46 protein-coding genes, 1 tRNA gene, 1 other RNA gene and 2 pseudogenes (2 of these 50 cut by a window edge) are annotated in these 57671 nt (G+C 69.0%); 30 read left to right on the top strand and 20 right to left on the bottom strand.

Annotated features, from left to right (window positions below):
• From QE412_RS16970 to QE412_RS16980, 4 genes and pseudogenes are all read right to left on the bottom strand, one after another.
• Window positions 1-1214: the 5' portion of a transglutaminase TgpA family protein gene (locus QE412_RS16970; protein ID WP_307486648.1), read on the bottom strand. Its footprint begins 802 nt before the window's first position; the window shows 1214 of its 2016 coding nt (coding positions 1-1214); its start codon is at window positions 1212-1214; its stop codon lies beyond the left edge, outside the window.
• Between the two features lie 61 nt (window positions 1215-1275).
• A pseudogene (locus QE412_RS17805) lies at window positions 1276-1551 on the bottom strand (hypothetical protein); the annotation flags it as partial.
• On the bottom strand, window positions 1493-2713 hold the full coding sequence (locus tag QE412_RS16975; RefSeq protein ID WP_307486650.1) for a DUF58 domain-containing protein: 1221 nt from the start codon (window positions 2711-2713) through the stop codon (window positions 1493-1495). The pseudogene QE412_RS17805 and the gene QE412_RS16975, both read right to left, overlap by 59 nt.
• A gap of 7 nt (window positions 2714-2720) precedes the next feature.
• Window positions 2721-3767: an AAA family ATPase gene (locus tag QE412_RS16980; protein ID WP_307486652.1), complete on the bottom strand. Its 1047-nt coding sequence runs from the start codon at window positions 3765-3767 to the stop codon at window positions 2721-2723.
• A 167-nt stretch (window positions 3768-3934) separates the two neighbouring features.
• Here QE412_RS16980 and QE412_RS16985 point away from each other — a divergent pair, with 167 nt between their 5' ends.
• On the top strand, window positions 3935-4867 hold the full coding sequence (locus QE412_RS16985; RefSeq protein WP_307486654.1) for an ROK family protein: 933 nt from the start codon (window positions 3935-3937) through the stop codon (window positions 4865-4867).
• Window positions 4868-5164: 297 nt separating this feature from the next.
• Here the strand turns inward: QE412_RS16985 and QE412_RS16990 are convergent, their stop codons facing one another.
• The 3 genes from QE412_RS16990 to QE412_RS17000 all read right to left on the bottom strand — a co-directional run bounded on the left by QE412_RS16990 (window position 5165) and on the right by QE412_RS17000 (window position 9213).
• On the bottom strand, window positions 5165-5659 hold the full coding sequence (locus QE412_RS16990; RefSeq protein ID WP_307486656.1) for a hypothetical protein: 495 nt from the start codon (window positions 5657-5659) through the stop codon (window positions 5165-5167).
• A 4-nt stretch (window positions 5660-5663) separates the two neighbouring features.
• Window positions 5664-7664, bottom strand: coding sequence for a primary-amine oxidase (locus tag QE412_RS16995; protein ID WP_307486658.1), 2001 nt, complete (start codon window positions 7662-7664; stop codon window positions 5664-5666).
• 76 nt (window positions 7665-7740) lie between these two features.
• A complete protein-coding gene (locus QE412_RS17000) occupies window positions 7741-9213 on the bottom strand; it encodes an APC family permease (RefSeq protein ID WP_307486660.1) in 1473 nt (490 codons plus the stop codon).
• A gap of 202 nt (window positions 9214-9415) precedes the next feature.
• Between QE412_RS17000 and QE412_RS17005 the strand changes: the two genes are divergently transcribed.
• From QE412_RS17005 to recR, 9 genes are all read left to right on the top strand, one after another.
• Entirely contained in the window at window positions 9416-10918 is a 1503-nt protein-coding gene (locus QE412_RS17005) for an APC family permease (RefSeq protein WP_307486662.1), read from the top strand.
• A 7-nt stretch (window positions 10919-10925) separates the two neighbouring features.
• On the top strand, window positions 10926-11630 hold the full coding sequence (locus QE412_RS17010; RefSeq protein WP_307486664.1) for a helix-turn-helix domain-containing protein: 705 nt from the start codon (window positions 10926-10928) through the stop codon (window positions 11628-11630).
• A 20-nt stretch (window positions 11631-11650) separates the two neighbouring features.
• An RNA gene (ffs, locus tag QE412_RS17015) (signal recognition particle sRNA small type) lies at window positions 11651-11747 on the top strand.
• Window positions 11748-11861: 114 nt separating this feature from the next.
• Complete coding sequence (gene pta, locus QE412_RS17020) at window positions 11862-14006, top strand: phosphate acetyltransferase (RefSeq protein WP_307486666.1); 2145 nt, start codon at window positions 11862-11864, stop codon at window positions 14004-14006.
• The gene (locus QE412_RS17025; protein WP_307486668.1) at window positions 14003-15232 is read left to right on the top strand and encodes an acetate/propionate family kinase; all 1230 of its coding nucleotides are present in this window, start codon (window positions 14003-14005) and stop codon (window positions 15230-15232) included. Before pta ends, QE412_RS17025 begins: the two co-directional genes overlap by 4 nt.
• Before the next feature lie 77 nt (window positions 15233-15309).
• Window positions 15310-16044, top strand: a complete 735-nt coding sequence (locus QE412_RS17030) for an HAD family hydrolase (RefSeq protein ID WP_307486670.1) — start codon at window positions 15310-15312, stop codon at window positions 16042-16044.
• Window positions 16045-16175: 131 nt separating this feature from the next.
• A complete protein-coding gene (locus QE412_RS17035) occupies window positions 16176-18707 on the top strand; it encodes a glycoside hydrolase family 65 protein (RefSeq protein ID WP_307486673.1) in 2532 nt (843 codons plus the stop codon).
• A gap of 294 nt (window positions 18708-19001) precedes the next feature.
• Complete coding sequence (locus tag QE412_RS17040) at window positions 19002-21776, top strand: DNA polymerase III subunit gamma and tau (RefSeq protein WP_307486675.1); 2775 nt, start codon at window positions 19002-19004, stop codon at window positions 21774-21776.
• A complete protein-coding gene (gene recR, locus QE412_RS17045; RefSeq protein ID WP_307486678.1) occupies window positions 21776-22369 on the top strand; it encodes a recombination mediator RecR in 594 nt (197 codons plus the stop codon). The genes QE412_RS17040 and recR overlap by 1 nt, the downstream gene beginning before the upstream one ends.
• 131 nt (window positions 22370-22500) lie before the next feature.
• Here the strand turns inward: recR and QE412_RS17050 are convergent, their stop codons facing one another.
• Window positions 22501-23898 carry a threonine/serine exporter family protein gene (locus QE412_RS17050; protein WP_307486680.1) on the bottom strand — a complete coding sequence of 466 codons (1398 nt, stop codon included), beginning with the start codon at window positions 23896-23898 and terminating at the stop codon, window positions 22501-22503.
• Between the two features lie 187 nt (window positions 23899-24085).
• Here QE412_RS17050 and QE412_RS17055 point away from each other — a divergent pair, with 187 nt between their 5' ends.
• The 7 genes from QE412_RS17055 (at window position 24086) to QE412_RS17085 (ending at window position 31743) form a co-directional block, all read left to right on the top strand.
• Entirely contained in the window at window positions 24086-25372 is a 1287-nt protein-coding gene (locus tag QE412_RS17055; RefSeq protein WP_307487283.1) for an aspartate kinase, read from the top strand.
• A gap of 209 nt (window positions 25373-25581) precedes the next feature.
• A complete protein-coding gene (locus QE412_RS17060; protein ID WP_307486683.1) occupies window positions 25582-26652 on the top strand; it encodes an aspartate-semialdehyde dehydrogenase in 1071 nt (356 codons plus the stop codon).
• A gap of 101 nt (window positions 26653-26753) precedes the next feature.
• The gene (locus QE412_RS17065) at window positions 26754-28226 is read left to right on the top strand and encodes a malate:quinone oxidoreductase (protein WP_307486685.1); all 1473 of its coding nucleotides are present in this window, start codon (window positions 26754-26756) and stop codon (window positions 28224-28226) included.
• A 4-nt stretch (window positions 28227-28230) separates the two neighbouring features.
• On the top strand, window positions 28231-28836 hold the full coding sequence (locus QE412_RS17070) for a thymidine kinase (protein ID WP_307486687.1): 606 nt from the start codon (window positions 28231-28233) through the stop codon (window positions 28834-28836).
• 206 nt (window positions 28837-29042) lie between these two features.
• Window positions 29043-30068: a UDP-glucose 4-epimerase GalE gene (galE, locus tag QE412_RS17075; RefSeq protein ID WP_307486689.1), complete on the top strand. Its 1026-nt coding sequence runs from the start codon at window positions 29043-29045 to the stop codon at window positions 30066-30068.
• A 60-nt stretch (window positions 30069-30128) separates the two neighbouring features.
• Window positions 30129-30911 carry a FadR/GntR family transcriptional regulator gene (locus QE412_RS17080; RefSeq protein ID WP_307486691.1) on the top strand — a complete coding sequence of 261 codons (783 nt, stop codon included), beginning with the start codon at window positions 30129-30131 and terminating at the stop codon, window positions 30909-30911.
• Window positions 30912-30921: 10 nt separating this feature from the next.
• The gene (locus tag QE412_RS17085; protein ID WP_307486693.1) at window positions 30922-31743 is read left to right on the top strand and encodes a siderophore-interacting protein; all 822 of its coding nucleotides are present in this window, start codon (window positions 30922-30924) and stop codon (window positions 31741-31743) included.
• Window positions 31744-31777: 34 nt separating this feature from the next.
• On the opposite strand, the gene QE412_RS17090 is transcribed toward QE412_RS17085, so the two are convergent.
• Both QE412_RS17090 and QE412_RS17095 read right to left on the bottom strand, forming a co-directional pair.
• On the bottom strand, window positions 31778-32557 hold the full coding sequence (locus QE412_RS17090; RefSeq protein ID WP_307486696.1) for an HAD-IIB family hydrolase: 780 nt from the start codon (window positions 32555-32557) through the stop codon (window positions 31778-31780).
• 251 nt (window positions 32558-32808) lie between these two features.
• Window positions 32809-33216, bottom strand: coding sequence for an META domain-containing protein (locus QE412_RS17095; protein WP_307486698.1), 408 nt, complete (start codon window positions 33214-33216; stop codon window positions 32809-32811).
• A 119-nt stretch (window positions 33217-33335) separates the two neighbouring features.
• Between QE412_RS17095 and QE412_RS17100 the strand changes: the two genes are divergently transcribed.
• Window positions 33336-35579 (top strand): hypothetical protein, encoded by a 2244-nt coding sequence (locus QE412_RS17100; protein WP_307486700.1) that lies wholly within the window; start codon window positions 33336-33338, stop codon window positions 35577-35579.
• 12 nt (window positions 35580-35591) lie between these two features.
• On the opposite strand, the gene QE412_RS17105 is transcribed toward QE412_RS17100, so the two are convergent.
• A protein-coding gene (locus tag QE412_RS17105; protein WP_307481242.1) for an IS3 family transposase occupies window positions 35592-36856 on the bottom strand; the annotation gives its coding sequence in 2 pieces (ribosomal slippage) (window positions 35592-36553 and window positions 36553-36856; 1266 coding nt in all).
• Between the two features lie 104 nt (window positions 36857-36960).
• Between QE412_RS17105 and QE412_RS17110 the strand changes: the two genes are divergently transcribed.
• Together QE412_RS17110 and QE412_RS17810 are read left to right on the top strand one after the other, a co-directional pair.
• Window positions 36961-37413, top strand: a complete 453-nt coding sequence (locus QE412_RS17110) for a hypothetical protein (RefSeq protein WP_307486702.1) — start codon at window positions 36961-36963, stop codon at window positions 37411-37413.
• Between the two features lie 272 nt (window positions 37414-37685).
• Window positions 37686-38693, top strand: a pseudogene (locus QE412_RS17810) (recombinase family protein); the annotation flags it as partial.
• A gap of 601 nt (window positions 38694-39294) precedes the next feature.
• Here QE412_RS17810 and QE412_RS17120 read toward each other — a convergent pair.
• The 4 genes from QE412_RS17120 to QE412_RS17135 all read right to left on the bottom strand — a co-directional run bounded on the left by QE412_RS17120 (window position 39295) and on the right by QE412_RS17135 (window position 44788).
• A tRNA-Pro gene (locus QE412_RS17120) sits at window positions 39295-39371 on the bottom strand.
• Between the two features lie 165 nt (window positions 39372-39536).
• Window positions 39537-41057, bottom strand: coding sequence for a hypothetical protein (locus tag QE412_RS17125; RefSeq protein WP_307486706.1), 1521 nt, complete (start codon window positions 41055-41057; stop codon window positions 39537-39539).
• 114 nt (window positions 41058-41171) lie between these two features.
• Complete coding sequence (locus tag QE412_RS17130) at window positions 41172-42095, bottom strand: metallophosphoesterase (RefSeq protein WP_307486708.1); 924 nt, start codon at window positions 42093-42095, stop codon at window positions 41172-41174.
• Window positions 42092-44788 carry a transglycosylase domain-containing protein gene (locus QE412_RS17135; RefSeq protein WP_307486710.1) on the bottom strand — a complete coding sequence of 899 codons (2697 nt, stop codon included), beginning with the start codon at window positions 44786-44788 and terminating at the stop codon, window positions 42092-42094. Before QE412_RS17135 ends, QE412_RS17130 begins: the two co-directional genes overlap by 4 nt.
• 120 nt (window positions 44789-44908) lie before the next feature.
• On the opposite strand from QE412_RS17135, the gene QE412_RS17140 reads away from it, so the two are divergent.
• The 3 genes from QE412_RS17140 (at window position 44909) to QE412_RS17150 (ending at window position 46466) form a co-directional block, all read left to right on the top strand.
• Window positions 44909-45127 carry a hypothetical protein gene (locus QE412_RS17140; RefSeq protein ID WP_013585749.1) on the top strand — a complete coding sequence of 73 codons (219 nt, stop codon included), beginning with the start codon at window positions 44909-44911 and terminating at the stop codon, window positions 45125-45127.
• Window positions 45124-45591 carry a RidA family protein gene (locus QE412_RS17145; RefSeq protein ID WP_307486712.1) on the top strand — a complete coding sequence of 156 codons (468 nt, stop codon included), beginning with the start codon at window positions 45124-45126 and terminating at the stop codon, window positions 45589-45591. Before QE412_RS17140 ends, QE412_RS17145 begins: the two co-directional genes overlap by 4 nt.
• A gap of 140 nt (window positions 45592-45731) precedes the next feature.
• Complete coding sequence (locus QE412_RS17150; RefSeq protein ID WP_307486714.1) at window positions 45732-46466, top strand: phosphatase PAP2 family protein; 735 nt, start codon at window positions 45732-45734, stop codon at window positions 46464-46466.
• A gap of 73 nt (window positions 46467-46539) precedes the next feature.
• Here the strand turns inward: QE412_RS17150 and acs are convergent, their stop codons facing one another.
• Window positions 46540-48507: an acetate--CoA ligase gene (gene acs / locus QE412_RS17155; RefSeq protein WP_307486716.1), complete on the bottom strand. Its 1968-nt coding sequence runs from the start codon at window positions 48505-48507 to the stop codon at window positions 46540-46542.
• A 443-nt stretch (window positions 48508-48950) separates the two neighbouring features.
• Between acs and QE412_RS17160 the strand changes: the two genes are divergently transcribed.
• From QE412_RS17160 to QE412_RS17180, 5 genes are all read left to right on the top strand, one after another.
• The gene (locus QE412_RS17160; protein ID WP_307486719.1) at window positions 48951-49925 is read left to right on the top strand and encodes a TadA family conjugal transfer-associated ATPase; all 975 of its coding nucleotides are present in this window, start codon (window positions 48951-48953) and stop codon (window positions 49923-49925) included.
• A complete protein-coding gene (locus tag QE412_RS17165) occupies window positions 49919-50809 on the top strand; it encodes a type II secretion system F family protein (protein ID WP_307486722.1) in 891 nt (296 codons plus the stop codon). The genes QE412_RS17160 and QE412_RS17165 overlap by 7 nt, the downstream gene beginning before the upstream one ends.
• A 70-nt stretch (window positions 50810-50879) precedes the next feature.
• The gene (locus QE412_RS17170) at window positions 50880-51026 is read left to right on the top strand and encodes a hypothetical protein (protein ID WP_307486724.1); all 147 of its coding nucleotides are present in this window, start codon (window positions 50880-50882) and stop codon (window positions 51024-51026) included.
• A 15-nt stretch (window positions 51027-51041) separates the two neighbouring features.
• Window positions 51042-52658 carry a recombinase family protein gene (locus QE412_RS17175; protein ID WP_307486727.1) on the top strand — a complete coding sequence of 539 codons (1617 nt, stop codon included), beginning with the start codon at window positions 51042-51044 and terminating at the stop codon, window positions 52656-52658.
• Between the two features lie 10 nt (window positions 52659-52668).
• On the top strand, window positions 52669-53019 hold the full coding sequence (locus tag QE412_RS17180; protein ID WP_307486729.1) for a hypothetical protein: 351 nt from the start codon (window positions 52669-52671) through the stop codon (window positions 53017-53019).
• 243 nt (window positions 53020-53262) lie between these two features.
• Here QE412_RS17180 and QE412_RS17185 read toward each other — a convergent pair whose 3' ends face one another.
• From QE412_RS17185 to QE412_RS17195, 3 genes are read right to left on the bottom strand one after another with little or no spacing between them, the layout of a single operon-like run.
• Complete coding sequence (locus tag QE412_RS17185) at window positions 53263-53940, bottom strand: hypothetical protein (protein ID WP_307486731.1); 678 nt, start codon at window positions 53938-53940, stop codon at window positions 53263-53265.
• The gene (locus QE412_RS17190; RefSeq protein WP_307486733.1) at window positions 53937-54578 is read right to left on the bottom strand and encodes a hypothetical protein; all 642 of its coding nucleotides are present in this window, start codon (window positions 54576-54578) and stop codon (window positions 53937-53939) included. The genes QE412_RS17185 and QE412_RS17190 overlap by 4 nt, the downstream gene beginning before the upstream one ends.
• A 5-nt stretch (window positions 54579-54583) precedes the next feature.
• Complete coding sequence (locus tag QE412_RS17195) at window positions 54584-55660, bottom strand: hypothetical protein (RefSeq protein WP_307486736.1); 1077 nt, start codon at window positions 55658-55660, stop codon at window positions 54584-54586.
• Between the two features lie 38 nt (window positions 55661-55698).
• Between QE412_RS17195 and QE412_RS17200 the strand changes: the two genes are divergently transcribed.
• On the top strand, window positions 55699-56355 hold the full coding sequence (locus QE412_RS17200; protein ID WP_307486739.1) for a hypothetical protein: 657 nt from the start codon (window positions 55699-55701) through the stop codon (window positions 56353-56355).
• On the top strand, window positions 56352-57257 hold the full coding sequence (locus tag QE412_RS17205; RefSeq protein ID WP_307486742.1) for a hypothetical protein: 906 nt from the start codon (window positions 56352-56354) through the stop codon (window positions 57255-57257). The genes QE412_RS17200 and QE412_RS17205 overlap by 4 nt, the downstream gene beginning before the upstream one ends.
• Window positions 57258-57325: 68 nt before the next feature.
• On the opposite strand, the gene QE412_RS17210 is transcribed toward QE412_RS17205, so the two are convergent.
• Window positions 57326-57671, bottom strand: partial view of a DUF5677 domain-containing protein gene (locus QE412_RS17210; RefSeq protein WP_307486744.1) — the 3' end only. It continues 407 nt past the right edge of the window; the window shows 346 of its 753 coding nt (coding positions 408-753); the start codon falls outside the window, past its right edge; it ends in the stop codon at window positions 57326-57328.

The raw sequence follows: 57671 nt of genomic DNA on the forward strand, positions 1-57671 counted from the left end.
CCGAGCGTGCGCGCCATCACGGCGAAGGCCGAGGCGTAGTGCACGCAGTACCCCGATCGCACCTGCAGGAAGTCGGCGACGGCATCCAGCCCGGCGCCGTCGAAGCCGGCTTCGACGGGGGCATCGAGCGAGTAGCGGAAGGCGCTGCTGCGGAACCACGTCTGCAGGGCGATCAGTGCGTCGTACGGGTCCTGGGTGCCCGCCGTGACCTCGCGCGCGGTGTCGCCGATGATCGCCGGAACCTCGGCGGGAAGGGCGAGCACCGCATCACCGAGGTTCGCGCCCCCCACCGACCGGGCACGGATCTGCTCGAGCGACGGGCGTGGCACCGTCGACTGCACCTGGTACACCTGGTCGCGCGTGGAACCCGCGCGCGAGACGACGGTGCGGTTCTGCGGGAGCCCGAGCCAGTCGCCCTGCAGGCCGGTCACGGTGGATGCCGGGTAGGGCAGGGGCAGCCACGGGCTGTCGAGCTGATCGATGTCGATATCTGTGGTCCAGTCGTCCACCGCGATACCGTCGTCGACGACGAGAGGGTCGAAGACGGGCGCGTCGTCGCGCACCGGCACGGTGTCGGAGCTGTCGGGCTGCCACACCGACCCGTCGAAGCTCGACAGGGTCACCGCGCGCAGGTACGGCGGTGTCGGACCGGTCGTGCGCACGGTCAGCACCTCGACCTCGCGCGGCTGACGCAGGTCGTTGCCGAGCTCGAGGTTCGGGTTGATGGTGGTGCCCGCCCCACCGCTGCCGCCCGTGGCGAAGCGCAGCCCCGGTTGGGGGAGCAGCGGAGTGGCGACGACCGCGACGATCACGGCCACCGCCGCGACTCCTAGCGCCGTCGCCGACGCCCCGACACGTCGCGTAGAGCGGGGCGGGCGCGCCGACGGCTCGATCAACGAGCGCGCGCGGGTGTCGACGCGCAGCAGGAACAGCACGGCCACGGCCAGCAGAACGAAGGCCACCACGTCGACGTCGGACGGGATCGCGATGGTGGGGATGAGGGAGACGGCCACCAGTCCCACCGCCGCGAGCAGCGGCATACGGGCCGTCAGCACCACGTGGTCGAGCACGACGGCGAGTGCGCCGACCGCGGCGACGAGCAAGAAGCTCAACCCGAAACCGGGGACGACGGGGGCGACACCCACCCGGATCTCTTCGGCGGCGGCGTCGAGCAGACCGGGAACGGATGCCACCGTGGCCGGTGTCGGGATCACGCCCAGCACGGCGCTGGACCGGCCGGAACAGCGCGGTCAGCACCAGCACCCAGACGACGACCTCGACGACGCTGGCGACGAAGGCGGGAAGGCGCGAGAGACGCACGCACAGGCCGGCAGCGAGCACCGCCGCGACCGAGCCCGCCGCCTGCACGACCCATGACCCGGGGGCGATGACCGAGAACGCGGGCAGCATCGCGGCCGCGAGGGCGGCGAACAGCCCGAGGGTGAGCAGGAGGGCGTCGCGGCGGCGACGAGGGGAGCGCAGCACCGTCACGTCAGCGTCCGACACGCGCGTACCCCTGTTCGATCGCGTCGTCCCAGCCCGCGGCGACATCGCCGCCGGGAGGCAGCACCGCCGCTCGCCACCCCGCGCGCCGGAGCACGTCGAGGTCGGCGCGTTCGTCGACGACCAGCAGGAGGGGCAGCCCCGAGCGCTGCGCAGCAGCCCCGAGCAGTGCACGGTCGTCGTCCAGCAGGACGCCGGTGATCACGACGAGAGGACCGAGGAGCGCCGTGGCCGAGGCGGGAAGCACCCGGCGCGACGCGTCGTCGGGGCGTGCCGTGAGCGTCGCGAACAGCGCGGCGCATGCCCGGGCGGCCGGGTCGTCGCCGCCCTCGACGGGCTCGATCAGCAATGTGCCGTCGCTGTCGACGACGTCGACGGTGAAGCCTTCGTGCACGAGGCGCGCGAGCGTGGAGACGCACGCGGTCACCGCCGTCTCGAACGCGGGGTCGCGGCCCGGTGCCTCGGCGGCGGACGGTGACCATCGCGACACCGCCCGGTCGAACACGACGGTCGCGGCGGGGCTGGACTCCTGCTCCTCTTGGCGCACCATGAGCGTGTCGCGATGCGCGGTCGCCCGCCAGTGGATGCGCCGCATCGAGTCGCCCGGGGCATAGGGGCGCGCGACGAGGTTGTCGGCTCCCTGCCCGAGCTGCAGTGCGGCCGTCTGGCGTGTGCCCCCGGCTTCTCCCGGCGTCGAGACGAGCGGGGCGAGGTCGACGACCGCCGGAGACACGGTGACCGGCGTCGTCCGCCCGAGACGCACGCGCCGTCGCACCAGCCCGAACGGATCGGTGACGGTCACCTCGAGCGGGCCGAGCGCGTGCACGCCGCGGATGGTGCCGACGACCTCGTACCGCAGCGTCACGGCCGCAGCGACAGGGAACGTCCCCTCGGCGCGCCCGTCGAGGCCCGAGGGAAGCTCGTCGCGCCAGCGGCCGGCCGGGGCGGGAAGGGCGCTGCGCAGACCGGCGCGCACGACGATCGTCGCGGAGGCTCCGACCTCGGGGACGTCGGGCGAGACCGCGCGCGTGACCGCGACGGCGTCGCGGACGAGCAGCAGCGCGGCCGCGGACCCGGCGAGGAGCGCCGCCAGGAGCGTGCCGAAGTACATCAGTTCGGGGATTCCGGCGCGCTGCGCCACGACGAACGCGGCGATCGCCAGCAGCAGCGCCCCCGTGCCCCGCAGGGTGAGCGGCCAGAGTCGTCTCACGTCGGACTCACGGGCGCGGCGCCAGCGGAACGCGCACGCTCGCCGCGATGCGCTCCAGCGCATCGGCGACCACCGCGGCACCGGCGCGTCCGCCCGCGGCGGAGCGGTTGGCGATCAGGCGGTGAGCGAACACGGGCGACAGCAGTGCCGTGATGTCGTCGGGGATGACGTACGACCGGCCGTCGAGAGCGGCGCGCACCTTCGCGGCGCGCACGAGCTGCAGCGTCGCCCGGGGGCTCGCGCCCAGGCGGATGTCGGGGTGCGAGCGCGTGGCCTGCGCCAGCGCCACGACGTACTCCTCGAGGGCAGGGGCCACGTGCACCCCGCGGGCCCAGGCGATCATCGCCGTCACCTGGCGCGCCGAGACGACAGGCGCGAGCGCGTCGAGCGGGTTGACGGTGTCGCGCTGTCGCAGCATGAGCGCCTCGGCGGCGGCATCGGGATACCCCATCGAGATGCGCAGCAAGAACCTGTCGCGCTGCGCCTCGGGGAGCGCGTACGTCCCCTCCATCTCGAGCGGGTTCTGCGTCGCCACCACGAGGAAGGGCGACGGCAGCACGTGCGTGCGACCGTCGACGCTCACCTGCCGCTCTTCCATCGCCTCCAGCAGCGACGACTGCGTCTTGGGCGAGGATCGGTTGATCTCGTCGGCGATGACGATGTGGGCGAACACCGCCCCGGGCGTGAACTCGAACTGCCGCTGCACCGGGTTGAACACCGACACTCCGGTGATGTCGCCGGGCAGCAGGTCGGGAGTGAACTGGATGCGGCGCACGTCGGCGTCGACGGTGGCGGCCAGGGCGCGTGCCAGCATCGTCTTGCCGACGCCGGGCACGTCTTCGATCAGCAGGTGGCCCTCGGCCAGCAGGGCGATGAGAGCGCTGCGCACGGCGTCGGGCTTGCCGTCGATGACGCGCGAGATGGATGCCACGATGTCGCCGGTGAGCCGGGCGAACGATGCCGTGGTGAGCGGTTCGTCGATCCCGGGTCGGGCCGGGGCGGTGTCGGCGCGGTGAACTCGCGAGATCGCTTCGGGCGTGACCGTCTCGTCCATGGCATCCCTCGGATCGCGTGGGCGGAGGCGCGTGGCGGCCACCGTGACCTGATCGTAACCCGGGTCGCCGACACCGAGGTCGGAAACGGGCGGGCGTTCAGGCGTCACTCGGCTGATGCACCGCCCCCTAGGATCGGGGAGCGTTGGTCCATCCGAGGAGCCCGTGCATGTCCGATGTCACCCCCTCCCTTCCCGCCTTCACCCACGTGCTCGCCGTCGACATCGGCGGGACCAAGGTCGACGCGGCCGTCGTGTCGCTCTCGGGCGAGGTCGTACGCGCGAGTGTCGCGCGCCGTCCGACCGGCCGCGACAACGATCGCGACACGATCGCCCGGAACGTGCGGGAGGTGGCCGAGACGGCGCTCGCGGCGGTCCCCGACGCGGTCGTCGGCGCGATCGGCGTCGGCAGCGCGGGGCCGGTCGACCTGGCCTCGCGCTCGGTGTCGCCGCTGAACCTGCCGCTGGCAGCGGGGCTTCCCATCGACGAGGTGCTCGGCGGTCTCGTCGACGGTCCCCTCCATCTCGCGCTCGACGGCACGTGCATCGCGCTCGCCGAGCACTGGCGGGGGGCGCTCGTCGGTTGCGACGACGCCATGGCGATCGTCGTGTCGACGGGCGTGGGCGGCGGGTTCGTCCTGGGCGGGCAGCCCGTCACGGGCGCCAGCGGCAACGCGGGCCACCTCGGCCAGATCTTCGTGCGCACGATCGAGGGCGACGAGGTCGTGGCATCCACTCTCGAGGCCGTCGCGGCCGGACCGGGGACGGTCGCCTGGGCTCAGCGGCAGGGGTGGCAGGGCGAGACCGGTCTCGACCTCGCGGCCGCCCACGCGGCGGGCGATCCGGTCGCGATCGCGGCCGTGAGCCGCTCGGCCACGGCCGTGGGGCAGGCGATCGCGGCGGCGGTGACGCTCTGCGACCTCGAGGCCGTCGCGATCGCGGGAGGCTTCTCGCAGGTCGCGCCCGACTACATCGACCAGGTGCGCGCGGCGGCGCAGGCCGCCTCGCTCCACGCCTACGCGCGACGCTGCCGCATCGTCGGCTCGGGCCTCGACGGCGACGGCCCGCTGCTGGGGGCGGCGGCCCTCGCGCTGCAGTCCTGAGGTTGAGTCTCCTTCAAGAGACCGCGGGACCGCGACCGCCCGCATGATCGCGTGGGGCGGTCAGCCCCTCGGCGCCGGGGCGGCAGGTCTCCTCGCGGAGGGGGTCGGTGTGGTCCCGGCCCTCCTGGTCGCGGCGGTGGTCAGCCTCGCCACGGCGGTGATTGCCGCGTTGCTGCCCGTCGGTCGGTCCGCGCCCCTGGCATCGCTCGCGCAGCGACGCGAGCGGATGTGGTTCGGGGCGGCGCATTGCGGCGCGTCGCGGTGTGCGCGGACACTCGGTCGTCATCCCGGCCGGGGTCACCACGTCGCGACGGCCATGAGAACGACGGATGCCGCCATCGCGCCGATCTGCCCTCGGTCGAGTCGTGCCGGCATCCGCCCTATCACCCCGACGGACAGCACGGCATAGACGGTCGCCGCGCCGATGAGGACGGGGGCCGGGTCGAGCCCGTGGGCGTGGCCAGAGGTACCCGCGTGCCCGGCCATCCCGACCTGCAACCCCGCCATCACGATCATCCCGAGCGTCGTGTGCATCGTCATGAGCGCGGGCACCCGCGGCGGGCGGCGCTGGCGCGGTCGTCGCCATATGGCGAGGGTGACGGCACCGGCGAGCAGCATCGCCGTCCACCACACGGGCGCGACGAGCCGGGACAGCCCCGCGTCGAGCATGGCGAGCAGCATCAGCACGGATGCCATGACCTCGGGCGGCCGCACCCGCGCGCGGTCGGCTGCCAGACAGCAGGCACCGACCGCGGCGGGGGCGACCGCCCAGGCGTGGAGGATGTCGCTCATCGCCTCAGCAGTGGCATCCGGAGGCGGACTCGCCGTGGCCGTGCGCATCGGCGGGGGCCGCGTGTGCCGCGGGCGCGCAGTGCGTGTTCGCCGGTGCGGGAACGTTCAGCACGGGGTTGCGCTCGAAGAAGTTGTACGGCTTGAGCGTGAACTTGGCGTAGTCCATGGGCATGACCGGCCAGTCCTCGTTGCGCGGGAAGTGCGTGAGACCGAAGGTGTGCCAGAGCACGACGTCTTCGCCGACGAGCGGCTCGTCGCCCGCGATGAAGGCCGGGATGCCGGCACCACCGGGGTGCTGGTTGACGAAGTCGCCCGCGGCGTAGCGCTCGTCGGGGTCGTACTTCGTGACGAAGAGGTTCTTCGTGGCGAAGGCGGCGCGCGAGGCGATCGAGGAGGCGTCGTCGGCGAGCAGCACGGGCGTCTCGGTCGGGAAGAGCACATACGAGGTCGCCTGTCCGCGCTCGGTCGTCTTCTCGGTCGAGGCGATCTGCCACACGCGGTTGAGAGCGCCGTCGGCGACCCGGCCCGACACCTTCTCGGAGGCGATCGGCGTCACCTTCTTCGTGAAGGCGTTGCCGGCCGGGTTGGTCTCGGAGATCGGCAGGCGCACGGCGTCGATCTCGTTGACGACGTTGGCGACCCCGTCGACGGTCATGTCGAGCCGCGCCGAGAACAGGTGCTGGTGGTACGGCGCGCCGAGCCCGGGGGCCACCTCGGAGGCGAAGGGGTAGTCCTCGCCCGGGTACGCGGAGGTGAACAGGATGCCGGTGAGCTTCGCCTCGCACTCGATGGTGCCGTCGAGGTAGAGGTACCAGTAGAAGCCGTAGTCGTAGTTGCCGACCGTGGTGAAGAAGGAGATGACCAGGCGCCGCGAGCGACGGACCTCGCTGGATCCCGTGAAGATGTCGGTGTGCTTCCAGAGGGTGCCGAAGTCCTCCTCGTGCATGCACACCGCGTTGCGGACGGTGCGCGGCATCCCGTTCTCGTCCGACAGCACGGCGTCGACGTAGGTGATGTCGCCGACGCAGTCGCAGCCGAGCTCGAGCTCGTTCGTGTAGCGGCCGAAGAGGTACTCGCCGGTGTCGAAGTAGTTCTGCCAGAAGCGGTTGGGGGCGGGGTCGGCGTAAGGCACGACCATCTCGCTGATCGAGCCGCGGTACATCACGGGGCGCCCGGCGAACGACAGCTGGCGCAGGATCAGGCCCTCGCGGGTGTCGAAGCCGATGCGCAGGTCCCACTCACCCCACGTGACGTGCTCGCCGTCGACGGTGAAGCTCGAGCCCTCGGGCTGGGTGATGACGATGGGCTTGAGCCCCTCCAGCGGCGGGCCTTGCAGCTCGGGGTCGTCGAAGTTGCCGTGCGTCTCGGGCACGGTGAACCCGGGGGTGTCGACGATCTCGATGATTCTGCGGTCGGCGACGTCGATGTAGGCGGTGAGTCCGTCGACGGGGTGCGCCCACGGGTGGTCGGCGGGGTGGTCCTGCCGGAACGCGAAGGTGCGCAGCACCCGGCGGCCCACCTCGTTCTCGTAGCCGTAGTGCCCGGCCGAGAGGGGGACGAGCACGACGTCGGCGGTGGTGAGTCCGCGCGCGGCGAGGGCGGCGATCCACTCGGCGCTCTCGTTCGCGATGACGCCGACCTCCTCGAACTCCGCGTCGAGGATCGGCAGCTGCCCGTCCGACCCGTCGAGCTCGGTGGAGCGCAGCACCTCGCCGGTCGGGAGCGAGACGACGAGGTCGAGCGAGTGGGCGGTGCGCAGGTTCAGCAACTGCACGCGCGCGCGGCGCTCCGGGAAGGCGGTCTCGCCGCGCTCCCAGGCGAGCACCTCGCCCTTGGGTGCTTCTTCGAGGCCGACGTAGGCGAAGCGGGTGGCCTCGTCGACGCCGTCGAGTGCGGCCACGACCGCGTGGACGGCGGTGATCTCGTCGGGGGAGAGGGATGCCAGGGGGTGGGCGGGCGTCGCGGGGGCGACGAAGGCGGTCGAGGTCGGGTCGGTGAGCGTCATGGTGTCTCTCTCGGGGTGTGGCGGGTGGGACGAAAGGGCGATGGATGCCGCGGCGCCGGGGCCGCGGCATCCGGGATCAGCCCGCGATGGTGTCGGTGAGCTTGGCGTAGGCGGCGGGACGGCGGCGGCGGATCCACGCGGCCTGGGCGTAGCCGAGCACGGGGAAGAGCACCACGAGAGCGAGCAGCGCCCAGCTCACGGCGCCGAAGACCGGGTTCCCGTCGCCGTCGACGTCGCCGACCATGATCGGGAAGTACACGACGATGATCACGGCCGACACCGCGAGCCCCACGAAGCCGAGCGCGGGGGCGATGATCGTGTTCCACACGCGGCGGTCGGCGCGGGTGCGGGCGAAGTACACGATCACGGCGACCGAGGTCGCGGCCATGAGGATCGCGATGGCGAGGGTCGCGACGCCGGCGAACCACGTGAACACCTGCAGCAGCGGGTCGAGGTTCAGCACCGCGAAGATCGCCGTGAGCGCCGCGGCCGTGACCGTCTGCACGATCGACGACACGTGCGGCGAGAGGTGCTTCGCGTGAACGCCGGCCACGCGGTCGGGGAGCACCCCGGCGCCGGCCATCGCGTGCTGGTAGCGGGTGAGCACGTTGTGGAACGACAGCACGCACGCGAACATCGACGTCAGCAGCAGGACGTTGACGATGATCTCGCCGACCGTGCCGAGGTACAGGGCGACCGTGCGCAGCATCAGGGTGCCGGGGTCTTCCGCGGCGGCCATGATCCCGTTCGGGCCCCACGCCATCACCAGGCCCCACGAGGCGAGCGTGTAGAAGACACCGATGCCGATCACGGCGCCGTAGGTCGCGCGGGGGATCGTGCGGTCGGGGTCGCGGGCCTCGTCGCGGAAGATGGCCGTCGCCTCGAAGCCGATGAACGCCGCGATCGCGAACATCAGACCGACGCCGGGGGAGCCGCTGAGCACGTTCGCCGGCTCGAAGGGCGCTGCGCTCAGGCCCTCGGGGCCGCCGTTGAAGACGACCGCGGCGACGAGCGCGAGCACGATCGCGACCTCGGCCACCAGCAGCACGCCGAGCACTTTGCTCGAGAGGTCGATGTGGCGGTAGCCCAGGATGCCGACGAGCCCGACGACCGCGAGGGCGTACAGCCACCACGCGAGGTCCGGACCGCCGAGCGAGACGACGGTGATCTCGAGCAGGTAGCCGATGTAGCCGTACACCGAGACCTGGATGGTCGTGTACGTGAGCATCGCGGTCCACGCCGCGGCCAGGCCCGAGGGGCGACCGAGGCCGTACCCGATATAGGTGAAGAATGCGCCGGGGCGGGGCACGTGCCGCGTCATGGCGGCCAGACCCACGGCGAACAGCAGCAGGATGACGGCGCTGATCGCATACAGCGTCGGGAAGCCCGCGCCGTTGCCGATCAGGATGCCGAGGGGCGCGGCGCCTCCGACGACGGTGAGCGGCGAGGCGGCGGCGACGACCATGAAGACGATCGCCGTGACGCCCAGGGAGCCTTGCAGCGTCCGCTTCGCCGACGCCGCCACCCCCTTCGATTCGAGCTGGGTCATGTCGGTTCCTTACGTGTTCGGGTGTGCCACCGAGGTTCCTCCCGGTGCGTTGCCCCGCCGTTGAGCCGGTGTGAAAGTGTGTGAGCCGCGACTGAGACGCCCCGCGCACGCTGTCTCAGTCGGGGACACGAGCCCGAAACACGGGTGTCGCGGTGGGGCAATGCCCGCGGCGTACGGTCGGGCGCATCCCGACGGAGACGATATGACCGCACTTTCCCGCGCCATCGCGCGACCCGATCCCGTCGCTGGATTCGGCCACCGATCCCCCCTGCACGGTCTGGGACGCCGCCGCATCGGCATCGTCGACCTCGCCGCGCAGTCGGTGGCGGCCGTCGCCCCTGCCGCCGCCGCGACGACGGTGGTGCTTCTCGTCGCGGGCGTCGCGCCCGGCATCACCGTGCCCGCGATCGTCGCCGCCGCGGTGCTGAGCCTGTGCGTCGCCCGGACGGTCGGGGAGTTCGCACGCCGCTTCGCCGCCGCTGGTGGGCTCTACACCTACACCGCGCGCGGTCTCGGCACCCGCGCGGGGCTCGCCGCGGGGGCGGCGATCCTCACCGGGTACGCCGCCGTGGCGATGTTCGCCCTGCTCGGGGGCGGCTACTACGCCACCTACCTGCTGGCCGGGATCTGGCCCGCGCTCGACCGCCCGCTCGTGACCGCCGGCGCCGTGATCGTCGAGGCGGCGCTCGTCGCGTTCGTGCTGGTGCGCGGCATCCGGGTGTCGGCGCGCGCCGCTCTCGTCGTCGAGTCCCTGTCGGTCGCGCTCATCGTCGTGCTGCTGTGCGTACTGCTGGTGAGCATCGGACCCGTGGACGTGGCTGCGGTGATCGGCGCGCGCACAGCGGGCGGGCTGGACCCCGTCGCTCTCGCGGCCGGCGCGGTCATCGCGCTGACCGCTTTCGTCGGGTTCGAATCGGCGACGACCCTGGGCGTCGAGTCGATCTCGCCGCTGCGCAACGTCCCGCGGGCCATCACGGGCACGGTCGTGCTGTCGGCGGCGCTGTACGTTCTGGCCGCGGTGACGCAGGTCGCCGGCTTCGACGCCCTCGGCGGCGATCTGGCGGCCAGCGCCTCCCCGGTCAACGACCTGGCCGCCGCCTACGGCCTGGGCGGCTGGGGCGTGGTCGCCGACATCGGCATCGCCGCCTCCTTCCTGGCCTGCGCGATCGGCACGACCACCGCCCTCGTGCGCGTGCTGTTCGCGATGAGTCGTGACGGTGTGCTGCCCGCGTCGCTGGGCCGCGCACACCGCCGGTTCGGCACTCCCGCGGCGGCGGTGGGTGCCGCGCTTCCGGTCATCGCCGGGGTTCCGCTCGTACTCGTCGGCGCAGGGGTGCCGGTGCGCGATGCGATGCACGTGACGCTGTCGGTCGGCGCCGCGGGGTACATCGTGTCGTACGTCCTGGTCTGCGTGGCCGCCCCCGTCTTCCTTCGGCGCATCCGCGAGCTGACCCCGGTATCGGCCGTGATCGCCGGTCTCTCCGCGTGCGCGCTCGCCGCGGCCCTCGTGGCGTTCTTCGTCGACGACGCGGCGGCCGGCGGCACCGCGGGAGTCGTCGTCATGGTGCTCGCCGTCACGGCTGCCGTCCTGATCGGCGTGCTGCGGCGCCGACACGGTCTCGAGGCGATCGGCCGCTACGACGAGCCCGTCGCCGCCCAGGTGCTCGGGGGAGTGCCCTCGCCGCGCCGCCACGATGATGCGTGAGCCGGGCGTGCGAGAGACCGCGGCGCCGGCCCTGTCGGCCCGTCAGCCGGGTGCGGTGCACTCGGCGTTGTCGGTTCTCGAGGCGGTCGCGCACCTGGGAGCGGGGGTGAGCGCCCAGCGCATCTCCGCCGAGCTGGGCCTGCCGCGCGCCACCACCTATCGTCTGGTGAACCTCCTCGTCGAGGACGAGTACCTGGTGCGCACCCCCGACCTGGCCGGCTTCGCACTCGGAGCGAAGGTCGCGCAGCTCGCGGCCGTCGCCTCGCCACCCGTGCGACTGTCGTCGGCGGCGCGTTCGGTGGTCGACGACGCCCGTCGTGTGCTGCGCGGCGGCGTGCACGTCGCGCTCTACGTCGATCGGCGTATCGTCGTCGTCGATTCCGATCCGGATTTCCCGCTCTCCGACGAGGCGCGGCTGGCGCGGGAACCCGAGCGGTTCGCCCTCGGGCGCCTGCTCCTCGTCGAGGATCCCGCCGCCACCGGCGAGGTGATCGAGGCGGCGCGCGCCGACCTGGCGCGCTGGGGTGCGACACGCCAGAGCGGCGAGATCACCGCGACCACCGGATGCCTCGCACTGCCGATCCGCGACGGCGCGGGAGTGCTGGCCGGTGCCCTGGCGTTCTCGGGCGCCCGTCACCGCGTCGACGAGCCCGACGGGGTGCTCGCGCAGCTGCGCCCGGCGGCCGATGCCCTGGCCCCGCTCATGGTGTGACGCGGATCGGCTAAGCTGTATGCGGCTCTCCGCGTGGCGGCATCCAGGCCAACTCCCCCAGGACGGAAACGTAGCAAGGGTAACCAGGCTCTACCGGGTGCGCGGAGGGTCTTTTCTTTGCCCGGAAACAGCTCGGCTCTCCGGTCGAGCTCCCGCGTCAGCCGCGCTCCTGATCACTCGATGCCGAAGCAACCCCCGGGCGATGTCGTCGGCCCGCAATAGGCTGGACACGTGACGCAGAGCATCTACATCACGTCGGCCGAGGGTCACTCGGGTAAATCCACCGTCGCTCTGGGCGTCCTCGACGCTTTGAGCCGCGTGACTCCGCGCGTGGGGGTGTTCCGGCCCATCGCGCGTTCGACCGCCGAGCGCGACTACGTGCTCGAGATGTTGCTCGACCACGATGGCGTCGACCTCGCCTACGACGACGTCGTGGGCGTCACCTACGACGACGTGCGCGACGACGCCGACGCGGCTCTCGGCCGCATCGTCGAGCGGTACAAGGCCGTCGAGGCGCAGTGCGACGCCGTGGTCGTGATCGGTAGCGATTACACCGACGTCGGCAGCCCCGCCGAGCTCGCGTACAACGCGCGCATCGCCGCCAACCTGGGTGCCCCCGTGCTGCTGGTGCTCGGCGGACGTGCGCAGCAGGGGCAGAGCGAGACGCTCGGCCTCTCGGTGGCGCGCACCCCGCACGAGGTCGGGCAGATCGCGTCGCTTGCGGTCGCCGAACTCGTCCACGAGCGCGCCGAGGTGTTCGCCGTCATCGTGAACCGCGCCGACCCCGACGAACTCGACGGCGTCGTGGCATCCGTCCGCCAGGTCATCGACACCCTGCCGATCACTTCGTCCGACGAGCGCCGGCCCGTGCCGGTGTGGGCCCTGCCCGAAGACCGCTTCCTCATCGCCCCCTCCATGCGTGGCGTGTTGCGCTCGGTCGAGGGTGAGCTCATCAAGGGTGACCCCGCACTGCTCACCCGCGAGGTGCTGGGCGTGGTCGTGGCGGGCATGTCGATGGTCAACGTGCTGCCGCGCCTGAAGGAGTCGGCGGTCATCGTGATCCCCGCCGACCGCACCGAGGTGCTCCTCGCGACGCTGCTCGCCAACGCCTCGGGGACGTTCCCGTCGCTGGCCGGCGTGGTGCTGAACGGTGGATTCGAGTTGCCCGACGCCATCGTGCGCCTCATCGACGGCCTCGGCTCGCCACTGCCGATCATCGCGACCGACCTCGGCACCTACGACACGGCCGTGCGCATCATGAACACGCGGGGGCGGCTCGCCGCCGACTCCCAGCGCCGGTACGACACCGCGCTGGCGATGTTCGAGCGTCACGTCGACACCGAGCTGCTCACGCGCGAGCTGGGCGTCGCACGTCCGAGCGTCGTGACCCCGTTGATGTTCGAATACGGTCTGGTCGACCGCGCGCGCACCGACAAGCGCCGTATCGTCCTGCCCGAGGGCACCGACGACCGGGTCCTGCGCGCCGCCGCGACGGTGCTCTCGCGCGGCATCGCCGACCTCACGATCCTGGGCGAGCCGATCGAGGTGCGCGGGCGCGCGATCGAGCTCGGCATCGACATCCGCGACGCCGAGGTGCTGAGTCCCTTCGACGCGGTCCACGTCGATAAGTTCGCGACCGAGTACGCGCGGCTGCGTGCCCACAAGGGCGTCACGTACGCGCAGGCGGCCGACACGGTCACCGACGTGTCGTACTTCGGCACGCTCATGGTGCACATGGGCCTGGCCGACGGCATGGTCTCGGGGGCGGCGCACACCACCGCGCACACCATCCGCCCGGCGTTCGAGATCATCAAGACCGCCCCCGGCGTCTCGGTGGTCTCGAGCGTCTTCCTCATGGCGCTCGCCGACCGCGTACTCGTCTACGGCGACTGCGCCGTCATCCCCGATCCCACGAGCGAGCAGCTCGCCGACATCGCCGTGTCGTCGGCGGCGACCGCCGACCAGTTCGGCATCGAGCCGCGCGTGGCGATGCTGTCGTACTCGACGGGCGAATCGGGCACCGGAGCCGACGTCGAGAAGGTGCGCGCGGCCACCGCCCTCGTGCGCGAGCGCGCCCCCGAACTGCTGGTCGAGGGGCCCATCCAGTACGACGCCGCCGCCGACGCGGCCGTCGCGCGGGCGAAGATGCCGAACTCCGCCGTCGCCGGACGCGCCACGGTGTTCGTCTTCCCCGACCTCAACACCGGCAACAACACCTACAAGGCGGTCCAACGCTCCGCCGGCGCTGTCGCCATCGGCCCGGTGCTGCAGGGGTTGAACAAGCCCATCAACGACCTGTCGCGCGGCGCTCTCGTCGACGACATCGTCAACACGATCGCGATCACCGCGATCCAGGCACAGGGGAGCGACAAGTGAGCGTGGTGCTCGTCGTCAACAGCGGTTCGTCGTCGTTCAAGTACCAGCTGCTCGACATGCAGCACGAGCGGGTGCTCGCGTCGGGTCTGGTCGAGCGCATCGGCGAGACCACGGGCATCGCCGAGCACACCGTCGAGGCCGCAGCGCTCGCCGGGTTCGGCGATGCGCCCGCGGTGACGGATGCCACGTTCACGATCGAACGTGAGATCCCCGACCACACCGCCGGGTTCGCCGTCATGCTCGAAGCCTTCGCCGCGCACGGTCCCTCGCTCGAAGACCAGGCCCCCGTCGCCGTCGGCCATCGCGTCGTGCACGGCGGTGCGCGCTTCTTCGAGCCGACCGTCATCACCCCGCTGGTCGAGATCAACATCGACGAGCTGTCGGTGCTGGCGCCCTTGCACAACCCCGCGAACCTCGCCGGTATCGTCGCAGCCAAGAAGGCTTTCCCCGATGTTCCCCACGTCGCCGTCTTCGACACCGCCTTCCACCAGTCGCTCGCCCCCGAGGCTTACACGTACGCGATCGACCGAGAGCTGGCCGAGGCGCACCGCATCCGCCGCTACGGCTTTCACGGCACGAGCCACAAGTTCGTCAGCGAGGCCGCCGCCGCCTTCGTGGGCCGACCCCTGACCGAGCTCAAGCAGATCGTGTTCCACCTCGGAAACGGGGCGTCGGTCACGGCGATCGAGGGCGGACGTTCCGTCGACACCTCGATGGGGCTCACCCCGCTCGAGGGGTTGGTCATGGGCACGCGCTCGGGCGACCTCGACCCGGCCGTGCTGTTCCAGCTCGCCCGCCGCGCCGACATGTCGATCGCCGACCTCGACACCCTGCTCAACAAGCGCTCGGGTCTCAAGGGCCTCGCGGGTGTCAGCGACATGCGCGACATCGGCGAGCGACGCGACGCCGGCGACCCGGCGGCCCAGCTCGCCTTCGACGTCTACATCCACCGCCTCCGCGCCTACGCGGGTGCCTACCTCGCCCAGCTCGACGGTGTCGATGTCATCTCGTTCACCGCGGGCGTCGGTGAGAACTCGATCCGCGTGCGCGAAGAGGCTATGGCCACGCTCGGCTTCGCGGGCGTCGAGATCGACCCCGAGCGCAACGCGACGAGAGGCCGCGGGGCCCGCCGGATCTCGACCGATTCCTCGCGGGTCGAGGTGCTCGTCGTACCGACCAACGAAGAACTCGAGATCGCCCGCCAGACGCTCTCGGTCACCTCCTGATCCACCCCTCGCCACTACGCTGATCACCGCGGCGCCTGGGGCGGCCGTTCGACTTCTTTGCCGACAGGGAGCACGCCGTGACCGACACCCCCGCACTGCCCGATCTCACCGCGTACGACGGGGTGCTGTTCGACCTCGACGGAGTGCTCACCCCCACCGCCGAAGTGCACATGCGGGCGTGGAAAGAGATGTTCGACGAGCTGTTCGCGGCGTGGAAGATCGAGCCCGCGTACACCGACCGCGACTACTTCGAGTACGTCGACGGCAAGAAGCGCTATGACGGCGTGGCGAGCCTGCTGCGCAGTCGCGACGTCGAGGTGCCGTGGGGCGACCCCTCCGACGACCCCTCCGAAGACACCGTCTGCGGCGTCGGCAACCGCAAGAACGCCGTCTTCTCCCGCATTCTGCGCGCCGAGGGCATCGCGCCCTACCCGGGTTCCGTCGCCCTCCTCGACGTGCTCCAAGCCGCCGGCATCCCCATCGCGGTCGTGTCGAGCTCGAAGAACGCCGTCGAGGTGCTCGAGGCAGCCGGGCTGCGAGAACGCTTCCCCGTCGTCATGGACGGTGTCGTCGCCGAGCGCGACCACCTGGCATCCAAGCCCGCCCCCGACGTCTTCGCCGAGGGGGCCCGCATGCTCGGCGTCGATCCCGCTCGTTCGGTCGCCGTCGAAGACGCGCTGAGCGGTGTGCAGTCGGCCGTCGCCGCGGGGTACGCCGTCGTCGTCGGGGTGAACCGCGGCGCCGGAGCCGACGATCTCGCCGGCGCCGGAGCGTCGGTGGTCGTCGACGACCTCGCCGCGTTCGTAGACTGAGCCATCGCCTCCCGCGACGAGCCCCACACCGTCTCCGAGCGGCGAACCCGAGTAACACCCGCGCATCACCCGCGCGCACGGCCAGCGGCTGTTCGCGTCGACCCGACCCTGCCACCGGAAGGCACGCCCCGATGATCGATCGCGATCGTTTCCCCATCGACGAGTGGCGTCTCGTCGAGACGCAGTTCTCGCTCGACGACGTGGGGGTCACCGAGACCCTTTTCGCCGTCGGAAACGGCTACCTGGGCCTGCGCGGCAACTCCATCGAGGGTCGGTTCGCCCTCGAACAGGGCACGTTCATCAACGGCTTCCACGAAACGTTCCCCATCCGTCACGCCGAGCAGGCCTACGGCTTCGCCGAGGTCGGGCAGACGATCATCAACGCACCCGATGCCAAGGTCATGCGCGTCTACGTCGACGACGAGCCGCTGTCGCTCGACGTCGCCGACGTGCGCGAGTACGAGCGCGTGCTCGACATGCGCCAGGGCATCCTCCGCCGCCATCTCCTGTGGGTGACCCCCTCCGGCAAGCGCGTGCGCATCGAAGACGAGCGATTCGTCTCGTTCGACGAGAAGCATCTCGCGGTGCTGCGCCTGACCGTCACCGTGCTCGACGCCGACGCGCCCGTCACCGTCAGCAGCCAGCTGCTCAACCGCCAGGACGGCGAGGGCATCTACGGCGGCTCGCCGATGGCATCCAAGCAGTCCGGTTTCGACCCGCGTAAGACCGAGAAGCTCAGCGACCGCGTGCTGCAGCCGCGGGAGTACTGGCAGGACGGCAACCGGTCGGCGCTGAGCTACGAGGTGACCGACTCGAACATGACCCTCGGTGTCATCGCCGACCACCTCGTCGACACCGCGAACGAGTACACCTCGCGTCAGCTCGTCGAGCCCGACATCGCCAAGAACGTCTTCCGCGTGCACGCGCGGGCGGGCGTGCCCACCACGATCACCAAGCTCGTCAGCTATCACACGTCGCGGGGCGTGCCCACGGGCGAGTTGCTCGACCGCTGCCGCCGCACGCTCGACCGCGCGGTCGAGGCGGGCATCGACGGGCTCTTCGCGCAGCAGATCGCCTGGTACGCGGACTTCTGGGACCGCTCCGACGTGCGCATCGGCGGACAGGGCGAGCTGCAGCAGGCCACCCGCTGGTGCCTGTTCCAGCTCGCGCAGGCCGCGGCGCGCGCCGACGGGCAGGGCGTGCCCGCCAAGGGCGTCACCGGATCGGGCTACAGCGGCCACTACTTCTGGGACACCGAGGTCTACGTGCTGCCGTTCCTGGCGTACACGTCGCCGCTGTGGGCGCGAAACGCCCTGCGCATGCGCTACCTGATGCTGCCGGCGGCGCGCAAACGCGCGCACCAGCTCAACGAGGCCGGTGCCCTGTTCCCCTGGCGCACGATCAACGGCGAGGAAGCCTCGGCCTACTACGCCGCCGGTACCGCGCAGTACCACATCAACGCCGACGTCGCCTTCGCCCTGGCGAAGTACGTGCGGGCGACGGGTGACGAGGAGTTCCTCGCCCGCGAGGGCGTCGACATCGCCGTCGACACGGCGCGTCTGTGGTCGACGCTGGGGTTCTGGCGTTCCAGCGACGCCGCCGATCACGGCGAGCACGACTCGTTCCACATCCACGGCGTGACCGGGCCCGACGAGTACACCACCGTCGTCAACGACAACCTGTTCACCAACGTCATGGCACGCTTCAACCTCCGCTTCGCGGCGCGCACCGTGCGCGAGCTCGCCGAGAACGATCCCGACGCGTACGCCGCCATGGCCGACCGCATGAACCTCGACCCCTCGGAGCCCGAGCGCTGGGACAAGGCGGCCGAGGCGATGCACATCCCCTTCAGCGAGGCCCTCGGCATCCATCCCCAAGACGCCGTGTTCCTCGAGCGCGAGATCTGGGACCTCGAGAACACCCCGCCCGATCAGCGCCCCCTGCTGCTGCACTTTCACCCGCTGGTGATCTACCGGTACCAGGTGCTCAAGCAGGCCGACGTGGTGCTCGCGCTGTTCCTGCAGGGCAACCACTTCACGGATGCCGAGAAGCTCGCCGACTTCGAGTACTACGACCCGCTGACCACGGGCGACTCCACCCTCTCCGCGGTCGTGCAGTCGATCCTCGCCGCCGAAGTGGGCTACCAGGACCTCGCGCTGGAGTACTTCCGTCAGGCCGCGTTCGTCGACCTCGGCGACCTGCACCACAACGCCGCCGACGGCGTGCATGTGGCCTCGGCCGGTGGGGTGTGGACGGCGCTGGTCAGCGGCTTCGGCGGCATGCGCGACCACTTCGGGCAGTTGACCTTCGACCCGCGCCTGCCGGCGGACTGGCCCGAGCTGTCATACGTGCTGCACTGGCACGGCACGCGCCTGGACGTCACGCTCACCGAGACGTCGCTGACGCTGCGCGCCGGCGCACAGGGCTCGCCCGTCGCCTTCGCCGTGCGCGGTGTGGACTACACGGTCGCTCCCGGCGAGACCGTGCGCGTGGCGCTGCACGGCCAGGGGCCGGTGCGGCCGGGCCGGCCCTCGATCCGCCAGCTCGAGGGATCCGTCCGCGAAGACGGCACCCTGCTGTCGGCGTCGGTGCCCATCGTGACGGCGGCCATCCCGATCGTGAGCGACGACGACGAGCCGGTGGCCGTCGGTCTCGACGTCTGATCTCCCCTCCGAACGCGGCGGCCCCTCGGGTCGCCGCGTTCGGCGTTTCCGGGGCCGGGCGGCCCGGTGGTGCGGTGGGTGCCGGGTGGGCCGGGGTGGTGTGGGCCGGGGTGGTGCGGTGGGTGCAGGGGATCGTGTGGGGACAGGGCGGATGCCGAGGGGTGGGCCTGTTCTGGGTGGATGCCCTGTTCTCGTGGGGCGGGGACAGGGGCCGCGCGTGGGGGCGGCGGCGTGTGGGGCGGAGCAGGAGGGAACCGCGGAGGCGATGTCGGAGGTACGCCGTAGGCTGTTGTGGTGACGACAGCCCTGTACCGCCGATACCGCCCGCAGGCGTTTGGCGAGATGATCGGGCAGTCTCAGGTGACCGAGCCCCTGATGACCGCCCTGCGTAGCGACCGGGTCGGTCACGCGTACCTGTTCTCGGGGCCGCGCGGGTGTGGCAAGACCACCTCGGCCCGCATCCTCGCCCGGTGCCTCAACTGCGCCGCCGGCCCCACCGACACGCCATGCGGCACCTGCGACAGTTGCGTCGAGCTCGGCCGCGGCGGGGGCGGTTCGCTCGACGTCGTCGAGATCGATGCCGCCAGCCACAACGGCGTCGACGATGCTCGCGACCTGCGCGAGCGCGCGATCTTCGCGCCGGCTCGCGACCGCTTCAAGATCTTCATCCTCGACGAGGCTCACATGGTCACGCAGCAGGGCTTCAATGCCCTGCTCAAGCTCGTCGAAGAGCCCCCCGCACACGTCAAGTTCATCTTCGCGACCACCGAGCCCGAAAAGGTGCTCGGAACGATCCGCTCGCGCACCCACCACTACCCGTTCCGGCTCGTACCGCCGGCGGCCATGCTCGAGTACGTCCAAGAGCTCTGCGAGAGCGAGGCCGTCGGCGTCGAGGCCGGCGTGCTGCCCCTCGTCGTCCGCGCCGGTGGCGGATCACCCCGCGACACGCTCTCTCTGCTCGATCAGCTCATCGCCGGCTCCGATCAGGATGCCGCGGGGCACGTCCTCGTGCGATACGAGCGCGCCGTGGCGCTACTCGGGTACACCCACTCCGAGTTGCTCGACGAAGTCGTCGACGCCTTCGCAGCGCTCGACGGTGCCGGTGCGTTCGCCGCCGTCGACCGCGTCGTGCAGACCGGGCAAGATCCACGTCGGTTCGTCGACGACCTGCTCGAGCGACTCCGTGACCTCATCATCGTCGCGGCGACCGGAGCCGGTGCGGCGGCGGTGCTGCGCGGCGTCCCCGACGACGAGCTCGAGCGCATGGCCCGCCAGGCCACGGCGTTCGGAGCCGCACGACTGTCGCGTACGGCCGACCTCGTCGTCGCCGCTCTCGATGAGATGACCGGGGCGACATCGCCGCGGCTGCAGCTGGAATTGCTGGTCGCGCGTGTGCTCACGCATGCCGGGGTTTCGCAGGGGATCTCGCCTGCCAGCGCCCACGATCTCGAGGCGTCACGCGGTGCTGCATCGCCAGCGCCACAGATGGCGCCGGCAACCGGGCGACCCGCGTCTCCTGCCGCCGACATCGCGGCACCGGATCACAATCTCGCACAGCCCCCCGTCGCGGCCGCTGCACCGCGCGTCGCTTCGCCTGGTATCGCTTCTCCCGGTATCGCTTCTCCCGGTGCGGCATCGCCTGGGCCGTCGGAGCCGCGCGTCGCGGCGCCCGCCGTCGTTTCCCCTGCCGTCGCCGCGCCTGCCGTCGCTTCCCCCGCGATCGCTTCGCCCGGTATTGCGTCGCCTGGACCTTCTGCACCGCGCGTTGCGGTACCCGGCGTGGCGTCGCCGTCCGTGGGCTCACCATCCGTCGCGGCGCCGTCGATCGCCGCGCCGCCCGCGGCGTCGGCATCGTCGCCTCGCACCCCGGCACCCGCTTCCGAGCGCCCGTCGGCCGCCCCCGCGCGTGCCTCGTCGCCCGCCGTATCCGGTACGTACGACGACGACGTTCCGCCGCCGTTCACCGACGACGATGCCCCGCCGCCCTTCGACGAACCCGAGTCCGCGACTCCCGTATCCGCGCCGCAACGACCCGCCCCCGCCGAAGCGTCGGCGGCCGACGATGCGCACCCGTTCGATACCGCACCCACGCCCGAGAGCGAGGTGGGTGCGACGGTCGCGCCCACCGCTTCTGCTCCGACCGAGCCCGACGCCGGCGCCACGTCGCCCGCGCCCCCGGCCGCGTCTTCTCGCGAACCCACCGCTGCGCGGGAGTTCGCTCCGTCCTCGTCCGGGCTCCCCGCTGACGACGTCTCACCGCTCGAACCGTCGGCCCCGACTCCGCCCGCGACCCCGGTCGGACCCATCGAGCTCGGACACGTGCGCGACGCGTGGCCAGAGATTCTGGGGCAGCTCGAAGTCGCACGTCGCTCGGCGTGGCTCGTCGTGTCCACGGCGACGGTGCGTGCTTACGACGACGACGTGTTGACCCTTTCGTTCCGCACATCCGGCGACCTCGCGGCATTCAAGACACGCACGGTCGATGGAGGACCCAGCGAAGATCTCCGCCAGGCGATCCACGCCGTCCTGGGCGTCCGTGTGAAGTACCTCGCGCGTCTCGATGGTGAAGGTGGGCCCGGTCACAGCGCGCCCCCACGTGGCCCGTCCGCGCCGCCTTCGACAGGCTCTCAGATCGGTCCGCGCGGTGGCGCCCAGACGGGCGGTGCGTCATCGCGCTCGTCGGCCCCTTACGCAGCAGCGGTCACCGAATGGGCCGTGGCTCCCATCCCATCGGCTGATGGAGCCACTTCCGCTCCCTCCACGGCCCTCGCTGTAGATGACGAGCCCGACGACGCGTCCGCCACCGCTGCGCCGTTCGCGGTCGCCCCGGGTGCTGTGCTTCCGACCCGAGATGTCACCCCGTCGATGCCTGCGCCCGACGAGGTCGACGACGACGATGACATCCCACCGGCCGACGACACCGAGATACCCCTGCCCCCGGTCATCGTTCCGCGCATGACGCCGCTCAGCGGCGGAGCTCAGCGCTACGGTGAGGCGGTCGTGCGCCAGGTGCTCGGCGCCACCTACGTGCGCGACGAGCCCTATGAACCCCCGACGAGGTTCAGCTGATGTACGACGGCATCGTCCAAGACCTGATCGATGAGTTCGGGCGCCTCCCCGGCATCGGGCCGAAGTCGGCGCAGCGTATCGCGTTCCACATCCTGCAGTCGCCCAGCTTCGACGTATCCCGCCTCTCGACGCTTCTGGGCGAGGTTCGCGACAAGGTCAAGTTCTGCGAGATCTGCGGCAACGTCTCCGAGCAGGAACGCTGCTCGATCTGTCGCGACCCCCGGCGTAACCCGGCTCTGATCTGTGTCGTCGAAGACGCGAAAGACGTCGCCGCGATCGAGCGGACCCGTGAGTTCCGTGGCCTCTACCACGTGTTGGGCGGGGCTATCAGCCCCATCGCGGGCATCGGTCCCGACGATCTGCGCGTCACTCAACTCATGCAGCGTCTCGCCGATGGCACCGTGCAAGAGGTCATCCTCGCCACCAACCCCAACCTCGAGGGTGAAGCGACGGCCACGTATCTGAGCCGGCTGCTACACACCCTCGAAATTCGCGTCACGCGTTTGGCATCCGGTCTGCCCGTCGGCGGTGATCTCGAGTACGCCGACGAGGTCACCCTCGGCCGCGCCTTCGAGGGCCGCCGCACGCTCTGATCTCGGTCCCTCTCGTTGCCGCTGACCGACCTGCACCGCCCTCTCCCGAGGGACAGAGACTCCATGCCCCGACAGGATCCTGCGCCCGCGCGCCGTGTGCGCAGCCCGCGTACGAGCTCGCGCCCGAAGGCTCACCGCCGCGTGCGCGCTCGAGCCCGCACGACGCTGGACAGCGTCGCCCGCACCGGCTGCCCGAGGTAGATGCCGAGGGAGGCCCCGACGGCGAGGGCGACGCCGATCGTCGCCGCACCCGCCAGCGTGGTGACTCCCGTCATGAGCACCGCCGGGTCCTCGCCCGATTCCACGACGCCCAGGAGCCCGCGGAACACCGCGGCCCCCGGCACGAGCGGCAGGATCGCGGCGGTCGTGATCGCCACCGACGGCACGTGTAGACGGTAAGCCACGACGATGCCGACGAAGCTGCCGATGAAGGCCCCGATCCCGCTGGCGGCGGCGACGTCGAAGCCCAGCCCCGAGGCCCCGACGTATCCCGCCCAGGCGACGAGGCTCAGGGCCGCGCTGACCACGATGATCCGCGCCCCTGCGCCGTTGTAGACGGCCACCGCGATCGCGATCACGGCGGCCCCGACGAACTGCACGCTCACCGGTCCCAGTGGTAGCGCGTTCGAGGGGGCAGACATGCCCAGCCCGATCACCCGGACGGTCTCGAGCCCGGCGAGGATGCCCAGCACCACGCCGAGCGTCTGCGTCGTCAGCTCGAGGATCCGCCCGGTCGCGGTCAGCGCGAACCCGTCGATGGCGTCTTGCGCCGCCCCCACCACGGTGAGGCCGGCGAGCATCAGGACGATCCCGGATGCCACGATCACCGACGGACGGATCGCCGCAGCCGCGTCGAGACCGGTGTACTGCAGCAGGGGCGACAGGGCCGCGACGACGGTGAGGACGAACCCGCCCGCGATCTGCGCGAAGAAGTAGGGCACGCGAGCGCGGGCCAACGCGTACTGCGTGGTCGCGGCGAGGGCGGCGGCGATGAACGAGAGCACGAGGGCCAGCCAGTTCGCCCCGAACATGATGGCGACGCCCGTCGCGAGCGACGCCTGCGAGGCCACCACGATCGCGGGGCGATAGCGGAACGGCAGGCGCCGGATGGCGCGGCAGCGGCTGATCGCGTCGTCGAGCGGCAGCCCGCCCGTGATCTCGGTGACGAGGGCCTGCAGGCGCTGGAGCTTGGCATGGTCGGGCACTGAGCCGCGTACGACGCGCAGCAGCGTCGTGGGGCGGCTGGCCCCCGGGCGACTGTGGGCGATCGTGATGGAGTTGTAGGTGACGTCGACGTGCACCGGGTCGAGCCCGTACGCGCCGCACACCCGCACGATGGTCAGCGTCACCTCGTTGGCGGGCGCGCCCACGACGAGCATGGTCTCGCCGATGCGGATCGCGAGGTCGAGGATGCGTGTCGAGAGGGCTTCGTCGATCACGGGAAGCAGCTGGGTGTCGAGCATCGCTTCGCCGTCGGTGTGGACGAGGCGACGCAGTGACGACAGCAGTCGAAGCGGGGTGGGGGACAACCGCGGGCCTCCAGGAGCACGAACCGGGCGGAAGGGTCGATCCTATCCGCCGGATCCGGGTACCGGCAGGGCGGGTCGCCGCATGACGGAGAGGGAATGCGCCCGCCCCTAGGATGGATGATCGGGTGCGGCATCCGAGCGCCCCGTCGTGGCATCCCGACGCCCGACCCTCCCGGGAGTTCCTCTTATGGCGCTGATCGTCCAGAAGTACGGCGGCTCGTCCGTCGCCGACGCCGAGAGCATCAAGCGCGTCGCCAAGCGCATCGTCGACACGCGTCGCGCGGGTCACGAGGTCGTCGTCGCGGTCAGCGCGATGGGCGACACGACCGATGAGCTGCTCGACCTCGCGGGCCAGGTCGCCCCCATCCCCGCGCCGCGCGAGCTGGACATGCTGCTCTCCAGCGGTGAGCGCATCTCGATGGCGCTGCTGGCCATGGCGATCCACTCGATGGGCTTCGAGGCCCGCTCCTTCACCGGCAGCCAGGCGGGCATGATCACGGATGCCACGCACGGCGCCGCGCGCATCGTCGACGTCACCCCGGTGCGCCTGCGCGAAGCGCTCGACGAGGGCGCGATCGTGATCGTGGCAGGCTTCCAGGGCTTCAACCGCGACACCCGCGACATCACCACGCTGGGCCGCGGCGGCTCCGACACCACCGCCGTCGCGCTCGCCGCGGCCCTCGAGGCCGACGTGTGCGAGATCTACAGCGACGTCGACGGCATCTTCACCGCCGACCCGCGCGTCGTGCCGCTCGCGCGCAAGCTCGACCGCGTCGGCAGCGAAGAGATGCTCGAGCTCGCCGCCAACGGCGCGAAGGTCCTCTACATCCGCGCCGTCGAGTACGCGCGCCGTCACGGCGTGCTCATCCACGCCCGGTCCACGTTCAGCTCGGGTGAGGGCACGTGGGTGCTCGACCCGTCGAAGACCTCCCCCCTCGTCCCCGAAAGTGAAGCCATGGAAGAGCCCATCGTCGCCGGCGTCGCCACCGACCTCAGCCAGGCGAAGATCACCGTCATCGGCGTACCCGACGTTCCCGGCAAGGCCGCCGACATCTTCAAGATCGTCGCCAAGTCGGGCGCGAACGTCGACATGATCGTCCAGAACGTCTCGGCCGCCGCGACCGGCCGCACCGACATCTCGTTCACCCTGCCCAAGACCGACGCGGCGACGGCGCTCAAGGCCCTCGCGAGCGAGCAGACCGAGGTGGGCTTCGAGAGCCTCGTGCACGACGACCAGATCGGCAAGCTGTCGGTCGTGGGTGCGGGCATGCGCACGCACTCGGGCGTCTCGGCGACCCTCTTCGAGGCGTTGAGCATGGCCGGGGTCAACATCGAGATGATCTCGACCTCCGAGATCCGCATCTCGGTCGTCGTGCGCGGTGTCGACCTCGCCGAAGCCGCGCGCCTCGTGCACACGGCGTATGGTCTCGACGGCGACGCCGAGGCGACCGTCCACGCCGGCACCGGTCGCTGACGCGCTGCGCCCGCCGCGGCCGTGCGAAACTCCTGAGTTTCCGCCGCGGCGCCGGCCCGCACCCGCGTAATCCCGCCATCTCCCGGCGCATCCCGGTCGATTTCTCCGGAGTTCGGCCCGCTCGCGGCCTGAGCGACCAGCAGCTCGCGCTACCCTGACCCGAACGCCGCCGTCGCGGCATCCATCACCCGAACACCCGAGGTACCCGCATGACCCGCATCTCCGATTCCGGAATCTCCCTCGCCGTCGTCGGCGCCACCGGCCAGGTCGGCACCGTCATGCTCGAGATCCTCGCCGAGCGGTCGTTCCCGATTCGCGAGCTGCGCCTGTTCGCCACGGCGCGCTCGGCCGGCACCTCCATCGACTTCGGCGGCCACTCGATCGTCGTCGAAGACGTCGCCACGGCCGACCCGTCCGGCGTCGAGGTCGCCCTCTTCTCGGCCGGCGCCACCGGCAGCCGCGCCCACGCGCCCCGCTTCGCCGAGGCCGGCGCCCTCGTCATCGACAACTCCAGCGCCTGGCGCATGGATGCCGAGGTGCCCCTCGTCGTGAGCGAGGTCAACCCGCACGCGATCGACCAGGCCGTCAAGGGCATCGTCGCCAACCCCAACTGCACCACGATGGCCGCCATGCCGGTCCTGAAGGTGCTCGACGCCGAGGCGGGTCTCGAGCGTCTCATCGTCAGCACGTACCAGGCGGTCTCCGGCTCGGGCCTCGCCGGTGCCCAGGAGTTGCTCGGCCAGGTCGAGGGCGTTCTCGCGCAGGGCGACGTCGAGCGGCTCGTCCGCGACGGCTCGGCGCTGGACTTCCCCCAGCCGGAGAAGTACGTCGCGCCCATCGCCTTCGACGTCATCCCGTTCGCGGGCAACCTCGTCGACGACGGCCTCAACGAGACCGACGAAGAGAAGAAGCTGCGCAACGAGAGCCGCAAGATCCTCGAGCTCCCCGACCTCCGCGTCGCCGGCACCTGCGTGCGCGTCCCCGTCTTCACGGGCCACTCGCTCAGCATCAACGCCGAGTTCGCCCGCGACCTCTCGCCCGAGCGCGCGCGCGAGCTGCTCGCCGACGCACCCGGGGTGCGCCTCGAAGAGGTCCCCACGCCCCTGCAGGCCGCCGGCACCGACCCCAGCTACGTCGGCCGCATCCGCGCCGACCAGTCCGCCCCCGAGGGCAAGGGTCTCGTGCTGTTCATCAGCAACGACAACCTGCGCAAGGGTGCCGCTCTGAACGCGGTGCAGATCGCCGAGCTCGTCGCGCAGAAGCTCGGCGCGCACGCCTGAGATCCGGCATCCGGATGCCGCCCGCCCGGGGTTGTCTCGACATCGAACCGACCGATCTCTCGATGTCGAGACACCTCATGGCGCGCACCTAGAATCGTCGGGTGACTGAAAACGTCGATGTTCTCCTCATCGGTGGCGGCATCATGTCCGCCACCCTCGGCACCCTGCTGAAAGACCTGCAGCCCGATCTGAAGATCGCGGTCCTGGAGCGCCTCAGCGACGTCGCGCAGGAGAGCTCGAACGCGTGGAACAACGCCGGCACCGGTCACGCGGCGCTGTGCGAGCTCAATTACATGCCCGAGGGCAAAGACGGTTCGATGGACCCGGCCAAGGCCATCGCCATCAACGAGCAGTTCCAGCAGAGCCGTCAGCTGTGGGCGTCGCTCGTGGCCGAGGGCGTGCTCGACGAGCCGTCGACATTCATCAACGCCACCCCGCACATGACGTTCGTGCGCGGTGAGAAAGACGTCGCCTACCTCCGCAAGCGTTACGAGATGCTGAAGCAGCAGCCGCTGTTCGCCGGCATCGAGTACAGCGAAGACTCGCGCGTCATCAACCAGTGGGCGCCTCTGCTCATGCAGAAGCGGCGCAAGGGCGAGCCGTTCGCCGCGACCCGCGTCCCGGCCGGCACCGACGTCGACTTCGGCTCGCTCACCCGCCAGCTGTTCGCGGACCTGCGTGAGAAGGGCGTCGACGTCGCCACGAACCACGACGTCAAGAAGCTGAAGAAGCAGAAGGACGGCTCATGGCGGGTGACCTACCGCCATGTCATCGGGGGGACTCCCGGCACGATCAACGCGAAGTTCGTCTTCGTCGGCGCCGGCGGGTGGGCGCTGAAGCTGCTGCAGCGCTCCGGCATCCCCGAGATCAAGGGCTATGGCGTGTTCCCCATCGGCGGGCAGTGGCTGAAGACGTCCAACCCCGACATCGTCGCCCAGCACCGCGCCAAGGTCTACTCGCAGGCCTCGGTCGGCGCCCCGCCGATGTCGGTGCCGCACCTCGACACGCGCGTGGTCGACGGCGAGACGTCGCTGCTGTTCGGCCCGTTCGCAACCTTCAGCCCCAAGTTCCTCAAGAACGGCTCGATGCTCGACATCGTCACGCAGGTGCGCCCGCACAACCTGCTGCCCATGCTCAAGGTCGCCGTCGACAACCCCGGCCTCATCAAGTACCTCGTCAGCGAACTGCTGAAGACCCACGCCAAGAAGGTCGACAGCCTGCGCGACTTCATGCCCACGGCGAAGGCCGAGGACTGGGAACTGCTCGACGCCGGCCAGCGCGCCCAGGTCATGAAGAAGGACAAAGACAAGGGCGGCGTGCTGCAGTTCGGCACCGAGGTCATCACCGCCGAGGACCGCTCGATCGCCGGTCTCCTGGGCGCCTCTCCGGGGGCCTCGACGGCCGTGTCGATCATGCTCGGCCTCATCAAGACCTGCTTCCCCGAGCGCATGCCCGAGTGGGAGCCGCGTCTGCGCGAGCTCATCCCCAGCTATGGCGAGTCGCTCAACACGCATCCCGACGCGGCGCGCAAAGAACTGGATGCCACCGCCCAGGCGCTGAAGATCACCCCCTGATCCCGTGGCGAAGCTGTACTTCCGCTACGGGGCGATGAACTCGGGCAAGTCCACGGCCCTGTTGCAGGCGGCGTACAACTACGAGGAGCGCGGCCAGCGCGTGCTGCTGGCCAAGCCCGAGATCGACACCAAGGGCGCCGATCAGATCGAGAGCCGCCTGGGCGTGAGTCGTCCCGTCGACTTCCTCGTCGGCGCCGACGACGATCTGCGCGAGGTGTTCCACGCCGCCGCCGGTCACGCGCCGGTCGCGTGCTTGCTGGTCGATGAGGCGCAGTTCTTCACCGCCGGGCAGATCGACGATCTCCTGCGCATCGCCGTGCTCGACGGCATCCCGGTGTTGGCCTACGGCATTCGTACCGACTTCCGCACGGAGGCGTTCCCCGGCTCCGCGCGCCTGCTCGAGATCGCGCACAGCCTCGAGGAGCTCAAGACGATCTGCCGCTGCGGACGCAAGGCGCTCTTCAACGCGCGCCTCGTGGGCGGCCGGTTCGTCTTCGACGGCGACCAGGTCGCCATCGACGAGGGTCAGATCGCGGGTGAAGTGACCTACGAGTCCATGTGCGCCGCGTGTTACCTGCGCGAATCGGGCGGGCGGCTCGACGGGCGCTGACGCCGTTCGCTGCGCCGAACGGGCCGTGCTCGGGGACCGCGCGCCGGCCGCGCGTGTCGGGCTCTGGGTGCCGCGGGCCGGCCCGGGCGTGCCGGTCTCCGGAGAACTCCGTCGAGAACCGCCCGACTCGGTCGGGCCGTCTGTCGCGCCGGATGATTCACCGGAGCCCGGCACACCCGCCCAGTGCCGACCGATAGCCTGGGATCATGCGCGTACTCCTGGCCGGCGGTGCCGGTTACATCGGAACCCACACAGCCGTGGCCCTTCTCGAAGCCGGTCACGACGTCGTCCTCCTCGACGATCTGTCGGGCACCCACGCGGTGGCCGCCGAGCGGGTGGAGCGCATCACCGGTAAGCCGGCGCCGCTCGTCGTGGGCGATGCCGCCGACGACGCCGTGGTGTCCGCCGTCTTCGACGAGCACGGTCCCATCGATGCGATCATCCACCTCGCGGCGTTCAAGGCCGTGGGGGAGTCCACGCAGAAGCCGCTGGAGTACTACTCCAACAACCTCGACACCACGTTCGCGCTGCTGCGCGTGGGGCTGGCGCACGGCATCCGTTCGTTCGTGTTCTCCAGCACCGGCACGGTCTACTCCGACCCGGCCGACCTGCCGTTCACCGAGGAATCGACCACGAGCGTCGACCTGTCCAACGCCTACAGCAAGTCCAAGCGCATGAACGAGGTCGTGCTGGCCGACGTCGCTCGCGTGAACCCGGATCTGAACGTCACGGTGCTGCGCTACTTCAACCCGGTCGGGGCGCACCCCTCGGGGCTGATCGGCGAAGACCCCGCCGGCATCCCGAACAACCTCATGCCGTACGTCTCGCGCGTCGCGATCGGCACGCTCGATGAGATCGGCGTCTTCGGCGACGATTACGACACCCCCGACGGCACGGGCCTGCGCGACTACATCCACGTCGTCGACCTGGCCGAGGGACACGTCGTCGCGCTCGAGCAGGCCCAGCCCGGCCACGCCGTGTTCAACCTCGGTACCGGTCGTCCGGTCAGCGTGCTCGAGCTCATCGCCTCGTTCGAGAAGGCGGTCGGCCACGCCCTGCCGAAGAAGATCCTCGATCGCCGCCCTGGTGACGTCGCGGCGACCTACTGCGACCCCGCCAAGGCCGCCCAGGTACTCGGCTGGCGCACGCGCCTCGAGATCGACGACGCGTGCCGTGACTACTGGAACTGGCAGCAGACCAACCCGGCCGGGTACGCCACGCCCGAGGCCTGATCCGCGCGTAGGGTGGTGTGGTCCGGCCACATCACCACGGCGGGACGGACGGGGGATGTCATGGCGGATACCCAGCCGCGCGCGTGGCAGGTCGTGCTCGAGCGCATCGAGGCCGACCTGCGCGACGGCCTCCTCGCCCCCGGCGATCGGGTGACTCCCGAGCGCGAGCTCGCCGCGCAGCTCGGTGTCGGTCGCTCCAGCGTTCGAGAGGCCATACGCGTGCTCGAGGTGCTCGGCGTCGTACGCACGGCCACCGGCTCGGGACCGAATGCGGGGGCGATGATCGTGACGACACCGCGCGGCGGTCTCGCCGCCTTTCTCCGCCTCCAGGTGGCGGCCAACGGCTTCCCCCTCGCCGATGTGGTGCGTACCCGCGTCGTGCTCGAGAGCGACGTCGCCGAACGGCTCGCCGTGGCCGACGCCGATCTCAGCGGGGTCGTCGACGTGCTCGACGCGATGGATGCCGCCGACCTCGCGCCGGGGGAGTTCCTCGCCCTGGACGCGCGTTTTCACCAGGCTCTGGCCGAGGCATCGGGCAACGCGGTGATCGCGGCGATGATGGCGGGGCTGCGCAGCTCGATCGAGTCGTACACTCAGGCCGGTGCCGCGCGGCTCGACGACTGGGTCGCCACCGCCGATCGCCTGCGGCACGAACACCGCGCCATCGTCGCCGCCGTCGCGGCCGGCGACGCCGCCCGTGCTCGCGAGAGCGTGCGCGCCCACATCGCCGACTATTACACGCAGGTGGCGGTCGCGCTCAGTCCCGACGACCGCGGCGAGGCTGCTGTCGCCGACGCCGCGCGCATGGCCGCCGCCGTCGACCGTCCCACGACCTCCGCGTGAAAGGACCGCTATGACCGATCGTCCCGTCCGCCCGCCGCGCCCGCAGCACGTGCTGCAGGTGGTCTCGACCGAGCGCCTCACGCCGCACCTCGTGCGCGTGCGTGCCCGGGGCGACGACCTGTCGACGTTCCGCGCGAGCGCGTACACCGACAAGTACGTCAAGATCACCTTCGTCAAGGCCGAGCTCGGTCTCGAGCCGCCCTACGATCTCGCCACCCTGCGCGAGACGCTGCGCCCGGAGGATCTCCCCGTCACCCGCACCTATACGGTGCGCCACGTCGACGGCGACGAGCTGGTGATCGACTTCGTCGTGCACGGCGACGAGGGACTGGCCGGCCCCTGGGCGGCATCGGCGCAGCCCGGTGACCGCCTCGTGGTGTCTTCGCCTGGAGGCGGGTATGCCCCAGATCCCACGGCTGACTGGCATCTGCTGATCGGCGACGAATCGGCGGTACCGGCCATCGCCGCTGCCCTCGAGGCGTTGGCTCCGGATGCCGTGGGCACGGCGTTCCTCGAGGTGCAGCACGAGGGTGAGCAGCTCGAGCTGGTGGCGCCCGACGGCGTCGAGGTCGTGTGGCTGCACCGCGGTGCCTCGGCCGCGGGCACGTCGACGGTCCTTCGCGATGCGGTGGCCGCATGGCATCCCCACGAAGGGCGCGGACACGTGTTCGCCCATGGTGAGCGCGAGGCGATGAAAGCGATTCGCGACATCGTTTTCACCCGCTGGGGCCTCGAACGAGGTCAGGTATCGCTGTCGGGGTACTGGGCGTACGGGCGAACCGAAGACCGCTTCCAGGCCGAGAAGCGGGAACCGATCGGTCAGATCGTCTGACGGCGAGGCCCTCGTCGGCCTCCCAGGTCGGACGTTACGCCCGTGCGCGCTCCGGCAGCGTCGGGATCAGCGTCTCGAGGAACGCCGCGGTGTCTTCCCAGCCGTGCACGGCCTGGCACGTGACGCCCATCGCGAGCACGGGGTAGTCGTTGCCGTCCGGGTCGAGCCGGTCACCGACGAACAGCATGTCGTCGAGAGGGATACCGGTGGCCTCGGTGAGCTTGTTCATGCCGTAGGCCTTGTCGATGCCCCGATGGGTGATGTCGACGGAGGTCGAGCCGCCCGAGCGTACCTCGAGGTCGGGGATACGCAGTGCGACGGCCTCGCGCAGGCTGTTCTTCTTCTCGCCGGTGGGATCCCACGCCATCTTGGCGTCGAGAGGAGCCGACTGCCCAAGTGCCGAGAATGTGATCTGCGAGCCGCGGTCTTCGAGGATGTCGCCCCAGGGCTCCGCCTCCCACAGACCGAGGCGCTCGGCCTCCTCGCGCACAGCGGCCAGAGCCCGCTGCTTCTCGTCGTCGGTGAGCGAGTGAGCGTAGACGGTCTGGATGCCGTCGACCGACAGGCGGTAGTACTGCGTGCCACAGGTCGGCATGAGGTGCAGGTGTGCAAGCAGCTCGGGATCGGCGTGCGGGAGTCGATCGACGACCTGGCTACGGAACTGCTGCAGCTGACCACCCGAGATGATGGCGACCTCGACACGTCCGGCCAGGGCCAGCAGCAGGTCGCCGATACGCGGATCGATCGCCGACTTCGACGGAGCGAGAGTGTCATCGAGGTCGAAGGCGACGAGGCGGGGCGAGGCGTCGGACACGGTGCTCCTGAGAGATCGGCGGGTGGCGCGCGGGGCGCGTGCGGCAGGAAGAGATCCCGGACGTCGAGTCGATCGGCGTGCGGTCGGGTTCGATTCTAGGCGGGCTGCGCTCTTCCGGTGGGTGGGGGGTGGCGAGCGATGGTGCCGTGGTGGAGCGGGTGAGGGCGATCGGGTGAGCGGCTACGAATGTTCGGATCGCGCAATCCGGGCATCGAGCCGTCGGGAGTCCGCCAACCGGCCGTGTCGGCGGATCACTCGTCGCGGGTCAGGATGCCGATCTCGTTGCCCTCGCGGTCGAGCACCGTCATGACCTCGCCGCGGATCGTGGCGCGGGCCGCGCCGCGCAGCCACGTATCGACGCCCACGCACGCTTTGAGCGTCGACATGCCGCGGTGGAAGGTCAGGGTCTCGCCGTCCCGCGTATAGGTGCCCGCGACGCCGTTGCACCCGTCGCTGCCACGCAGCTCTCCGTCGACGAGGGTGAGATACTCCGGGCCGCTCCCCACCCATCGTCCCTCCGCTTCGATATCTGTCTCACGGGCGGATCTTCCGCTCCACGCGGTCATTCCCATTCCGATGAATGCAATTGCAGTGAGAGCGGTGGCGTGGCGTTTCATGAGAATTTCCTCATCTTCGACAAATAACGAAAAAGCGTTCATATACAACTCTCAGGTAGTCCTAACCTAGGCCGCGACGCTGAGAGATGGGTGGGGGCCCGATCGTGCGGTTCCTTTCCTTCTGGGTATGCGTTTAACCACGACACATACGAGATGAGACGATGACTCGAAACATGAAGCGCTTGGGGTGGGCTGGAGCTTCGGCCGCCATCGCGCTCACCGCGTCCGGTCTGCTGGCCCCTGGGGTGGCCTTCGCCGGAGAAGACCCGTCGACCGCGCCCACGTCGGGCCCCGAGTTCGATGCCACCGCGCAACGCCTGATGACGAGCAGCGACCAGGTGCAGGGCGTCGCCAAAGACGGCTCCGGCAACGTCGTGGTCTACACCACCGCCGAGCAGTCCCAGCTCGAAGGCGAGGCGAAGTCCTTCGTCGAGACGTCGTCGAACGTCGTCGTGAAGAAGGTCGGCCCCATCAAGGCGGCTGCGACCGACGACCTCGTTGGCGGGGCTGGCTATCTCTCTCCGGCCGGAGGTCGCTCCGTCGCGCTGTGCTCGGTCGGCTTCACCGGCTGGAGCCCCGAGGGTGACCCGGCGGTCATCACCGCGGGCCACTGCAACGCCGACGGCACGCTGACTGAGAGCCTGCTGTCGCTTCCCTCCGGCGACCCCGCCGGTGGTGGTGCTGACGACAACAGCGACATCGACGACAGGGCGCCGCTGGGCACCCTCGCCTTCTCACAGTTCGGTGGGCCCGGAAACTCCGCCGGGGCGAACGGCGACACCTCGTCGGTCGACATCGCGACCATCGACGTCACGAACACCGATCTCGATCTCCTCCCGGAGATCACGGACTGGACGACGGCGTCCTCCGAGGACCTCTCCGCGTCCACGACCGACGTGCGCGCCATCGGCGCAGCGCAGGTCGACCAGCAGGCGTCGAAGTCGGGTCGCACGACCGGTCTCACCAGTGGAACCGTGACCGCCGTCGAGGGCTGGATGCAGGTCGCCGAAGAGAACGACGTGCGGTGGGTGTACGGCTTCGCTGTCGAGGGTGCCCCCGAGACGGTGCTGGGTGGCGACTCGGGTGGCGCCGTCTTCCAAGGCACGACGGCGGTCGGCGTGGTATCCGGCGGGAACGAGGCCGGCGACTTCCTCTGGGCCGCCGACCTCCAGGCGGGTCTCGCACAGACCGGCGGCTACTCGGTCGCCGTGAAGATCGATGCCCCCGCGCTGACCACGCCCGCCGAGGGCGGCTCCGTCGGCGTCGGCGGTGCCATTTCGGGAACGGCCCCCGTCGGAACGACTCTGAAGGTCACCCCCGCCTCGGGGGACACCTTCGATGTGCCCGTCGACGCTGCGGGCGCGTGGAGCTTCCCCGCGCCCGACAAGCTCGGCGTGTTCACGTTCGCGTTGCGTGCGGTGAACGGCTTCAACGAGTCGGCGTCCGTCGATGCGTCGGTCGAGGTCAAGGCCGAGGCGCCCGTCATCTCGACCCCCGCCGACGCTTCGATCGTCGAGAACGAGGTCACCTCGATCTCGGGCACCGGTCTCCCGGGTGCCACGGTCACCCTCGCCGGCGATGTCACGGGCAGCGCCAAGGTGGCCGCCGACGGCACGTGGGCGGTCGAGGTCGACCTCGGTATCGGTCGCTATGCCCTCACCGCCACGCAGGCACGCGACGGCGAGACCTCGGCCGAGGCGCGCGCAGCGTTCGTCGTCGCCCCGTCGGCGCCGACCATCACCGGTATCGAGAACGGGGCCACGTACACCGGCGCCGCCGTTCCGACGTCGATCTCGGGCACCGGCATCGACGGCGCCACCATCACGGTGACGCTGAACGACGCCACGGTCGGCGAGACCACGGTCAAGGATGGCCGCTGGTCGATCGTGCTGAAGGACACCCTGGGCGAAGGCGCCTACGCCGTCGTCGCCACCCAGACCGTCGACGGTGTCTCCAGCTCGAGCTCGGTCGGTTTCTCGGTCGCGGTCGAGCCCGCTCCCTCGCCGTCGCCCTCGGCGACACCTGCCCCGGGTGGGAACCCCGGCGGCGGTAACGGCGGGGGACTCCGCCGTGACCGGTGTGGCGGACCAGGCCCCGTTGGCGTGGGGTGCCGTTGCGCTCCTGCTCGGAGGCTTCGGCGCTCTCGGCTACCGCCGGTTGCGCCGCGTCACCCGCTGAACAGCGTTGATCGAGCGCCCTCGACATCCCCGTCCCGGGAGATGTCGAGGGCGCTTCGGCGTGGGTCAAAGGTTCGGGTCTTTTCTGCCCGGACGTCTTCACATTCGTCGCTTCCCTCGCGCCGGAATTGCGCGGAAAGGGCTTTCTTGCGCGAAAGGGGCGATGTGATGTCGTGCCACTTCTCCTGGAATCCTGATGGACCAGGAATTGAAGCGCCCTGGGTCTGATGGAGACTCGCGCTATTTGATTCCCACCAGCTGATCGCTGGTCGTTTGGTCAGCATAGAACGCCTGCTCGAACTCGATGGGCGGGATGTCGCCGAGGTAGCCGTGGAGGCGTTGAGTGTTGTGCCAGTGCACCCACCCGAGGGTCGCGAGCTCGAGGTCCTCGACCGTCTTCCAGGGCCCGGATCGGGCGGGTCCGCGGACGAGTTCAGTCTTGTAGTAGCCGTTCACGGTCTCTGCCAGGGCGTTGTCATAGCTGTCGCCGACGGTCCCGATCGACGGGGTGGCCCCGATGTCCGCGAGGCGTTCGCCGTAGCGGATCGACGTGAATTGACTGCCCGCATCGGAATGACAGCGCAGGTCGTGGTGGCGGGCGCCGCGGGACCACCGGGCCATCTCGATCGCGTCGAGGACCATGTCGGTGCGCATGTGCGACGCGACCCGCCATCCCACGATCATCCGGCTGAACGCGTCGATGATGAAGCAGACGTAGGCGACACCGGCCCAGGTCGGTACGAACGTGAGGTCCGTCACCCAGAGCCGGTTCGGGGCAGTCGCGGTGAACTCCCGCTTCACCAGATCCGGGTGACGCGCAGCGGCAGGATCAGGGCATGTTGTCTTGACCCGCTTCGACCGTCTCGCGCCCTCGATCCCCGCAGCGCGCATCAACCGACCCGTCTGGTCTCGGCCGATGTCGATCCCGTCGCGGCGGGCCGCCTTCCAGAGCTTGCGGACCCCGTAGACGCAGTAGTTCTCCATCCACAGCCGCACCAGCTCCGGCATCACGACCGCGTCGTTCACCGCTCGCGCCGACGGCGCCCGATCACGGGCGGCGTAGTACGTGCTCGGAGCCACCTGCAGCAGTGCGCAGATGGGCTCGACTCCGAGCGGGCGCCCCTCGACGATGTCGTCCTTGTTCGCGTCGACGAACGCGACTACTTCCGGTGTTGGCGGTCGAGCTCCGCCCCGAAGAAACTCGCCGCACGCTTGAGGATCTCGTTGGCGCGACGCAACTCCCGGACTTCTTGCTCCAACTCCCGCACCCGAGCCGCCTCCGACGAGGTCACGCCCGGCGCGACGCCGTCGTCGATGTCAGCTTGCTTGACCCAGGTGCGCACGGATTCGACCCCGTATCCGAGCTGCGACGCGACCCGCTGCACCGTCCCTTGCGTGACACCCAACTCGGCGCGCAGCGTTCGCACCATTCGCACCGCGGCGGCCTTCTCCTCGCTCGAATACCGACGCGTCGTCGGCTTCCCGATCGCCTTTTCCTTCGGCATAACTCCATCCTCGTTTCCAAGGCCAGGAGCCTCCAACAAACCCAGGGCGCTTCAACCATCGACCCCGACGGCCACAACGCGCTCGCCCCCAGAAAGGAGGAAGCATGAGCCCCGAAACACCACCCCCCGCCGAGCCCGAACGCGAACCCTCCCGACCCGGCGGACACGCCACCTTCGGCCCCGAAGCAGCCACAGCCCTCGAAAGAACACTCGCCGAGCTCCGCGACCCAGACGACGCCCTCCGCATCCTCCACGCCATCGACGAAGCAGGCGCGTCCTTCGCTGCCTACCTCCTTCTGCCTGACACCACCCCTGCCGCCCCCGACGTCCTCGACCGCTTCTACAACAGCTACGCCGACGCCTGGGAAACCTTCGCCGAGTTCCGTCACGACGTCCTCGAAGCCCTCGGCTGGCTCGAAGCGCTCGCCAAAGTCATGAACGAGCAGGGCATCCCCGAGGACCACATCACTTGGAACCACCCCGTCATCGACAGACAGATCCTCGACACCTACGACGTCGTCCATCTCGACGGGTGGTGGCACGTCTTCAACAAGTAGCGCAGTGAGGCTTTTCCCCAGGTCAGCGATGACAATTCCACAACGCCAAACATCTCGACTTAAGAGGTGAAGTGAGCGTAAATCAAGGAGCTAAGTCCGCCCGAACGGGCGGCAGAAAGGAGGCATTCATGAGCCAATCATCGAATCTCCCGCGTAAGACGTCATTTTCCGGCTGGGAGCAACTCCTCGGCCTCGATGGTTCGTCGCCCGCGGTTGCTGATCAGAGCGACGGTCACGCGGTCGTCTACCTCCGTGTGTCCACGCCACGACAGATGCTCACGGCAATCGACATCGACGCGGATGGCAACTCGATCGCGACTCAGCGAGAGGCCTGCCTCGTTCGCGCGAAACGTGCGAAAGCCCCCATCGCCGCCGAGTTCGTGGAACCCGGCAATTCAGCGCAGTCGATTGGAAAGCGGCCTGTTTTCAGGGAGATGCTGCGGTACATCGAGGAGCATCCCGAAATCAGTTTCGTAGTTATATATATGCGCTCTCGGGCTTTTCGGAACCTCGCTGACGCGGCGATCACCAAGCGGATCTTGGCCGGTATGGGCGTCAAGCTCATCTCCGCGAAAGAGGATTTCGGTGAGGGCTACATGGCTGACGCCATGGAAGCTGTCACCGACATCATGAACGAAGTCCAGGTCCGTCAGAGCGGCGAGGACATCAAACAGAAAATGCGCCACAAGGCGGTCAACGGCGGAACGATCGGGCGAGCCAAGCTCGGTTACATCAACGATCGCAAAGACTTCGGTGGTCGTCTTGTCAACACGATCAGCCTGGATGAGGAACGAGCTCCGCTCATCCGGTTCGCTTTCGAGCAGTACGCGACGGACCGCTACTCGGTGTGGCAGCTCGCGACGCTTCTTGAGGATATGGGGCTGACGAGTCGTGGCCCTCGTGATCGCCCGACGCGTCCCGTGTCGTCTAGTGCGTTGGCCAAAATTCTCCGTGACCCGTACTACACCGGCATGCTCCCGTACAAAGGAGAACTTTATGAAGGTCGTCATCCGGCCTTGGTGACCCAGGAGATTTTCGACGTATGCCAGAAGATTCTTGACCGCAGGAACCGGCGCGGCGACCGGGACTTCATTCACTTTCACTACCTGAAGGGACTGCTGTTCTGCGGCCTCTGCAAGGCTGAGGGGCGCACTCGTCGGCTCGTCTATACCCAGAGTCAGGGCAACGGGGGAGTGTATGAGTACTGGGTCTGTTCAGGGAAGACCCGCGACCATTGCCACCTTCCCTCGCTGCGTTTGGAAGCCATCGAAGAGGAGGTCGCTCGCGAGGTTGCTCGCGAAGGACTGACCGTCGACGAGATCGAGGTGATGCGCTCACAACTGCAGGAAACCGCCGATGAGATGCAGGCGCAGGATCGGCAAGTGAAAGCGTCGCTGCGCTCAGAGCTGCGCAAACTGGAGGGGCAAGAGGAGCGTCTGATCGAGCTCGCCGCGGAGGGCAGCGTCTCCACGCCAAAGCTTCGAGAGAAGCTGAACGACATCACGATGAAGAAGCGCGTCATCGAAGAGAAACTGACGCACACGATCGAGCGGCTTGCCGCGGGGGCGGAGCGAGCTGCTGCTCAGCTTGATCTGCTGGAGCGCCTAGGGGCGGTGTACGAGAAGGCCGGGGAAAGCGTTCGACGTGACCTCATCGCGGCGCTCTTCAACAGGTTCGTTGTGTCTATCCGCGAAGAAGGCGCCCCCGCCCTCGACGGAGAACGAACCGTCATCAACGAGGCAGTCCACGTGCTTAACCGTCGTAACGGTGCACGCGGCACGTCCAACAGCACGAAGAGAGCCTCCCGCAATACTGCAGAAGGCTCTCTTACATCGTCACTTCAGCCGAATTCTTCGTCCGAAGGTTGGAACATCCATGACATGGTCGGGGTGACAGGATTTGAACCTGCGGCCTCGTCGTCCCGAACGACGCGCGCTACCAAGCTGCGCCACACCCCGTTGCAACTTGAAAAGTCTACCCTGTCACGGCGCATGCTCCGAACCACGTCGCGTCTCGGGCGTGCCCCGTCCGGGATGCGGAGCGCCGTCGCTGTCATGCGAATGGTGCCCGTGTCGGGAGGCCGTTCCGACACCGGGGAGTTCGACAGGCCGCTACGCGCCGAGTCAGACCCGCGGGGTGCGGCGTCGACGCGCGACCTGCGCCACGACGATTCCGATTCCGATCATCACCGCCGCGATGCCGCTCGTTGCCCCCACACCCGCGCTCGACAGCCCCGTCACCGGGAGAGCCGGCGGGGTGAGAGCCGGAGCGGGGGGCGCGACGGAGGCGGGCACAGGAGTCGGGGTCGACGACGGCGTGGGCGAGGGAGCCGGCACGGGGTCGACGGGAGGTGCCGGCACCAGCTGCTCGGTCTGCGTGGGAGAGGCGAAGCGTTCCGTCCACACGTAAGACGGCGGCAGATGCGGAACGACGTCCGGATCCTGGGAGGTGCGCTCGATCCGCCACACGGCCGTGTAGACACCCGAGCCGGGGAGGTCGCCCTGCGTGCCGACGGTGTATCTGCCGGCGCCGACTCGCGGGTCCGTGCGCAGGATGAGTTGCGCGACCGGTTTCAGGTTGTCGGGAACCTCGGCCGCTTCCGCGGGGAAGGCGCCGGTGCGATACACATCCGCCGTCGCCGACAGAACGACGAACGAGCCATCGGTGTGGCGGGGCCAGACGCCCTCGGCCGCCGAGACGGTGACCTCGTCGACGAAGCGACGTCCGTCGATCCGTGCCACCGTCTGCACGCGCGGGGAGAAACGGACCGGACGGGGGGTGGCATCCTGCGTCGACAGCTCGAACGTCTGCGGGCCGGCGGGCCCGGCGGATTCCTGCTGACCGGGCGTCGAGTAAAACCGGATGGCCGCTGCCCGTACCGAGAACGCGCCGGTCGCCTGCACGCTGTACGGACGCCCGTCGTCGGCCGCGGAAGCGGGGGCCACGATGGGGTAGCTCCCGCCCCCGCGAACGCCCTGACGCTCGGCGGAGCCGGTGTCGGCGAACACCGCATTGTGCAGGGTGATGGTGCCGACGGCTTCGGCATCGACATCAACCGTCAGGACCCCGCGCGTGGGGTCGTCCTCCTGCGTGGACAGGGTCAGGGAACCTCCGACGCGCGGCACGCGGATGGCCTCGGCCTCGGTGAGGTACTGGACGGCACGTTGCTGGACCGCTGCGCTGTTCTCGGGACTCGCGCGTCGCATGATGTCGTCGATCGCCCCGGCGAGGTCGTCTCCCTCGTACCCCCACGAGTGCAGCGTCGTGTCGCGATCGACGATGGCTTTCACCGCCCACCCGACGCTCGCCGCCTGCACGGGGTCGTCGGTCTGGCCGTACGTGCTGACCAGATGGTTGATCGAGACGAGCTGTTGCGCGCTCAGCCCGTTCACGTCCGAGGTGACACCGTGGTCGGTCGTGGTTCCGGTGGCCACGGGCAGGCCGGGATGGATGCAGTAGGTGTGAACGTCGCCGACACGCATCGAGCCATGCCAGCCCGTGCGCGAGAGCGGGGCCCAGGTGCCGAAGCCTGTGCCGCGATCGGCGGCGTGCGCTGCGGGTCCGAGACCGAGCCCGGTGGTCAGAACCACGAACACGGCGAGGATCGCGGGGAGGCGGAGAGAGAGCGGTGGTGGATGCTGCATGGGGAATCCCTTCGGTCGAGGAGACTCGATCCTGCGTTCTCACGCGATCCTGGTGACGACGAAGGGGGCCGATCCGTGAACGGATCGACCCCCTTCGCAACTGTGGAGGAGCGGTCAGCGCGGCAGCAGGGTGAGCAGCGTGGCTTCCGGGCGGCACGCGAACCGCACCGGCGCGTAGATCGAGTGGCCGAGACCCGCGCTGACGTTCAATGGCACCGTGCGATCGGCGTGCGTCCATTCGCTCAGACCGCGGGCCTGATCGAGTGGGATGTCGCAGTTCGACACGAGCGCCTTGTCACTGAACGGTATGCGCACCTGTCCGCCGTGCGTGTGCCCCGCCAGCAGCACATCGGCTCCGAGCTCGATGAAGGTGTCGAGCGTGCGCCGGTACGGCGCGTGCATGACACCGATCGTGAGGTCGGCGGCATCCAGGCTTTCGAGTGCGGGAGGGATGAGCTCGGGGTGGTCCCAGTTGCGGTGGGCGTCGTTCACGCCGAACGCGGTGATACGGGTGCCCTTCACCTCGAGCGAGACCGCGGTGTCGTCGAGGATGCTCCAGCCCAGATCATCGGTGAAGAAGCGGTCCAGGGAGTCGACGTCGAGGTGCTTGTGCACGGGCAGGTTGCCCGATGGGCCCAGGAAGTACCGCAGCGGGTTGCGCGGCGCGGGTTCCTGGTAGTCGTTCGATCCGTGTACGACGAGCCCGGGGATCTCACGGAGCGTCGAGAACGCCGTGCGCACACCGACGAGCCCGTCACGGTGCCCCATGTTGTCGCCGGTGTTGACGACCAGGTCGGGGCTCAGCTCGACGAGCCGCGACATCCACTCCTGTTTACGGTGCTGCCACGGAGCCATGTGGGCGTCGGACACGTGCAGCACCCGCAGGGGCTCGGCGCCCTTCGGCAGAACCCGTAGAGCGTGATAGCGCACGGTGAACAGGTACCGTTCGATCCCCACGCCCCACACGGCGGCCCCCACAGCGGCCGCCCCCGCAACCCCGAGGGGTGCGAGGGCGGCCGTCACGAGGGGGCGCGTCACGGGCAGTCCTTGGCCACGACCGACAGCGTGACCGCGGTGTTCTTATTGGCCGACGTGCCCCCCGCGGGGTTCTGGCTCGTCACGCGGCCCTCGGCGGGCGCGCTGCCGTCTTTCTGGCACGATCCGATCGACACGGTGCCGAACCCTGCCGACAGCATGGCCGCACGGGCGGAACTCACCGGCTGCCCCGACACGTCGGGGACGGTGCCCCCCTGGCCGTTGCCGGGGCTCAGCGTGATGACCGAGCCGGCGGCCGCCGAACCCGCACCGGGGTTCATCGCCGCGACGCGGTCGCCGCCGAGCTCGGAGTCGACCGTGTCGCCGATCGAGACGCGGAAGCCGGCGCCTTCGAGGGTGGACCGGGCGCTGTCGAGGCTCTGCCCCACGACGTTGGGAAGGTCGCGCTGAACGGTGCGCAGCAGGTTGGAGGCCGGCCCGGGGAAATCGTCTCCACCGTAGAACTCGTCGGCGGTGCGCTGCACGTCGGCTGCCATCGGGTATCGGATGTCGGACAGCGCGCGTCCGCCCCAGAAACGCTTGAACAGATCCTGGCTGCCCTCGTAGTTGCCGACCCACGCCGCGGTGGTGGTGTTGGTGGACGATTCGATCATCCACGTCTGCCATCCCTCGTGCGTGCCCGTCTTGCCCAGCACCTGCGTACCATCACGCGGGTTGCCCTGGGAACCCGTGCCGCCACCCGCCATGACGCCCTGCAGGGCATAGGCGGCCGTTGCAGCGATCTCGGGCGTCAGCGCCGGCGAGCACGTGCGCTCGGGGATCGCCCGCTCTGCGCCGTCGCTGTCGGTGACCTTGTCGATGACCTTGGGCTGACACAGCGTTCCGCCGTTCGCGACGGTGGCATAAGCGGCCGCCATGGCGATGGGCGAGACGTTGTCGTCACCGATGACCTTGTTGGGGTAGGGCATCGTGATCTCGCTGCCGTCGCCCTTCTTGACGCCGAGCTTCTGCGCGACCTTGGCGATGTCGCACAGGTCGAGCTGAGCTGCCATCGCGAGGTAGCCCGTGTTCAGCGAGTCGCGGGTGAACATCATCGGAGTGCCGATGTACCCGCCGCTGTTGGCGAAGTTGTTGATGCGGTCGTTGTTGGTGTTGACGTAGTTGCCCGTGCAGGAGTTCTTCATGTTCGGCACGGGACCGAGGCGGCCGTTCAGGTTCTCGTTGAGCGAGTGCCCCTTCTCGAGCCAGTCCACGAGCGTGAAGAGCTTGAACGTCGAGCCGGCGCTGAAGCCGATCGAACCGCCGTTCGCGCTGTCGCCGGCGAAGACCACCGAGTTGTACGAGGGATCGGCCTCTGCCTGGCTCGGATCCTGGGTGAACTTCGTGTTCTGCGCGATCGCGAGGATGCGACCGGTCTTGGACTCCAGGTTGATCACGGTGGAGCCGAACTTCATGCCGTCGACGCTTTGCGGGGCGTACGCGTCCATCGCGTACCGCGCTGCGTCTTGCACGCGCCAGTCGAGCGTCGTCTGGATCGTCAGGCCGTCCTGGCGCAGCGCCCGGACGCGATCATCGGTCTCGGCACCGAAGGCCGGGTCGTTGAGGATCGTCGAGACGACGTACTGGCAGAAGTACGGCGCGGCCGAGGCGGCGCAGCCCTGAGGGGTCGAGGTGATCGAGGGCGTGATGGGCTCGATGGCGTACTGCACGTACTGCTCGTGCGTGATCTTGCCGTCGGCCTCCATCCGGCTCAGCACGTACAGCTGGCGGCCCTTGGTCTCGCTGTAGCCGTCGGCGGCGTTGACCAGCTGCTCCTGCGTGATCTCGCCGTTGTCGCGCAGGGTGTACAGACCCTGGATGGTGCTCTGGTCGACGTCGTCGATCGAGCCGTCGGGTGCCTTGTTCCAGGTCTGGTCGCCATCGCTGATGGAGCCGTCGGGCTGGTCGATGCGGAAGCGGTTGGGGTTCTGCACCATGCCCGCGAGAACCGCCGCCTGGCCGATGTTCAACTGCGAGGCCGGAACGTTGAAATAGCGCTTGGCTGCGGCGTCGATGCCGTACGTGACGCCGCCGAAGTTGGCGATGTTGAGGTAACCCAGAAGGATCTGGTCCTTCGTGTACTCCTTCTCGAGCTGGATCGCGTAGCGCATCTCCTGCAGCTTGCGCTGGTAGCCCGCGGCACCGTCGGCTTGAACCGCTTGTTGTGCGCAGGCTTGCAGCGCTTCTTCGCGCGTCTGCCCGGGGGAGGTGTCGGTGCCTTCGACGGCCTTGGCGTCGCGTTCGCAGCGCTGCACGAGCACGTTCTTCACGTACTGCTGGCTGATCGAGGATCCACCTTGCGTCTCGCCGCTGGTGGCGTTGTTCAGCAGGGCACGGGTCGTTCCGATGAGGTCGACGCCGCCGTGCTGGTAGTAGCGGGGGTCTTCCGACGACAGGATCGCGTCGTACATCACGGGGTTGACCTGGTCGAAGGTCACGGGGGAGCGGTTCTGGTCGAAGAACTTTGCCAGCACCTGGTCGCCGGCCATGAGCGTGGTCGGCTGCATGAGCTCGTCGGGCTGCAGGTAGCTGGGCATCTTGTCGAAGATGGTGATGGCGCTGGAGGCGGCGGCGCCGGACACGGCGATGGCCGGTGTCACGGCGGCGGTGACGAGGAGACCGGCGACCGCGCTCAGGCCGACGAGGCCGACGATGCCGCCCAGGGCACCGCTAGCCGTTCGTTTGTTCTCGGGCATAGGGTTGATGCTAAGCGACGTTGCTGGGCGATGCCTTGATGGCGTGCGCTCGCGCGCGTACGTTTTCCGCCCCCGCGCGCATGGCTCGTGCGCGCTCCGAGTCACCGCCGGGAGTCCGACATGACCACGTGGGAGTACCTCACCACGCCGCTGCTGATCCATAACACCGCCGCGATCCTCAATAACTGGGGCAAGCAGGGGTGGGAGCTCGTACAGGTGGTGACCGGCCCCGAGGGCGGCCTGGTCGCCTACTTCAAGCGTCCTACCGGAGGCGGCACCGCCAACGCGGGTCTCGGCGCGGCCGAGGCCGCCGCCCGTCAGTTCGAGGGGCAGCAGTGAGCGTCTCGGAGCGTCTCGCGGCGCTCGGCGTCGACCTGCCCTCGGTCGTGCCTCCCGTGGCGGCGTACATCCCGGCCAAGCGACACGGCGATCTCGTCTACACGTCGGGCCAGCTGCCGATGGTGCAGGGGGCTCTGCCGGCGACCGGCAAAGTGGGCGAGGCCGAGGGGCTCGTGAGCCCGGCGGATGCCAAGACCTACGCCCGTCAATGCGCGCTCAACGCCATCGCGGCCGCGGCCGCCCTCGTCGGCGGTGTCGACAACCTCACCGGCGTGCTCAAGCTCACCGGGTTCGTGGCATCCGTTCCCGACTTCACCGGGCAGCCGGGTGTCATCAACGGCGCGAGCGAGTTCCTCGGCGAGGTGTTCGGCGCCCCCGGCGCGCACGCGCGTTCGGCCGTGGGTGTGCCGGTGCTGCCGCTCGACAGCCCGGTCGAGGTCGAGGTGGTCTTCACCGTCGCGTGAGAACGGATTCCGGATGCCGCTGACGCGGTGCCATGAGGGGGACGCCCGATCGTGACGGGCGTCCCCCTCAGGTCTGCGCGGGCCTCACCCGCATCCCGTCTCGGCTGATTCATCACCGACGGGGAGGATCATCCGTCTCCGTGACCTCGCATTCGGAACCGGTCGTCGCGTCTGCCGCTCGCCAGAACCCCCTCGTCCGTCCCACGCCCCACCCCGTGCGGTCGGTGATCGTCGCGGTGGCGACCGCCGTCGTGCTCATCGCCGTCGGCCTGCTCCTGCGTGCCGTGCCGCTGGACGTCGCGGTGTCGGCCCAGCTGAACGCCCTGCAGCACGGGCTTCTCGGCCACGTGACCCGGGCCTTCTACCTCTCGCTCAAGCCGGGGCCCGCGGCGGCCGTCACGGCCCTTGCTGCGATCGTCGTCGTCGCGGTGACGAGACGATGGCAGGTCGCGCTGACTTTCGTGGGAACGATCGGGGTGACCTGGGGCCTGGCCGAGCTGCTCAAACTCGTCGTCGACCGCCCACGGCCGGGGTTGAGCGTGGCCGCGCACCAGATGACCGAGAGAACGGTGGATGCATCGTTTCCCAGTGGCCACGTCGCCTTCACCACCGCGCTCGTCGTGGCGCTCGTCGTGGCGCTGTGGGATTCCCGCTCGCGTGTCGCCGCGATCGCGATCGGCGTCGGTCTCGTGATGATGATGATCGTCTCGGTCGTGGTCGTCGGGGTGCACTACGCCGGTGACGCCGTGGCATCCGTCTTCTGGGTCGCAGGTGTCTTCCCGGCCGTGCGCGCGGGATGGGCGATGGTCGTGGTGCCGCGGATCGCCGCCCTGGTCGCCCGGACACCGGGGCAGCGGCGACGAGCGGTGCGGTAGCTCTCTTCGCGCCGGTATCGGCGGGGTCCGTGGAGATCCCGGATGCCGGAGTGTCGGCATCCGGGATCTTTGCTCACTTGACCTGGGCGCTGATGACGCTCATGACCGCGGTGTCGGCAAGCGTGGTGGTGTCGCCCACCTCGCGGCCCTCGGCCACGTCGCGGAGCAGCCGACGCATGATTTTGCCCGAGCGGGTCTTGGGCAGCTCGCCGACGATGTAGACGTCGCGGGGGCGGGCGATCGGACCGATCTGCGCGCCGACCCACGTGCGCAGCTCGTCGCCGAGCCCTTCTACCCCCTTCTGCTTCAGGTAGCGGCTCTTGATGATGACGAAGGCGACCACGGCTTGGCCGGTGGTCTCATCGGACGCCCCCACGACCGCTGCCTCGGCGACCCCCTCGTGCCCGACGAGCGCCGATTCGATCTCGGCGGTCGACAGGCGGTGGCCCGAGACGTTCATGACATCGTCGACGCGGCCCAGGAGCCAGACGTCGCCGTCGTCGTCGAGGCGCGCACCGTCGCCGGCGAAGTAGTACCCCTTGTCGGCGAACTTCTCCCAGTAGGTCTCGCGGTAGCGGTCGGGATCGCCCCAGATGCCGCGCAGCATGCTCGGCCACGGCTCGGTCACGACGAGGAGCCCGCCGCTGCCGTTGCCGACAGGTTCGCCCTGGTCGTCGACGACGGCGATCGAGACGCCCGGCAGCGGTACCTGCGCCGAGCCCGGCTTCGTCTCGGTGACACCCGGCAGCGCCGAGATCATGATCGCGCCGGTCTCGGTCTGCCACCACGTGTCGACGATCGGCGTCTCGTCGGCGCCGATGATCTCGCGGTACCAGACCCACGCCTCGGGGTTGATGGGCTCGCCGACCGAGCCGAGCAGGCGCAGCGATGACAGGTCGAACTTCTGGGGGACGTCGCGGCCGATCTTCATGAACGAACGGATGGCGGTCGGCGCGGTGTAGAAGATGGTGACGCCGTGCTTCTCGATGAGCTCCCACCACCGGCCGGGGTGGGGGGTGTCGGGGGTTCCTTCGTAGAGGAGCTGCGTGGCGCCGTTCGCGAGCGGACCGTAGGTGACATACGTGTGGCCCGTGATCCAGCCGATGTCGGCGGTGCACCAGTAGACATCGGTCTCGGGGTGCACGTCGTGCACGACCCGGTTGGTGAACGCCGCCTGCGTGAGGTAACCGCCCGACGTGTGCAGGATGCCCTTCGGCTTTCCCGTCGTGCCGGAGGTGTACAGGATGAACAGGGGCGTCTCGGCGGGGAAGGCTTCGGCCTCGTGCGCGTTCGACGCCTGCGGGACGACGTCGTGCCACCAGAGGTCGCGCCCCTCGGACCAGTCGACGTCGTTCTCGCCGCGCTTGACGACGAGGACGTGCTCGACGCTCTCTTGGATGCCGGACCCGTTGCGGTCGGCGAGAGCGAGGTCGACCGCGGGCTTGAGGGGAGACACCTTGCCTTTGCGCCATCCGCCGTCGGCGGTGATGACGACCTTCGCACCGGCGTCGTCGATGCGGGCGCGCAGGCTGTCGGCGGAGAAGCCGCCGAAGACGACCGAGTGCACCGCCCCGATACGGGCGACCGCGAGCATCGATGCGATCGCTTCGGGGATCATCGGCAGGTAGATGGCCACGCGGTCTCCGCGTTCGACGCCGAGGTCGGTGAGGACGTTGGCCAGGCGCTTCACCTCGTCGGTCAGCTGGGCGTAGGTGACAGTGCGTTGATCGCCCGGCTCACCCTCCCAGCGCAGGGCGACGCGCTCGCCGTTGCCGGCTTCGACGTGGCGGTCGAGGCAGTTGTAGGCGACGTTCAGTTCGCCATCGCCGAACCACTCGGCGAACGGCGGGTTGGACCAGTCGAGCACGCGGGTGAAGGGGGTGTGCCAGTGCAGTGCGCGGGCCTGATCGGCCCAGAAGCCCTCGCGGTCGGCCGCCGCGCGCTCGTAGAGCTCGCGATCCGCGACCGCTTGGGCGGCGAACGACGCCGACGGGGCGAAGCGGCGGGTCTCCGTGAGGAGATGGTCGATCTGGCTGCTCATCGCGGCGCTCCTTTGCGTTCACGGGATGCCACGTCGATGCGCGACATCGTCACGTCGTCACGCTAGCGAGAGCCTCCGACACCGGTTACCTCCGATAGTTGGCATCCGGGTGGATCTGGCACAGGTGATATATCGGGATGAAGAGGTCGAAAGAGTTGGCCAGGCCGTTCCGGCGCACGTACCCTGATCTTGCCCGAACATCGCTTCCGGCATCCGCGTCGGGGGGAGCCCCCCAATTTTCCTCCGGCGCGTGGCGGCATCCCTCGCCCCCCACTGTTAGGGATGCCGCCCCCTCCTTTTCGGGCGGTCCCCGTCTGCCATCGGCGTGCGCCGCCGCGCGAGCAGACCCGACGCTCCTCCCCAAGGGGACGAACCGGCGCCCTCTCCACGGATGCGGCTTCTCGTCCGACGCGGACGCACACGCCCCCTCTACGGTCGTCGTCGTGTCTTCCGTCATCCCCCTTCCCCAGAGCTCCCTCACGCCCTCGGCGTGGGGCGATCCCGCGCTCGCATTTCTTCGTCCGTTCCTCGACGACCGATCGGTCACCGACCTCTTCGTCAACGGTGAGCGGGGTCTCTTCGTCGATCGTGGGCGGGGGATCGAGCACGTCGCCGCGTGGAGGGCGGGCGAGGGAGAGGTGCGTCGGCTCGCGGTGCGCCTGATCGCCCTCGGCGGTCGACATCTCGACGACGCCTCACCGTGCGTCGACGTGCGCTGGGAAGGCGGTGTGCGCGTCCACGCGGTGCTCGCTCCCGTTGCGGTGAGCGGGACCACCATCTCGGTGCGCGTGCCCCGGTGGGATGCCCCCGACCTCGCGGAGCTGGAACGTGCGGGAATGCTGTCGCCGCGGCAACGCGACAGGCTCGACGAGCTCATCGAGCGGCGTCAGAACGTGCTCATCAGCGGCGCCACGGGTGCGGGGAAGACCACGCTGCTCGCGGCACTGCTCGGGCGCGTCCCGGCGGCCGAACGCCTCATCACGATCGAGGAGGTCGCCGAGCTTCGCCCCCGGCATCCGCACCACGTCGCGCTCGAAGCCCGCCAACCCAACATCGAAGGCGCGGGAGCGATCACGTTGTCGCGGCTCGTGCGCGAAGCGCTACGCATGCGTCCCGACCGCTTGATCCTCGGCGAGTGCCGCGGAGAAGAAGTGCGCGACCTGTTGATGGCCTTGAACACGGGCCACGACGGAGGTGCCGCGACCGTGCACGCGAGCGGGCTGAGCGACGTCGCGGCCCGACTCGAGGCGCTCGGCTCGCTCGCCGGAATGGATGCCACGACGACGGCTCGGCAGACGGTGAGCGCCATCGGCGCGGTGGTGCACGTCGAGCGGCGCGGCGGCCGTCGCCGTGTGACGCAATGGGGGCGGCCGGTCCTGCGAGACGGTCGCTTGAGCATCGCGGCAGAGCCGTGGTGACGGCGCCGCCGACCGCGCGCGCGGATCAGATCGAGACGGCTCTGCGCCTGTCGGTGCTGCTCGAAGCCGGTCTGGCCCCCGCCGCCGCGTGGGCGGCGATCGCCGAGCACGCAGACGCGACGACCGCTGCCGCGGCCCGTGCGGCCGCGAGAGGCGAAGACGTGGGCGAGGTGCTCCGTCGAGCGGGTCCGGGCTGGAGTGACGTCGCGGCGGTGTATACCCTCGCCGTCGACGCCGGTGCGCCGCTGGCCGACACGCTCCGGGAGGTCGTCGGCGCGCTCCGCGACGCGGGGGAGGTCGCGGCCGATGTGCGGGTGGCGCTCGCCGAACCGGCGGCCACGGCGAACCTGCTGGCTTGGCTCCCGGTGCTCGGCATTCCGATGGGGGTCGTGCTCGGATTCGACACGGTCGGCATCCTCTGCGGCGACCCGGTGGGCATTTCCTGCCTGGTCGCGGGAAGCGCCCTCGTGCTCGTGTCGCGGGTATGGTCACGTCGCCTGGTACGCCGTGTCACTCCGCCCGCCGTCGTGCCGGGCTTGGATGCGGAGTTGTGGGCGGTGGCGCTGTCGGCAGGCGTCTCGGTGGACCGGGCGGAAGAACTCGTCGCCCGGGCGCGGGGCGGCGGCGGCGCGCCCGTGTCTTTCTCCGATCCCGTCGCAGCCACCCTCGATATGGCGATGCGTACGGGTGTCCCGGCGAGTGAACTGCTGCGCGGTGACGCCTGGCTCGCCCGTCACCGCGCGCGCACCGATGGGCGCGCAGCGGCCGCGCGGCTGTCGACGATGCTCCTGCTTCCCCTCGGCATCTGCACGCTCCCCGCGTTCCTTCTGCTCGCGGTCGCTCCGATGATGCTCGGCGTGTTGCGATCGAGCGCCCTTCCCTGACGCGGCTTCGCGTCATCCATCCGGGCGGCGTGGGGGAGCCCCACCCGCCCTTTCACCCCAAGGAGATCCCATGTCCGTTCCCTTCCTTCCGTCCGCACCGCGGCGATCGGTCCTTCCGCCGCTCACCCAGGCCCGAGCAGGCGCGCTGTTCCTCGACGACAGGGGTGCCGCGACCGCCGAGTACGCCATCGCGACCATGGCTATCGTCGCGCCCTAATGACATACTTTTGAGATGGCGAGTGAGCGCGTGGCCCTGTACGCACGACAGAGCGTGCAGGAGGACCAGGGCATCACACAACAGTTGGAGGCGATGCGAAAACGGGCCATTGCTGAGGACTGGATCGTCGCCGGTGAATACGTGGACAACTTCACATCGGCCACGAAGGCGAGGGGCGACGGGACCGACTGGGCGCGTATGCTCGCGGACGCGGACGCCGGGAAGATTGACACGATCGTCGCAGTGAAGTCCGCTCGCCTGCTGCGTCGTGTCGAAGATGCCCTCGAAGTCACTGCACCGCGTCGCGACGTCCGCGTCGTCACCTTCGATGGCATTGACACTGCGGGGCACTGGGGCAAAGTGATCCTGCTCATCATGACCTCCATAGCCGAAGCCGAGATCGAGGAGAAGGAGGCTCGCGCACTACCGTTCCGTGCGGCTCGACGTGAGGCAGGGCACCCGACCCCGGGGCTGGTGCCCTACGGATACAACTGGGTGTCGAACAAGGACCGTGACGATCGCGGTACGCGATATCAGGTGGTCCCGCACGAAGCCCATGCACTCCTCTACATGTCCCGTGAGCTGCGGGCGGGCGCGAAGCTCGGAGAGATCGCCAAGGCGTTGAACGACGGCACTGCACACGATGAAGATGGTGATTCACTGTCCGAGCAAACGCGGCTCACACGTCCCATCCTTAACCGCGACGGCACGGTGAAGCGGCCGGGGGCGAAGTGGACCAGCACGACCGTGCGACGCATTCTCCTGTCCCCCTTCCCCGCCGCGCTCCTGCCACCTCCGATGCCGGACGGGATGCCCTATCGCGCCGACCGTTTCACCCTCTCGGAGTGCACCCCAGGCGCGTGGGACGCGATCTTGACGGAGGATGCCGTGGCCGCCGCGCGAGGTCGTCTATTGGACTCCTCCAGGCGCACGCACGACGGGAACACCCGCGCTAAGTGGCTGCTATCCGGACTCGGTGAATGCGGCCGGTGCGGCGGGGCGTTACGCAAGTGCCAGACGAAGACGACGGCGACGAGCGTGCGCGGGTACCGGTGCACAACGGGCTGTTTCCAGCGCCCCGCAGCCTTGATCGAAGAGTACGTCGAGAACGCGGCGGTGGAGGTGCTGAGTGCCCCCGGACTGCTCGCCTGGGTCGATGATAGGCGGCACGACATCGGCGCGCTGAGAGCGCGACGTGACGCGATTGACGCAGACGAGAAGGAATGGTTCGCTCGAGTCCAGGCAGGCACGCTTCGACCCGAACAGTGGGACGTGCTGAGCACCAAATGGGCCGAGGAACGTACACAGCTCGACGGCGACATCGCCGAGGCCGTCAGCGTCGACCCGACGGCCGCGTTCGTCGGCGCCGAGGACGTGCGCGGGCTGTGGGAGCGAATGAGCACGGCCCGGCGCCGTGCGGTGCTCGGTGCTCTGCTCCTGGGTGTCCAGGTGCATCCTGTCGGCAAGGGGCGGCGGCTCACCTCGATCGAGGCGGTGGAGGGCACCGTGACCATCATGTGGAGGCGTGCGGAGAGGCGCGTGAAGATCGATGCGGAACGCACGGTCTCCTCGGTGCGCGGCCGGGTGCCGGATGATGCGCGAGACGCCGTTGGGCGGGCGCTAGATAGTTAGGGTGACGGGCATGACGCTGAATACATCACGCCACGAGCTGGCGCGTCGGCATGTCGATCTCGAAGAGACCTTCACCGCTTTGCCAGTTCATCCCGGTCTGGTCAGCGACCTGCTAAAGCTGGCGGCTACAGTCGCTGCCGACCGCAACAATCGCAAGGCCGACGGCCTCCCACCTTGCGAAGACACCGAGACGCCAGCGGAGACAGAGGCCGCGGTGCCTTCCCGGATGCCGAAGGTGCCCACGGTAAAGCCGGTCAAGCCAGTTCCGCCAGTGAAGCCCGTACCGCCGGTGAAGCCTGTTCGGCCCGTTAAGCCAATCCAGCCCCAAGAGCGATTCACTGTGCAGGAGAGGGCCGCGTGACAGCGCGCGTATCGAGTTACTCACATGGCCCACCTGGCCTGCACCTGGTGGCGTGCGCGAGGCGCTCCGGACGGTGGAGAGACGCGCCGCATAGCCTCCGCGTGCTGTCCTGCACAGGCTCTTCGCGGTCCCTTCATTGCACCGAACGAGCGCAGGCGTGCCGCTTGCTCTTCGTGCGTTCGAGAAGCGAAGTTCGGCACACCTGCGGGAGCATCGCCTAGTCGATTCTGCACAACAGTGAAACTAGGACCCAGTTCTTTGCGGCCCGCCCCGTTTCGCTATCAGGTCGCGTACTCGCATGTCGAACCTCTCGTCGGCGTCTTGATGGCGCTCGATGTACACACCCTCGTCGTCTATGTATCTCGCCAGACCGTCTTCCACGAGATCATGATTTGAGGTGTGACGGAAGATCTGGACGCCACCCTCCATCGTGCCGTGTGTCTCTACAACATCCTCGCGAGCAACGTAATCGAACAGATGGGCCAGTCTCTCGAAGCCCATCCCGTATAAGTGCTTATGCCGGTCGTGGTCCGACACGAAAATCACGCCCGTTGTGGAATCCTCATCGGCGTGTATTTGAAACACGAAGCTGTGGATAATTTGGTTACACAAGCGGCTGACACTCAGCTCGCCGTTCGCGGGCCTACCGATGTCGTAGAAGCGCTCAGGACTGAAGCGGTCGAGCACCATGGGCGTTCGACCGGTTATGGGGTACTGACGCACCTGGTAGCGCTTACCGGGTAGCCGGGACGATGACTTGCCAGAGTCGATGAGGCGTCGGATGGAATAAGCGCCCATCATGATGTCGCGCTCAGCTAGGAAGTAGGTGCGGCTCGTCCAGCGCTTCTGGATGTTCCAACGCCTCAGGCGTATGGCAGACTTCCACAGCTCCGCTCGCCAAGGACCAGACTCATCAATCACTCGCGGAAGAGCTTCCTCGATCGCCTCGTCGGCTCGATCAGAATGCCGCGCGGCGTGTTCTCCGAGGCCTGCGTGACGGGCGCCTCGCCGGACTGCGGAACACGCGCGTTGAAGTCTGCGGCGAACATGTCGACGTAGATGATGAACAACCGGCGGATGACCGTGGCCAAGATCAGTCCGATGTGGACGGCGACCGCGAACAGAGCACCCACGACCCAGGGGGTCACATCGGGCGTTCGGAGGCCCGGCAGGCTACCAACGAGCGCGAGCATACCTGCGAAGACAATGCAGATGAGTGCGAGATAGAGGCAGGCGGCTGCGGCGGCGCCCACGTACCGCTGGAGATCGTTACGGAAGGCAAAGGTGGCCGACTCTGCGAGCTTCACCCGGAGATTCGTCAGGAAGACAAACGCGCCGAACATCGCTCCCACGAGGAGCGAGGACGCTGGCAAGGCCACAGACACACCATTCTGGATGTCGAGGCCCCAGGAGACCCACAGGCCAAGGCCAACCCCAGCGACAATCGGTACGCCGAACTGCACCAGGGCGGCCGCGGCGGCACGACCTCGGGACCGTTCCGGGTCAACGAAGTTGACCCGGAAAAGTGGTCGAAGATCGTACTTCTTCTGTGCCGTCATCACGCCTACGGAGTGAGCTTGTCCAATTTGGTGGGTAGCCAGTCACTCGGGAAATTCATCCCGATCTGACCCATTAGATACTCAACGTCCGACACTGCCGCTGCGGCCAGTTCCGCTGCTGTCGGCGGCGTCGTTCCGTCCAGGGGGTAGATGAAGTGCGGGAAGTCGTTGGAGATGGACAACGCCTTCTGTCGACCGTCCTGAACGTACAGGACACGATAGTCGTCGAAGTCGGAGTCGTTGAGGGACATCCCAAACGCTCCCGTGAGCGCCAGCTTCTTGTTGTTCAACACCTTGTCTCTCACCCGCTGGATCACAGTCTTCTTGGTGAGTGAGTCAGCCAGGGTCAGCGTCACTCGCGCACGGGAGACGTGTCCCGGCGTGCCAAACGTGGGGCGCGTACCATCGATACTCGACTGGATCAGCTCGACGTGGGTCACGTCGATGTTGGTCTGACCCAAGTAGGTCGCCCAGGCGGTGCGATCGGCCATATCGGTCGTCAGCTTCAGAACCAGACCCCGGTCTTTCCAGTGGTTCTCCAGCGCGCGCACGAACGGGAACGCGTTGTTTGACCGGCCCGCGGTTGCCGCCACGATGAAGCCGTGCTTGCCGTAGCTCGGGACGATCAACAGCAGTGGCAGGTCGTCCAAGACAGCGTCACTCGCTCCGATAGGAGTGCCGTCAGCGTTCGTGTTGGTATCGCGCACGCGTCGGACACGACCGAATTGCCCATTACTAGCGTCCACCAGGAACGACCACTGCCCATGCTGCACGGCGTCTACGCCGAAGTACGTCAATCGATCGTCGTCGCGGGTGCTGGAGTCGATGAGTGCCTTTAGAGCGTCCCGGAAGAGGCCCTGCGCGCCGTCAGTGTGCAGCCCCACATTGTCGAAGTCGTACCGCTCACTGGGCGCTCTGCGCTTGCCCAATTCAACCTGAAAGATTCGGTACCCGTATGCCACGCTGCTGCCCCCCGGACTTGTTTCCAGAATCTTGGCACAGGCGATGACGCCTTGGGCATCACCACTGCCCAGTCGCGGAAGCCTCGTCGGGTGGCGGCCGGTTAAGGGCATCGATCCCACCGGAGCATCCGAGACTCTTCTGCCGCTACGATTCGTCGATGGACGCGGCTCGCATGCTAGACGAGTTGAGGACCCAGCACTGGACCAGCGCCATCGGCGACCCCGCGGAGATAGAGATCACTCTGGTCGTGCACGGGTTGGCCGCCGCACGGACACAGAGGGGGCATTTTCGCCAAGTCCTGCGACCTGCATCCGCGGGGGATGCCGCGCCGAACACAATGAGCGCCATTTTTGGCAACGGGGAGCAGCCGCTGCACACAGACGGGGCGCACTTGCAGCAGCCGCCCGACGTTATCCTTCTCGCGAGCGCGGAACCCAACCTCACGCCCACCCGTGTCTGGAGCGGCGCGCAGCAAGTGCCAGGAACCTCTGCGATCATCACGAATTCGCACCCAGAGTTCGCTCGCCATGGGTTGTTCGTCGTCCGTAACGGTCGCGATTCTTTCCTGTCCCCAGCGTTCGACTGGATGCGACTGCGGGTCGATCCCGCCTGTATGAGTCCCGCCGACGGATACGCGCGACAGGCCGCCGAGTATTTCCAGAATCTGCCCGCGTTCGAGTTTCACTGGGATGTTCCGCAGAAGGTGCTCCTCATCGACAACTTGTACGCGTTGCATGGTCGAACCGCCGTTTCGGCTGAGGATGCCGGTCGCGGTCTGGAACGCCGCTCGTACATCTGGGGGGCAGCCTCGTGAGCCGCGTTCGCCCGTTCGACAGCGATGGTCTGTGGCTCAAAGCTCGGTTGTTCATCAACCGCGCCCTTGACGATTCGACTGCTTTCGAGGAGGCGGCGTTCTGGGCGTGTTGTTCGCTTGAGTTGCTCGGTAAAGCCGCACTGTCCCGCATCAACCCAGCTTTGATCGCCAACCCTATGGACGACGGTCGCAGCATACTGATCGCGAGCGGCGTCATCGAAGATTTCGACGGCTTCCTGTCAGTACAGGCCAAGACCGTGTGGGCGCGCTGTTCTCGGTCGTTCCGGCAGTTCAATGCGGACGAGGCGAGGGAGATCTCGCTCGGCAGGAATGCCTACATTCACTCCGCTTCGATCGGCTTCGACGTACTCGGTCCAGCAGAGTGGTGGCCTCGCTTCTGGGCGCAGGCCAACGTGCTGATAGCTCACTGCGATTCGACCATCGAGGAATTTGTCGGACCGACTCGGGCGAAGACTGCCGAGAGCCACCTACAGACCAACCGCGCCAATCTCAGTCGCCGATTGGAGTCACAGTTGGACTCTGCTCGACTACGTCTTCGAATGCACGAGTCCGGCAACATGACCGGCCAGATGCGCCGGGAGTGGTCTCGTTTTTTCCTCGACTATCCCTCCTACACAGGCGAGGTGGACTGCCCCGCTTGCGGGAACGTTGCGAAGGTCGGAGGCGAGGAGGTGGAAGAGCGGAGGCTCGAACGCTTCGAATTCGACGATGTGGCCCTCACGCTGGTGGTCTGGACGGTCTACCTCGGCTGCGAGCACTGCCACCTAGAGCTGGTCGATGTTGACCTCCTAGACGCCGCAGGCATCCCGTCTGCGTTCGAAGTGGAAGGAAGCGGCGAGGACATCGCCGACCTCTATGACAGCGAGTACAACAACGAGTAAGCAAAACCTAGACGCGCCGCCATCAACCTGTTGAGGCCAACTCAGTCGCCGATCCGTCTCGTCTTCGACTACTCGTTGTCAGCGCGGCGAATCTCCCACTCAACGCCGAGTCGCTGCCGCGCCTTCTTCAGCTGGGTGCGATGCATGGGCTTGTCCTGCGCATCGTCTGCCGCGATCTGCGAGAGCAAAAGCATGAGCGCCTGTACGCGGAGCCAGTCCTCCGCCCCGTCCCAGTCCCCGCGCCACAGCAAGGAGACGCCGTAGGGGTTTTTCGCATCTTCCGGATCGGATCTGAGATAGACATCGGCCACGCTCGACGTGGCGTGCGAGTACAGGCTGAGGGTCCGGTACATGGCATAGATTTGCGCCCCGCCCGCAATCGCCCTGCACCTCTCTTCGAAGCTTCGGGTGTGC

The sequence above is a fragment of the Microbacterium trichothecenolyticum genome, from assembly GCF_030818955.1.
In the GTDB taxonomy this organism is placed as follows: Bacteria; Actinomycetota; Actinomycetes; order Actinomycetales; family Microbacteriaceae; genus Microbacterium; species Microbacterium trichothecenolyticum_B.

Excerpts from the sequence above, each read along its gene's own strand:
- QE412_RS16980 (WP_307486652.1), bottom strand. The coding sequence starts at position 3,767 with ATGGACGAGACGGTCACGCCCGAAGCGATCTCGCGAGTTCACCGCGCC.
- QE412_RS16985 (WP_307486654.1), top strand. The coding sequence starts at position 3,935 with ATGTCCGATGTCACCCCCTCCCTTCCCGCCTTCACCCACGTGCTCGCC.
- QE412_RS16990 (WP_307486656.1), bottom strand. The coding sequence starts at position 5,659 with ATGAGCGACATCCTCCACGCCTGGGCGGTCGCCCCCGCCGCGGTCGGT.
- QE412_RS16995 (WP_307486658.1), bottom strand. The coding sequence starts at position 7,664 with ATGACGCTCACCGACCCGACCTCGACCGCCTTCGTCGCCCCCGCGACG.
- QE412_RS17000 (WP_307486660.1), bottom strand. The coding sequence starts at position 9,213 with ATGACCCAGCTCGAATCGAAGGGGGTGGCGGCGTCGGCGAAGCGGACG.
- QE412_RS17005 (WP_307486662.1), top strand. The coding sequence starts at position 9,416 with ATGACCGCACTTTCCCGCGCCATCGCGCGACCCGATCCCGTCGCTGGA.
- QE412_RS17035 (WP_307486673.1), top strand. The coding sequence starts at position 16,176 with ATGATCGATCGCGATCGTTTCCCCATCGACGAGTGGCGTCTCGTCGAG.
- recR (WP_307486678.1), top strand. The coding sequence starts at position 21,776 with ATGTACGACGGCATCGTCCAAGACCTGATCGATGAGTTCGGGCGCCTC.
- QE412_RS17055 (WP_307487283.1), top strand. The coding sequence starts at position 24,086 with ATGGCGCTGATCGTCCAGAAGTACGGCGGCTCGTCCGTCGCCGACGCC.
- QE412_RS17060 (WP_307486683.1), top strand. The coding sequence starts at position 25,582 with ATGACCCGCATCTCCGATTCCGGAATCTCCCTCGCCGTCGTCGGCGCC.
- galE (WP_307486689.1), top strand. The coding sequence starts at position 29,043 with ATGCGCGTACTCCTGGCCGGCGGTGCCGGTTACATCGGAACCCACACA.
- QE412_RS17080 (WP_307486691.1), top strand. The coding sequence starts at position 30,129 with ATGGCGGATACCCAGCCGCGCGCGTGGCAGGTCGTGCTCGAGCGCATC.
- QE412_RS17085 (WP_307486693.1), top strand. The coding sequence starts at position 30,922 with ATGACCGATCGTCCCGTCCGCCCGCCGCGCCCGCAGCACGTGCTGCAG.
- QE412_RS17095 (WP_307486698.1), bottom strand. The coding sequence starts at position 33,216 with ATGAACGCTTTTTCGTTATTTGTCGAAGATGAGGAAATTCTCATGAAA.
- QE412_RS17100 (WP_307486700.1), top strand. The coding sequence starts at position 33,336 with ATGACTCGAAACATGAAGCGCTTGGGGTGGGCTGGAGCTTCGGCCGCC.
- QE412_RS17110 (WP_307486702.1), top strand. The coding sequence starts at position 36,961 with ATGAGCCCCGAAACACCACCCCCCGCCGAGCCCGAACGCGAACCCTCC.
- QE412_RS17125 (WP_307486706.1), bottom strand. The coding sequence starts at position 41,057 with ATGCAGCATCCACCACCGCTCTCTCTCCGCCTCCCCGCGATCCTCGCC.
- QE412_RS17135 (WP_307486710.1), bottom strand. The coding sequence starts at position 44,788 with ATGCCCGAGAACAAACGAACGGCTAGCGGTGCCCTGGGCGGCATCGTC.
- QE412_RS17140 (WP_013585749.1), top strand. The coding sequence starts at position 44,909 with ATGACCACGTGGGAGTACCTCACCACGCCGCTGCTGATCCATAACACC.
- acs (WP_307486716.1), bottom strand. The coding sequence starts at position 48,507 with ATGAGCAGCCAGATCGACCATCTCCTCACGGAGACCCGCCGCTTCGCC.
- QE412_RS17170 (WP_307486724.1), top strand. The coding sequence starts at position 50,880 with ATGTCCGTTCCCTTCCTTCCGTCCGCACCGCGGCGATCGGTCCTTCCG.
- QE412_RS17175 (WP_307486727.1), top strand. The coding sequence starts at position 51,042 with ATGGCGAGTGAGCGCGTGGCCCTGTACGCACGACAGAGCGTGCAGGAG.
- QE412_RS17180 (WP_307486729.1), top strand. The coding sequence starts at position 52,669 with ATGACGCTGAATACATCACGCCACGAGCTGGCGCGTCGGCATGTCGAT.
- QE412_RS17190 (WP_307486733.1), bottom strand. The coding sequence starts at position 54,578 with ATGACGGCACAGAAGAAGTACGATCTTCGACCACTTTTCCGGGTCAAC.
- QE412_RS17200 (WP_307486739.1), top strand. The coding sequence starts at position 55,699 with ATGGACGCGGCTCGCATGCTAGACGAGTTGAGGACCCAGCACTGGACC.